The following is a 54,306-nucleotide window of genomic DNA, read 5'->3' as shown; positions in this document are numbered from 1 at the left end:
TTCAGCGAGGAGAAACCTGACGGCCTGGTCTTCGTGGGTGAGCAGGGGGCCCAGCTTCGCCGCAGCAACTTCTCCAAGATCTGGGCCAAGGCGATCAAGCAGGCCGGTCTTCCGGCAATTCACATTCATGATCTCTGTCACACCGGCAACACCCGGGCCGCCATGACGGGAGCGTCCCTCAAGGAGTTGATGACGTGCATGGGACACAGCAGTACCAAGGCAGCGGTGATCTATCTACACGCGGCCAAGGATCGGGACCAGGTGATCGCCGACGCCCTTGGAGAGATCTTCAAGGAAGGCCTCAAGCCGAAGGGCGAAGCAGTCGGGGGCGACGCTTCAACGCTCACGCCGGTCGACTGAAACAGCAAGATCAATCGTTCTGGCACGCCGACAACAAAAAAGATCAAGGGGTCCGGGCTCGGATTCCTGTCCTGACCTGGGGTATGTGGAGCGGGTGACGGGAATCGAACCCGCGCTGTCAGCTTGGGAAGCTGATGTTCTGCCATTGAACTACACCCGCACGAACCGAAGTGCGCGTCCCCCACTGTAGCGGAAACTTGCCCCCCAACAGCAAACCCAACGCCCCACCTTTTCCGGCCGGGACGGTAAGTTGGCTCACCGTGTTGCTATCTGACCGTGACATCCTTGCTGAGATCGACTCCGGCCGGCTCGCCCTGGACCCCTTCCAGCAGGACATGATCCAGCCGTCCAGCATCGACGTACGGCTCGACCGCTACTTCCGTGTCTTCGAAAACCACAAGTACCCTCATATCGACCCCTCCATCGAGCAGCCGGATCTCACGCGGATGGTCGAGCCGTCCGGTGACGAGCCGTTCATTCTGCATCCGGGGGAGTTCGTCCTGGCCTCCACCTACGAAGTGATCTCGCTTCCCGACGATCTGGCCTCGCGGCTGGAGGGGAAGAGTTCGCTCGGACGGCTCGGCCTGCTGACGCACTCGACCGCCGGCTTCATCGATCCGGGGTTCAGCGGGCACGTCACCCTGGAGCTGTCCAACGTGGCGACGTTGCCCATCAAGCTGTGGCCCGGGATGAAGATCGGGCAGTTGTGCGTGTTCCGGCTCAGCTCGCCCGCCGAGCACCCGTACGGGTCGGCCAAGTACGAGTCCCGCTATCAGGGTCAGCGGGGCCCCACGCCGTCCCGGTCGTTCCGGAACTTCCACCGGACGAAGATTTGAGTGAACAACAGGTGAACATTTAGGAAACGCCGTGGCGGGATCAGCCCTTCGTGCACCCGCCAACAGGCCATGTCAGCGGCCAGATTTCCCTGCAAAAAGCGGCCAAACTACTCCGGACCCCGGTGTCGCACAACATACGCAGGGTAGCCAGAAGGCGAAGAGAACATGAAGTTCGCATTTCGCCTGGTAACCCGTACCCTCTTCCACGGACCATCCCCGCACATCTGGAGAACGACGTGCGCCTGCGTCTCACGCCACGTGAGGACAGCTACTACGACCTGTTCGCCGACTCGGCGAACAACCTGGTCACGGCATCCCGTCTGCTGGTCGAGATCATCAGTGACGGATCGGACAGGGAAGCCCTGGCCGAGAAGATGCGCGCCTGCGAGCACGCCGGTGACGAACGCACCCATGCGATCATGAACCGGCTCAACGAGAGCTTCATCACTCCGTTCGACCGCGAGGACATCTACCGCCTCGCCTCCAACCTCGACGACGTGATGGACGCCATGGAGGCCGCCTCCGACCTCATCGTCCTCTACCAGATCGACCACCTCCCCAAAGACGTGGTCCGGCAGGTCGAGGTCCTGGAACGTGCCGCCGAGCTGACCGCCGAGGCGATGCCCCGGCTGCGTTCCATGAAGAACCTCAACGAGTACTGGATCGAGGTCAACCGCCTGGAGAACCAGGGTGACCAGGTCTACCGCAGGCTGCTGGCCAAGCTGTTCAGCGGCGAGTACGACGCCCTCACCGTCATGAAGATGAAGGAGGTCGTCGACGCCCTGGAGGAGGCCGCCGACGCCTTCGAGCACGTGGCCAACACCGTCGAGTCGATCGCGGTCAAGGAAAGCTAGGCCCAGTGGACCTCACGCTCGCCCTCGTCATCGGCGTGGTCGTCATCTCCCTGGCCTTCGACTACACCAACGGGTTCCACGACGCGGCGAACGCCATCGCGACCTCCGTCTCGACCCGGGCGCTCACTCCCAGGGCCGCACTGTTCATGGCCGCGGCGATGAACTTCATCGGCGCGCACCTGGGCACTCAGGTCGCCCAGACAGTCGGAAAAGGGATCATCGACGCTCCCAACGGTCCGCACGGCCTGGTCGTCGTGGCCGCGGCGCTCATCGGCGCGATCGCCTGGAACCTGATCACCTGGTACTTCGGGCTGCCCTCCTCCTCCAGCCACGCGCTGATCGGCGGTCTGGTGGGCTCCGCACTGGCCTCGGCCAGCGTGGTGCACTGGGACGGCGTCGTCGAGAAGGTCGTCATCCCGATGATCCTGTCGCCGCTGATCGGGTTCAGCCTCGCCGCGTTGATCATGATCGCAATTTATTGGATCTTCCGCAACAGCCAGCCGGGCAGGACCAACCGCGGCTTCCGCTACGCGCAGACCGTCTCGGCCGCCGCCATGGCGCTCGGGCACGGCCTGCAGGACGCGCAGAAGACGATGGGCGTCATCTTCCTCGCGCTGACGGTCGGCGGGTACGCCAGCCCCGGCGAGGGGATCCCGCAGTGGGTCATCCTGAGCGCCGCCGGTGCGATCTCGCTCGGCACGTACGCCGGTGGCTGGCGCATCATGCGCACGCTCGGCCGGCGGATCATCGCGCTCGACCCGCCCCAGGGGTTCGCCGCCGAGTCGGCCGCGGCCACCGTCCTGTACGGTGCCGCGATCGGGTTCGGCGCGCCGATCTCCACCACCCACACCATCACCACGGCGATCATGGGCGTCGGCGCGACCAAGCGGCTGAGCGCCGTGCGGTGGGGCGTGGCCGGCAACATCGTGACCGCCTGGGTGCTCACCATCCCGGCGGCGGCCCTCGTGGCGTCGCTGGCCTACGCGGTGCTCCACCTGATGGTGGAGTAGGGGCGGCCCGCCCGGCGCGGGCGGGGCTATCCGCCCGCGTACATCACGTCCACGTCCCAGCGGGCGAAGCCCAGGGACTCGTACAGCCTGATCGCCGCCGTGTTGGCCTCGTCCACGTAGAGCATCGCCTGGGCGAGGCCGCGCGAGCGCAGGTGGGTGAGGCCGGCCAGGGTGAGTGCCCGGCCCAGGCCGGTGCCCTGCTGGGAGGGGTCGACGCCCACGACGTAGACCTCTCCGAGCGGCTCGTGCCCGTGCTCGGACGAGCCGTGGATCTTGGTCCAGTGGAAGCCGGCGAGCCGGTCGCCGCGCATGGCCAGGAAGAAGCCCTCGGGGTCGAACCAGGGCTCGTGCTCGCGCCGGAGCAGGTCGTCGAGCGTCCAGGCGCCCTGCTCGGGGTGGTGGGCGAAGGCGGCGGCGTTCACCGTGAGCCACGCCTGCTCGTCCTGTCCAGGGACGAACGTGCGCAGTTCCACGCCTTCAGGAAGCGTGTAGGGCGACAGCGGGGCGAACAGCGAGCGGCGCATCTGCCACAGCGAGCGCACGCGCTCGAAGCCGAACGACGCGGCCAGCGCCCCGGCGCCCGCGTGGTCGCCGTGCGCCCACAGCCGCACCGTGCCGCCGGCCAGCTCCAGTACGGCCCGCAGCAGCCGCGTGCCGTGTCCCTGACGCCGGTGGGCGGGATGGACGACCAGTTCCGCGCTCGGTCCCTCGACCTCGTCGGTCAGGTCGACGTGCGCGTAGGCCACGGGCGTGCCGTCGCCGCTGTGCAGCAGCAGCGAGCGGGCACGGGGGTCGCCGCCGTAGCGGAGATGGAGCATCACGTGCTCGTTGAGCGGACGGACACCGTCCGCCTCGGTCGCCGCCTCGACGATGCCGAGAACCTGGGAGACCTCTTCGTCGTCGAGTCGTTCACAGATCTTCACGTCCGCACCCACACAAGGAACTCTAGGCGTACCAATGGCGAACAATGCCATTGGCTGTCCCGGTCAATCGTTACCTTTGCGACATTCGTTGCATAGGGAGACGTCGTAACGTCCCTGTCATGACGTCACGCACCCTCCTCCGGCTGTGCACGGCCGGTGTCGCGACCGCGGCCGGGATCGCCCTGGCCATGGCGCCCGCGGTCGCCGCGACCAGCGGCTCGGCCGGAAACGGCCACGGCGGGCCGACCGTCCCGGTCCGCCTGCTGAGCATCAACGACCTGCACGGCAACCTGGAACCCCCGTCCGGCTCCTCCAGCCGCGTCCTCGACCCGGACGGGCCGCTGGTCGACGCCGACGGCTCGCTGACCGGGCTCGCGGGCGGCAAGTACTCGATCGCCGGCGGCGCGTCGTACCTGGCGACGTACGTCAAGCAGGCGCGCACCGAGAACACGCTGGTCGTGGCGGCGGGCGACCTGATCGGCGCGTCCCCGCTGATCTCGGCCGCCTACCACGACGAGCCCACCCTGGAGGTGCTCGGCTCGCTCGGCCTCAGCGCGACCGCGGCCGGCAACCACGAGTTCGACGAGGGGTACGCCGAGCTGCAGCGTCTCATGAACGGCGGCTGCCACCCGGTGGACGGCTGCTCGCCCGCCGGCCAGTGGAAGGGCACGGACTTCGACTTCCTCGCCGCCAACGTCCTCAAGGAGGGCAGCGACCGGTACGCCCTGCCGCCGTTCTACGTCAAGAAGATCAACGGCGTGCAGGTGGGCTTCATCGGCCTGGTGACGGCGACCACGCCGACCATCGTCACCGCCGAGGGCATCAAGGGCCTGCGGTTCACCGAGGAGGTCGCCGCGGCGAACCGGGCCTCGGCCTACCTGGCGAGCAGGGGCGTCAAGGCGCAGGTCGTCCTCATGCACGAGGGTGACTCGATCACCCCGAACCAGAGCCCGGACGCCTGCTCGGTGAACACCGCCAACGCCGGCTCGCGCATCGCCCGGGAGCTGAACCCGCAGATCGACCTGGTCATCAGCGGCCACTCCCACCAGGCGTACGTCTGCAAGACCAAGGACCCGGCCGGCCAGGACCGCTTCTACACGCAGGGCTCGTCGTTCGGCCGCGTGCTGACCCAGATCGACCTGCGGGTCGACAAGCGCACCAAGGACGTGATCCGCTCCTCGGTCACCGCGGACAACAAGGTCGTCGCCCGTACGGTCACGCCGGACCCGCAGGTCGAGGCGCAGGTCCAGGCATGGCGGACGCGCAGCGCCGAGGTGGCCAACCGCAAGATCGGCACGATCACCGGTGACGTCACCAACGTCGTCAACAACACCTCGGCCGCGACCACCCGGCCGGAGACGCCTCTCGGCGACCTCATCGCCGACTCCCAGCTGGAGGCGGCCAAGGCGGGCGGCGCCGAGATCGCGCTGATGAATCCGGGCGGCATCCGCACCTCGCTGACGTACGCGCAGTCGGGGTCGGAGGGCGACGGCGTCGTCACCTACGGGGAGGCGTTCGCCGTCCAGCCGTTCAGCAACCTCGTGCAGGTGCGGACGTACACCGGCGCGCAGCTCAAGGCCCTGCTGGAGCAGCAGGTCTGGACGCCCAACCCGACGACGGGCGCGATCAACCACCGGATGTTGCAGGTGTCGTCGTCGCTGACCTACACCTTCGACACCACCAAGCCGGTGGGCTCGCGCGTGTCGGACGTCAAGCTCAACGGCACGCCCGTCACCGACACCCAGTCGATCAAGATCGCCGCGAACAACTTCCTGATGGGCGGCGGCGACGGCTTCTCGGTGTTCACGCAGAGCACGGACACCTGGAGCGGGCCGATCGACCTGGACGCGTTCACGGCGTACCTGACCGCGCACTCGCCGATCACCCCGTCGGCGGCCGACCGCATCACGCTCGTCAAGTGATCCCCGGGCCGGGGGTCCCGCCGCGCGGGGCCTCCGGCTCCTCCCGCAACCGCACCAGCCACTTGCGCTCGACCTCCGCCGCCAGGTCCACGCCGTGGTGGCGGGCCATGAGCAGCACGTGACACAGCACGTCGGCCAGCTCCGCGCGGAAGCCGGCGTCGATCTCCTCCGGGTCATCCCCCTGGTGCGCGCCTGACCGGCGCGCATGAGGTACGCCTGGGTCAGCTCGCCGACCTCCTCCTGGAGCTTGAGCAGGTACCAGGCGTCGTCGCGGACGATCCCGAGCAGCGCGGCGTAGCGGTCGGAGACGCGTTCGACGTCACGGCCCAGCCGCCGCAGATCCATCCGCCGAGTCTAGGCGGACGCCTCCGCCGAGGGGTGGTCTCAGCCGCGGTACAGCGGCAGGCAGGCGATGAGACGGGCGCCCGGCCCGTGGTCGGCGACCTTGAGGGTGCCGCCGTGCGAGGCGCAGATCTCGCGCGACAGCGGCAGGCCCAGCCCGCTGCCGCCCTTCTCCTTCCGGCGGGCGGCCTCAAGCCGGGTGAACCGTTCGAAGACGCGCTCGCGGTCGGCCGGCGGGATGCCGTCGCCGTCGTCGGTGACCGAGATGCAGACGTCGTCCCCCTCCACCCAGACCTTGAGGTCGATCCGGGAGGCCGCGTGCCGGGTGGCGTTGTCCAGCAGGTTGGTCAGCAGCCGGTCGAGCTGGACGGGGGAGCCGAGCACGGGGGCCTGGGCGCACATGTCCACGACGATGGGGATCGGGCCGCCCTCGCGGCGGCGTACCTGCTCCTCGGCCAGGCGGCACACGTCGACGACGCGGCGGTCGGGGATGGCGCCGGCGTCCAGGCGGGCCAGCAGGAGCAGCTCGTCGATGATCCCGGTGAGGCGTTCGGCGGCGGCCAGGGCGCGGGCGCCGGTGGCGGGCCAGTCGGTCTCGTCGGGGTAGGAGTTGGCGACCTCCAGCTGGGTGCGCAGGGCGGAGATGGGGCTGCGCAGCTCGTGGGAGGCGTCGGCGACGAAGCGGCGCTGGGTCTCGGCGGAGCGTTCGAGGCGGTCGAGGGTGTGGTTGGTGGTGGCGGCCAGGTCGGTGATCTCGTCGCCGGTGTCGGGGACGGGGACGCGCCTGCTGAGGTCGCGGCCGGTGATCTCGGCGAGCTCGGCGCGGATGCGTTCCACCGGGCGCAGCGCGGAGGCGACCACGACCCAGGTGATGCCGGCGACGATCACCAGGGTCAGGGGCGTGCCGAGGAACACCATGGCGTTCAGCCAGGACAGCGCCCGGTTGACGTCGCTGAGCGAGGAGGCGCCGTACACGGTGACCGGCGCGCCTTCGGGGGTGCGCACCTGGAGCGCCATGATCAGGTATTGGGCCTCCTTCTCGTCCCTGAGGCCGGTGAGCGTGCTCTCGGCGCTGTAGAGGGTCTCCGGCTTCTCCACCCGCATGCCCGACAGCCGCTGGCCGTGGTGCAGCCCGGGGCTGGTGGCGAGGACGTGTCCGTTGGCGTCGATCACTTGCAGGAGCTGCACGCGGGCCGGGGCCTCCAGTGTCGGGGGGAGTTGCCCGGCGCGCGCCTCGCTGGCGACCCTGCGGACGGCCAGCTCCACCCGGGTCTCCACGAGCCCGTGCAGGTTGTCCGGCCCGAGGGTGAGGGCGAGCGTGCCCATGACGGCCAGGACCACCGCCGCCACCAATGTCGCGAGTGTGGTCAGGCGTCCCCGGATCGAGCGGGGAAAGAGCCTTGTCGCCATCCCCTTAGACCTACCCATAGGGACCCGGACGGGGAAAACGGCGGATCGAGATTCGGTAAGCGGCCCGCAAAGAGGGGTGTCCCGCCGGGCCGGCCCGGCGTCCCGCTCGAATAGTGGCTCACGTGGGAGGCGCCGGAGCGCGACAGCGGATCGCCCCGCCGGGGGCGCTCCAGGCCATCCACCACGTCCGCGCCGGAGCCGGTCAGGGCTGGTGGGACGCGGGCTCCTCATCCTGGGCACGCCGCCGGTCCTCGGCGGGCGGCCGCCGCGACGCATGGGCAAGGTGATCGATCTGTGCCGCACCACCACCATCTGAGCGCGGCCTGGGCCGCTCCGGCGCTTGTCGTGCTGGTCACGTACGTGGTGCTGGCCGGGCGGACGACGTGGAGCCGCCGGCGTACCGCGAGCTTCGTCACCGGCTGCGCGCTGGTGACCGTGGCGCTCACCGATCCCGTGGCCTCGCTGGCCGCGGCCGACTTCCGCGGCCGCGTGCTGCAACACGTGCTGATCGGCCTGCTCGCGCCCCCGGTCCTGGTCATGGGGGCGCCGGTGACGCTGCTGCTGCGTTCGCTGACGGCCGCGCGAGCCCGCCGGGTGACCTGGGCGCTGCGCGGGCCCGCCGCGCACCTGCTGGCCAACCCGGGGACGGCGCTGGCCCTGAGCGCCGGCGGCATGGCGGCCCTGTACTGCACGCCCCTGTACGGGCTCGTCCCCGCCCCGCTGGCGCACGCGTACTTCCTGCCGGCCGGTTGCCTGTTCGCCTGGGTCGTCGCCGGGCCGGACCCCGCGCCGCGCCGCCCGCCGATGCCCGTACGGCTGGCCGCGCTCGCGATGTCGATCGCCGTGCCCGTGGCCCTGTCCCGGATCATGGACGCCGGCCGGCTGAATCTGCCGGTGCCGTCCGACCAGCTCAGGGGCGCGGCGGAGATCCTCCACCACGGCGGCGACGCGGCGGGCCTGCTGCTCGCCCTGGCCCTGGCGGCGTCCTGGCTGCGACGGCGCGCTCCCGAGAACGTCGAGGTCGAGTCGCCGGCCGCCGGGCTCACCGTCCGGGTGCCGGGGACGCCCGAGCCCGTCCGGCGGGCCGTCCCCGACCGCGAGCCCGCGAGGGCACGCGGCCCGCTCACCCCCTCCGAGTACGGCGACGACCTGGACGAACCCGACCCCGCCGACCTGTAGCCGTCCGGTCAGCGAGCGGCGCGGGAACGGAGGAGGTCGTAGAGCGCGGCGGCCAGGGCCATGAGCACGAACCCCAGCACCACCAGCAGGCCGTGCCGGAAGGCCGTCGGCCAGCCCTGCGGCAGCGAGCCGAAGAACGCCGAGCCCGCCGCCGCGATGCCGATCGCCGAGCCGAGCCGCTGGCCGGTCTGCAGCACCCCGGCGGCGCTGCCGCCGCCCTCGGGCGGCACCTCCGACAGCGTGATCGCCTGGTTGGGCGAGATCACCAGGCCGCTGCCGATGCCCGCGACCAGCAGCGGCAGCGCGGTCGCCGCCCCCACGCCGGTCCCCGGCACCAGCAGGGTGGCCACCATGGTCCCCAGCAGGCCCGCGATCACCGTCCCGAGCCCCACCGCGACCAGCTTCCTGCCCGCCCGCCCGACGAGCCTGCCGCCGACCACCGACGACCCGGCGGACCCGAGCGCGAAGGGCGTGATCGACAGGCCGGCCAGCAGCGCGCTGTAGCCCTCGCCGCTCTGCAGGTACAGGGTGAAGGCGAAGAAGATCCCGGTGAACCCGGCGAAGTAGAACAGGGCGATGGCCGACCCGAGACTGTAGGAGCGCCGGGAGAACAGCGCCAGGTTCACCAGCGGCTCTCTGGGATACAGCCGTTCCCAGAGCACGAACCCGGCCAGCACCAGCAGCGCGGCCGGCACGAGCAGCCACTTGGCCTCGCCCTTCCACTGGTGCTGCTGGATGAACGGCAGCAGCAGGGTCGCCACGCCCACGCCGAGCAGCAGCACGCCGACCGGGTCCATGCTCTCCCGCCGCCCGGTCCGCACCGGCCCGGGTGCGGGCGCGGGCAGCCACTTCCAGGCCAGCGGCAGCAGCGCGATTCCGATGGGCAGGTTGACCAGGAACACCCACCGCCAGCCCTGCTCGGCCCCGAACCCGGTGACCAGCGCGCCGCCGATCAGCGGCCCGGCGGCGGTGGACACGCCGATGGTCGCGCCGAGCGCGCCGAAGGCCCGTCCGCGTTCGTGGCCCAGGAACATCTGCTGGATCAGCCCGGACACCTGCGGGTTCAGCGTCCCGGCGGCCATGCCCTGCACGAGCCTGGCCGCGATCAGCACCGGCATGCTCCAGGCGAACCCGCAGGCCGCGCTGGCCGCCGTGAACAGCACCACACCCCACATGAAGAGCGCCCTGCGGCTTCTGGCGTCGCCCATCCGCCCGGCCGGGACCAGCAGCAGGCCGAACGTGAGCGCGTAGCCCGACAGCGTCCACTGCAGCCCGTCGTCGGAGGCGTGCAGGCCCGAGCGGATCGAGGGCAGGGCCACGTTGACGATGCTCACGTCCAGGCCCGACATGAACGCCGCCACCAGGCACACGCCCAGCGCCCGCCGGCGCGTGTCGGAACCGGATGCCTGCATCGCGACCTCTCTGCGGGAAAGCGGCCGCGATCAGGATTCCCCCCAGGGTGGGAAATATCGTCCATGGCGGACAATGATTTCTTTGCCGGGTCCACGTGAAGGAGCAAGTGATCATGGACACGATGGCCGTGGAGCGGAACGGCATCAACGCCGTCCCCGACGGTGAGCGGCACGGTAAGCCGTCCGATCTCTTCTGGCCCTGGGCGGGGGCGAACCTGTCCCTGTTCGGGGTGGCGTTCGGGGTGTACGTGGTCGGGCTGGGCCTCGGCGTCATCCCCGCCGTCGTGACCGGTGCCATCGGGTACGCCTTATCGTTCCTGCTGGTCGGCCTGGTCGCCGTCGCGGGCAGCCGGTCCGGCGTGCCGACGATGACGCTGGGCCGGGCGCCCTTCGGGTACCAGGGCAACAAGCTGCCCGCGCTGCTGTCGTACGTCTCGAACGTGGGCTGGGAGATCGTGCTCGTCACGCTCTCGGCGCAGAGCGGCGCGGCCATCCTGCGGCGCGTGGCGCCCGGCATCCCCGAGACGACCGCCACCGCCGGCTGCTTCGCCGTCTCCGCGCTGGTCGTGATCGCCGTCGGCGTGTACGGCCACGCCATGATCATGGTCGTCCAGCGTTACCTGACGTACGCGTTCGTCGTGCTGACCGTCGTCTACATGATCCTCATGGCCCCCAAGCTGGGCGCCTCGCTGGAGACGACGGCGGGACCCGGCGGCTGGCTGGGCGGCGTCATCCTGGCCATGACGCTGCTCGGCCTGGGCTGGGTCAACTGCGGCGCCGACTACTCCCGCTACCTGCCCGCCGGTTCCCGGCCCAGGTCCGTGGCCCTGTGGACGACGCTCGGCGGCGCGCTGCCGCCGATGGTGCTGCTGGTGTTCGGCGTGCTGCTGGCCGGCGGCGACCCGAAGCTGGCCGAGGCGGCGGGCGGCGACCCGGTGGGCGCGCTGGCCGCGGCGCTGCCGACCTGGTTCCTGCTGCCGTACCTGCTGACCGCGATCGGCGGCTTCCTGGCCGGGGCGATCATGGACATCTACTCGTCCGGGCTGTCGATGCTGGCGCTCGGCGTGCCGGTCAGGCGGCATCTGGCGGTGCTGATCGACGGCGCCCTCATGGTGCTCGGCGGCTACTACCTGCTGTTCGTCTCGGACAACTTCTTCGGCACCTTCCAGGCGTTCCTGGCGATCATCGGCGTCGTGATGGCCGCCTGGGTGGCGATCTTCCTGGTGGACATGTGGCGGCTGCGGGACGGCGGCCGGGCCTACGACGAACGGCTGCTGCGTCCGGGCGCGCCCGCGCTCAACCCGGCCGGGCTGGTCTCCCTGGTGGTGGCCTCGGTCGTGGGCGTCGGCCTGATCACGTCCGCGGACGAGCACATCGCGGCGGTCGTCGGGTTCCTGATGAGCGACGAGCTGAGGAGCAGCACGTTCGGGGCGGCCAACATCGGCGTGGTGATCGCGCTGGTCGTGGCGGGGGCGCTCTACTTCGTCCTCACCCTGCGCCGCCGCTGACCTTCTCAGGACAGGGAAGCCTCCATTACTGTTGGTGAGCAGTTATGGACTTTCCGTGGTTGTCTTCCGTATTGCGGTTGCTCAGATGGTCCGTCCACGGCACCTTCTGGGCGCTGCTGGCGACCGCCCTGACGGACGTGCTGGGCGAGGGGCGGTCGGCCGAGGCCGCCGGCGGCGTGCTGCTCGGCGTGCTCTACGGCGTCGGCCAGCTGCTCGAAGGCGCCCCGCCGCACTTCGCCGGCGCGGCGCGGCCGGTGCTCGGGCGGGTGTGGCTGGGGCTGGTGACCGCGTGCTGGGCCGTCCTGGCGGTGGCGGCGGTGCCGTTCGTGTGGACGGCGTTCCCGCTGGTGTTCGCCTACCTGCGGCTGCTGCCGCTGTGGGCGGGCACGTTCGGCGTCACGGTGCTGACGTCGGCGGCGATCATGGCGGCGGAATGGCACGCGGCCGAGCTGTCGGCGGCGCTCGTCGTGGGGCCCGCCGCGGGCACGGCGATGGTCACGCTGCTGGCCCTGGCCTACCAGGCGCTGTGCGCCGAGAGCATCCGGTCGCCGGCCGGATGAGGCCGGTGCGAGGTCAGTTCGGGTCGGGCCGGCGCCAGGTCTCGAACGGCGCGGGGGAGTTCATGCGGTCCTTGAACTCCCGGGCCCTGGTCAGGCAGTCGGGGCAGACGGGCTCGGGCACCGACCGGGCCAGCGCCTCCGGCGTCGGCTCGCGCCGGGTGCCCAGCACCGTCCGGTCCGGAGGCAGGCCGGTCTCAGGGTCGATGGTCATCATGGTGACGTTCGCCGCGGTGTAGGGGAACGTGCGCTTGCATGCGAAGCAGGTGCCGATCGTGGTGATGTGGTCGTCTTCCATGAATCCGCCCTCCTTTCACCGCACCGTACCTCGCGGTCAGGGATTGCGGCGCAACGCCCACTCGACCGCGGGGCAGCGGTCCATCACGACGTCGAGCCCGGCGTCGAGGGCACGCTGCGCGGCCGCCTCGTCGATCACGCCGAGGGGCAGCCAGACGGCGCCCGCGCCGGCCGCGATGGCCTCGTCCACGACCTGGCCGGCGAACTCCGAACGCCGGTAGATCGCCACCACGTCGGGCTTGACCGGCACCTCGGCCAGCGACGTGTAGCCCGGCTCGCCCAGGACCGGCCTGCCCCCGGGGTGCACCGGGATGATCTTCTTGCCGCGCGCCTGGATGCGCTGGGCCTGGTCGTAGGCCGTGCGCCCCGGGGCGTCGCTCAGCCCCACGAACACCCACGTCCCCGCATCGTGCAGCAGGTGCCTGATCACGCGCTGATCCGCGAAACGATCGTCCATGCCGGTGTCAACACGCCGGGCGCGTGCGGGCTTCCCGGTTATGCCTGGGCGGTCGGCAGCACGACCATCTGGCGCAGGTTGACGTGCCGGGCCCGGCTGACCGTGTAGCCGATCAGGTCGGCGATCTCCTCGGCGGTCAGCGGGGTGAACGCCTCGAACATCCCGGCCAGCTGCGCGCCCAGCTCGGCGTTGTCGATGTGGTCGCCGAGCTCGGTCGCGGTCAGGCCGGGTTCGAGGTTGGTCACGCGTACGCCCCTCGGCCCGAACTCCGGGCGCAGCGAGGCCGACAGGTGGGTCAGCGCGGCCTTGGTCGCGCCGTAGACGGCGTAGTTCGGGAACGTGACGTGCGCGCCGATCGAGGAGATGTTCACCAGGTCGGCCGTACGGCCCGCGTCGGCGGCGGCCAGCAGGTCGGCCGTGAACGCGCCGGTGACGCGGAGCACGCCGGTGACATTGGTCTCCAGCATGCGCGTCCACTCGTCGAGGCGGCCGTCCTCGACGGGGTTCGGCAGCATCACGCCGGCGGCGTTGACGACCAGGTCGGGACGGCCCAGCCCGGTGTGGACGGCCTCCACGGCGGCGGCCACGCTCACATCGTCGGTGACGTCCACGGTGACGGGCAGCGCGGTGCCGCCGTCAGCGTCGATCTTGGCCGCCAGCTCGGCCAGCCGGTCGGCGCGGCGGGCGAGCAGGGCCACCTTGACGCCGTTGGCGGCCAGGAGGCGGGCCGTGGCCTCGCCCATGCCGCTGGCGGCCCCGGTCACGACGGCGATGCGGCCCGAGAGGTTCTCGTAGTTCGTCATGGCTCTCACCCTGGCCGAGCCGGACGGACTTACCCAGCGCACGGCTTTTCCTGGTAAAGCCAGTACTACCCTGAAGCGGTGGAAGGTGATTTGGGGCAGTTTCTCCGTTCTCGTCGGGCCCGGATCCAGCCGGAGGACGCCGGGCTGCCCGCGTCGGGTCGGCGGCGGGTCAGCGGCCTGCGGCGCGAGGAGGTCGCGCTGCTCGCGGGCGTGAGCGTCGACTACTACATCCGCCTGGAGCAGGAACGGGTCCAGAACGTCTCCGACTCCGTGCTCGACGCCGTCGCCCGCGTCCTGCGCATGGACGACACCGAACGCGCCCACCTGCGCGACCTGCTCCGCCCCGCCAGGCACGTCAGCCGGCCGGTCCTGCGGCCCGGACTGAACAGGCTGCTGGACCTGGCCGACGGCATGCCCGCCTTCGTCCTCGGGCCCCGGATGGACGTGCTGGCCTGGAACGCGCTGGCCGACCGCGTCAGCGGCTTCGCCGGCGTCCCGGACGGCCGGCGCAACCAGCTCCTCCAGGTGTTCCTGGCGCCGCACACGCGCACCCTCTACCGCGACTGGCCCGAGGTGGCCGCCGAGACGGTCGCCTACCTGCGGCTGTACGCCGGCCGTCACCCCGAGGACCCGCTGCTGGCCGGGCTGGTCGCGGAGCTGTCGGCCGCCCCCGACTTCGTCCGCCTGTGGGCCGCGCACGGGGTCGCCGAGAAGACGTACGGGACCAAACGCCTGCGCCACCCCGAGCTGGGCGAGCTGGACTTCGAGTACGAGACCCTGGCCGTGCCCGGCCAGCCCGACCTGGTGATCGTCATGTACACCGCCGACCCGGAGTCGGAGACCGGCCGCACGGTCGCCCGACTGCGCAAGGAGATCGGCTCCTCACGGGAACTCGCCCGGTCCGGCCGTGGTTGACCCGGGCGCGGGCCAGTGGGCATCGTGGGGCGGGTGACCGCCGATGACGTCGCTCTGACCAACCTCGACCAGCCGCTGTTCGACGGGTCGGGCGCCACCAAGCGCGACCTGGTCGACTACCTCGACGCGGTCGCCGGCCGCATCGTCCCCGCGCTGCGCGGGCGGGCGTTGTCGGTGCTGCGGGTGCGGCCCGGCCAGGAACCGTTCATGCAGAAGAACCTGCCCAAATACGCCCCTTCCTGGATCAGGACGGTCACCGTCTGGGCCGAGGCGTCCCGCAGGCAGATCTCCTACGCGCTCTGCGACGACCGGCGCACCCTGCTCTGGTTCGCCAACCAGCGAGCCGTCGAGTACCACCCGGCGCTGTTCCTGGACGGCCGTCCCACCCACATGATCCTCGACCTCGACCCGCCCGAGGGCAGCGACTCCTTCCCGCTCGCCGTACGGGCCGCCCACCTGGTCCGCCAGGCGCTCGACGACGCCGGGCTGGCGGGCGCGGTCAAGACCAGCGGGGCCAAGGGGGTGCACGTGTTCGTCCCCGTCCCGCCGGGCACGGCCGTGGACGACCTGGCCGCCGCCACCCGGGCCCTGGCCGCCCGCGCCGAGCGGCTCGACCCGGCGCTGGCCACGACGGCGTTCATCAGGGAGGACCGCGCGGGCAAGGTGTTCGTCGACTCCACCAGGGCCGGTGGCGCGACGGTCGTGTCGGCCTACAGCCCGCGGGTGCGGCCGGGCGTGCCGGTGTCGTTCCCGGTCGCGTGGGACGAGCTCGACCGGGTTGCGCCCGCCGACTTCACCATCCACAACGCGGCCGGGCTGCTCGGCGACCGCGATCCGTGGGCCGAGCTCATGCCGGAGCCGCGTGAGCTGCCCGCCGACCTGGTCGCGGAGGGGCACACGATCCCGGTGGCCCGCGTCCAGGCGATGCACGAGGGCAAGCGTCGCGCCCGCGCCCGGCGAGCAGAGTCACCGTAGTGTCCGGATATTGACGCATTGGCGTAGGCCGATAGACCTTCTCAGGGGTGCGTCGGCGGGTTACTTTCCGAATCATTGCGGCTCGGGGGATTTCTCCGCATCTCACTCCTAGGGGAGCCTGCATGCGCAGAATCATCATCGCGTTGGTCACCGCTCTCGCCTTACCCGTCGCCATGGCGGTACCGGCGAGCGCGGGCCCGCTCGACGACGTCTTCGCCAAACTGCTGGTGAAGCAGGTCAAGGGCGAGAACGTGCGGAAACACCTGGAAGCGCTCCAATCCATCGCCAACGCCAACGGCGGCACCCGCGCCGCCGGCACGCCCGGCTACACCGCCTCCCGCGACTACGTGGCGGGCAAGCTGCGCAAGGCCGGTTACAAGGTCACGCTCCAGCCGATCAACTTCGTCCAGAGCTGGACCGAGAACAGCCCGCCCACGCTGAACCGGACCGCGCCGGACGCCAAGTCGTACGCGCCCAACGAGGACTTCTACTCCTTCCAGCCCTCACCCGCCGGTGACGTGACCGCACAGGTCCAGGGCGTGGACCTGATCCTGCCCCCGACCCCGACGCCCACCTCGACCAGCGGCTGCGAGGAGTCGGACTTCGCCGGGTTCGTCGCCGGGCGCATCGCGCTCATCCAGCGCGGCACCTGCGCGTTCGCCCAGAAGATCCGTAACGCGGGACGGGCCGGCGCGTCCGGGATCATCGTGTTCAACGAGGGCCAGCCGGGCCGGACCGACGCCTTCCCGCTGGACATCGGCGAGTGGCGGGCGAACGTGCCCATGGTCTTCGCCGACTTCGCCGTCGGCAACGAGCTGGCCACCGGCACGCCGACCGTACGGCTCAAGGTCGACGCCAACCTCGTCCTGGGCACCAACGACAACGTGATCGCCGAGTCCCGGTTCGGCGACCCGCGCAACGTCGTCATGATCGGCGGGCACCTCGACAGCGTGACCGCCGGGCCGGGCATCAACGACAACGGCTCGGGCAGCGCGACCATCCTTGAGGTGGCCGAGGAGATGGCGCTGTTCCCGGTCAAGAACAAGGTGCGCTTCGCGTTCTGGGCGGCAGAGGAGATCGGCCTGCTCGGCTCCGACCAGTACGTCGAGTCGCTGTCCCAGGCCCAGCGCGACAAGATCCGGGTCTACCTGAACTTCGACATGGTCGCCTCGCCCAACTACGCGTACAAGCTGTACGACGGCGACGACTCCGACGGCCAGGGCTCGCCGGCCGGCCCGCCCGGATCGGCGCAGATCGAGCGGCAGCTCGCCGACTTCTACACCTCCCGCCACCTGCCCACCGTGGGCACCGACTTCGACGGACGCTCCGACTACGGGCCGTTCATCGCGGTCGGCATCCCCGCGGGCGGGATCTTCACCGGCGCCGAGGGCATCAAGACGGCGGAGGAGGCCGCGCTGTTCGGCGGCGTCGCCGGACAGCCCTACGACGCCTGCTACCACCAGGCGTGCGACACGCTCACCAACATCAACACGACCGCGCTCGACGTGGACGCCGACGCGGTGGCCGACTCCACGGCCAGGTTCGCCTTCAACCTGAGCGGCATCCCGCCGCGGACCGCCGCCGCGAAGAGCAAGGCCGCTGTCACCTCACAGTCGGCAAGCTGATCCGGTGATCCCGGGCGGGCCCGTCCGTCCGGGATCGCTCACGTGGCGGAGTGCGTGGGGGAGCGCAGGGCGGCCAGCAGGGCGGCGGGGTCGTCGGCGAAGAAGCGGATCGAAGTGACCTCGGCCCGCTTTCCGAGCGGCCGCACCGCGACGACCGGCTCGCTCAGCTCCACCGTCACGTTCGTCCTGGACGCGACCGCGACGCCCAGCCGCCCGCCGTCCACGCTGATCAAGCCGGTCTCGTTGTAGCTCTGCGCGGTCCGGACGGAGGCGATGAGGTCGCGGGGCACGCGGAGATCGAAGTAGGCGGCGTACCGGACGCGCAGCTCGTCCTCGGTGACCACGTGGGGCCTGGTGACGGAGGCGGCGGCCATGAAGACGACGAACAGCAGGCTGTACAGGTCGCCGACCAGCACCGGCACGCGGATCGCCGCCGGTACGTCGTTCACCACCAGCAGCAGGTCCACGACCGCCGTCTCGACGACCATCGCGAACATGAACAGGCCCAGGGTGAACGCCTGCTCCTTGGCGTACGACACGGTGGTCGCCCCCGCCGGGACGCCATGCCGCCGCCTGGCCAGCCACAGGGCCACGCTGGTCAGCCCCACCAGCTCGAACCTGAGGACCGCGCGCACCACGCCCATCATCCCGCCCCCTCCTTGGACCCGATCTCCGTCAGTTCGGTGAACAGCAGCCGGAGCACCTCCGCCTGAGCGGGCGACAGCTCCTCGGTCATCGCCTCCATCCAGGACAGGTCGGCCCCGGGCCCGGACGGCACCATCGCGGCCAGCTCGTCGGGGATGTGGGCGGCCATGTCCTCGGCGAGCGGCCCGACCCGCTCGTCCCCGGCCTCCGCGTCGGCCAGCTCGTCGAGCCGCCGGTACAGCTCGCGCCCGGCGGCGAGCGCGCCCGGCTCGGTCATCGGGCGCATCAGCTCGGCCAGCCCTGTCTGGCCCTGCTCGTCGGACAACATGGTGGCCAGGGTCAGCAGCTCGTGGTCGAACGTCCCGAAGGCCGACCCGTCGCCGCCCAGGTCACGCAGCACGGCCGCCGCGTCGGGGGACATCATCGACTCCGGGCTCAGGTCGGGCTGGGCCAGCAGTGCCGCCAGCCGGGCCCGCCGCGCCGCGATGGCCTCCTGCTGCCTGGCCAGGTCGGCGTCCAGCTCCTGCAACGCCTCCCGGAAGTCCACGCCCCGCTCGTCGGCCAGCGCGTCCCGCAACTCCTCCAGCGACAGCCCGAGCCCGGCCAGATGCCGCACCCGCGCCAGCCGTACGGCGTCGCGCAGCCGGTACTCGCGATAGCCGTTGGGAAGCCGTTCAGGCTCGGGCAGGATTCCCAGGTGGTGGTAGTAGCGCACGGTACGGGTCGAAACCCCGACCAGCGCGGCCAATTCGCCGATCCGCATGCCCTCATTGAACAGTTTGACGTCGCGTCAAGGTCAAGCCGGTGGGGTTCCGGATCGCGAGGCTGAACGGTCCGAGGAACGTCTGGTTCGGGCCGTTCGTCGTCATTGCGTGCCCCTCTCCCCGGAACTCGACGAACGGCTGCGCGAGGCGTCCGCCAGGATGCACCGCGCCGAACACGTCCGGCGCCTGCGCAGGAACGTCGCGCAGCAGATCGCGGACGTCCGCGGCACCCTGAAGGGCCTGGAGTCCGAGCTGGCCGACGAGGAGCGCGACGTCGCCCGGCTGGAGGGCGGGCTGTCCGCCGTCCTGTCCCGCATGCTGGGCAACCGGGAGGAGCGGCTGGCGCGCGAGCGCGCCGAGGTGGTGGTGGCCAGGGAACGCGTGGACGGGCACCGCGCCCGGCTCGCGCAGCTCGAAGCCGACGTCGCCGCGGCCGACGCCGAGCTGGCCGTGCTCGACCCCGCCTCCCGCGAGTACGCGCGGCTGCTGGTCGAGAAGGAGCAGCAGCTCATCCGGAGCGGCGATCCGCGGGCGCGGGAGCTGGCCGACCTCGCCGCCGCGCTCGACCGGCTGAGCGCCGAGGTGCGGGAGTGCGACGAGGCCCACCAGGCGGGGCAGGGCGCGCACGAGGCGCTCGCCGTCGTGCTGCGCCTGCTCGACTCCGCCAGGACGGCCTCCACCTTCGACGTGTTCGGCGGCGGCCTGATCGCCGACGCCTTCGAGCACGACAGGCTGACCAGCGCCGACAAGGCCGCCTGGCACGCCCAGAGGGCTCTGGACGTCTTCTCCCGTGAGCTGGCCGACACCGGGATCGCGGCCCGGCCGGTGATGCCCAAGGTGGACACGCGGTGGTTCGTGGACGCCTTCTTCGACAACGTCATCAGCGACGTGCTCAAGCATCAGCGCATCGAGAAGACCAGGGCCGAGGTGCGGAAGCTGGCGCAGTGGGTGCGCCAGACCAGGGCGCATCTGAGGGGGCGGCGGGCCCAGTTGCTGGACGAGCAGTCGCGGCTGCTGACCAGGCGCGGGGAACTGCTGCGTCCCGAGTAGCCGCTCGCCGAGCAGCACCGACCTCTGTCGTCACCGATAGTAGTTGAACGACTGCAAAGCGTGAAAGATGAGTGAGGACGCCGGCGCCACGGCGCCGTACCTCAAGGGACAGGAACGCGCTCATGCTCCGTACCACGACCAGCCTGACCGGCCTCGCCACCGCCGCCGCACTCGTCCTGAGCCTGGCGACCCCCGCCTCGGCCGCGACCGGCACCCTCTACATCAACCGGGCGCAGTACGACGACCCCAGCGGCTGCTACACCTCCGACAGCGCGAACCCCTTCGTCTACAACCGGACCGACGGCGTGGCCATCGCGTTCCTCGGGCCGAACTGCCGGGGGCCGGTGACCGGCACGGTGCCGCCGAACGAGGGCCAGGAGATCGTCGGCACCAGCGTGTTCATCCAGTAGGGGAAATCGTTCGGCCACGGCCCCACGGTGTTGGGTGGGGTCGTGGCCGTAGTCGTTCCAGGGAGGGGTGCGTCTCACATCGAGGCGGCGCCGGAGGCGAGGGCGACGATGCCGACGACGGTCATCAGGAGCGTCGTGCCGGGGTGCATCGTGATCGAGATGCGGATGTCCTGCTTCTTCCAGGCGAGCCAGACGCCCGGGTAGAGGAAGACGAGCTTCGACAGGACGGTCCAGGGGGCCCAGAAGTGGTACACGGAGAAGAGGAGGGTGTTGAAGATCGGGGCCCACTTGCCGAGCTGCGGCAGGCGGGGCAGCAGGAAGCCGCGGAAGTAGTACTCCTCGATCAGCGGCAGGGTGAAGCCGGTGAACGGCCCGCAGACGAGCAGCGTGGTGAGCACGACCGCCTGCGGGTAACCCTGGAGGTAGGTGGTGCCGCCGGGGCCGGCGCCCTGGTAGTCCACCCAGGTGAAGAACCAGTCGTAGACGAGGTTGTCCAGCGGGGTCAGCGAGAGCGAGACGACGGTCATCCACACGAGGCACGCGCCCCCGAGCCACATGACCTTGCCGCGCGAGAGCGGCTTGTCGCGGTAGCGGACGACGCCCTTCATCGTGAAGCGGCCGGTCTGCTTCTTGCCCAGCCACAGCAGGAACAGCTGGATCGGGAAGAGCACGATCGCGAGGGCCATGGCCCAGGCCGCGAAGATCGGCGCCCCCATCGCCCGCACCAGCGGGGCGGCGACGAACGCGTACACGGCGACGATGGCCGCGCCGGGCACCAGGTGCAGTGCGATGGAGAGCGGGACGGAGTGACGGTCCGCGAGGAGCTTCGCGACGAAGCCTGTCGGGTGTGCGCCGGCCGGGGGCCGCGTTGCTGTGTCCATGCCGGCAATCGTGGCCGGGCGGCCCGACACGGCACTGACATCGTTCTGACACGGCTTCGGGCGCCGTGAAAGGCACAGGTCACAAGGGGGTGGCGGAGGAGGCGCTCACGGTTCGAGCCGCCACAGTGCGGGTCTGATGTCCTCGTCCCATGGCCCGGAGCCGATGCCGCCGAGCGCGTAGAGGGCGCCGCCCGGTGAGCCGGCCAGATCCCTGATCACCGGCACCCCCTTGTCGACGGGCGCCCGCTCGCGGATCCAGCGTCCGTCCGACAGGTGCCACAACATGCCGAGCCCGGTGGCCGCCCACAGCCCGCCGCGGCCGTCGGCCACCGCGTCCACGAACGGGTCCGGCTGGTCGCCCACCGGCCCCCACCAGCAGCTCCACCGGCCGGCGACGTTGCGCATCAGCACGCTCCTGGAGATCGTGACGTCCTCCTGGTCCACGGGTTCGTGCTCGCCCCAGCTGTACGTGCCCACGATCCAGAACTCCTCCGGCCCGGTCCGCGCCACACCCGCGATCCGCGTGGAGGGTTTGTCGGGGTGGATGGCCTCGGTGCCCGGAGGCAGGGTCATCCCGTCAGGAAAGGGGACGGCCTGCCAGCCCTGGTCCGTCCATCTCGACAGCTGGATCTTCACCTCCTCGTCCGGGTCGGGGGAGGCGATCACCCATGGATCCTCGGTGCTGCCCGACAGTTTGTCACTGTAGGAGTGCAGGGGCGCGGTCTGCCAGGCCGTGCCGCTCCAGCGCATCGCGCGGTCGCCGAGCAGCACCCAGGCTCCCTGCGCCGCCAGCTCCTCGCCGCTGACGGGCGGCACGCCCAGGTCCACCGGCCGGCTTTGCCACGCCCGGCCGTCCCAGGTGGACACGACGTAGTTCGCCGGCGAGTCGTCGGGGGACCCGCTCTGGACGATCACCCAGGCCAGGTCGGCCGCCGCGGCCCCCAGCCTGACCAGGGGATCCTTTCCGGCCGGGAACGCGGGGAGGTCCTGCCAGGACGAGCCGGTCCACCGCACCGGCCTCTGGGTGGGGCCTCTCCCCCGGAGGGCCCAGAGCGTGCCGTCCGGGGTGACCGTCGCCTGGTCGAGTTCGCCCTCTTCCGTTCCCGCCGAGGCCAGTCGCCAGGTCGAGCGGGGCAGGGTGGCGGGGTTCAGCTGGTCGACCGTTCTTCCGGGGGACGGGCAGGTGCCTGTGAGGCTGGTCATCGGCGGTCCCAGCCGGTCGGTCAGCACGTCCGGCTTGGGGGACGCGGACGGGGACGGGGTGGCCGTGGACGCCGGTGGCACGGGCCTGACCGTCGCGCAGGCCGCGAGCAAGAGGACGCCGGACAATGGGGCCAACCGCCGCACCATGGTCCGGGTTCGTAACCGCTTCTCCATACGTTGTGGGAGTCGTCGGGGTCGAAGATGGTTCAGGCGGGCAGGCTCGCGGGCCAGCGGCCGGTGGTCTTGGCGGCCTCGATCGCGGCGTGGCCGGCCGGGCGCATGCGCCCGGCGGCCGTGAGCGCCTCGGCCCTGGCGACGTTGATGCGGGACCAGGGGCTGCGGCGGGTGCGGGGCGAGTAGCGCTGCAGGTAGTAGTCGCCGTCGAACGCCCTGCGGTGGCTGTCGATCCAGCCGTGGCACAGCGCCTCGTCGAGGGCCTCGTCGAGGGTGACGCTGGTGGCGTCGCTGTTCTTCTTGGCGATCAGCAGCCAGACGTCGGGGGCCGTCCCGTGATGCTCGGCGAGCCAGGACTTCCAGGCGGTGGCGTCGTCCAGGAGCAGGGCGTCGTCGGTCATCGTGGTCAGCCCTTCCGGCCCGCGAGGACGTCCATGTAGTGGTGGTTGATCATGATGCCGAGGATGTTGCCGAACGGGTCGCGCACCGAGGCGGTGACGAACCCGGGGCCGCGCTCGGTCGGCTTGTCGAACGGGGTGGCGCCCATCTCCAGCAGCCGCTCCCAGGTCGCCTCAAGGTCGTCGACGGCCCAGTAGACGATCGCGCCGCCGTCCTCGGCGCTCCAGCCCTCCGGAGCGAACCGGGCGTCGATGATGCCGAGCTCGTGCTGGTAGTCGCCGACGCGGAACTCCACGTAGACCGGGTCGCCCTGCTCGGGACGCTGGAAGTAGGCCCGCATGCCGAGGAGGTCGGCGTACCAGTCGCGGGCGGCGGCGACGTTCTGGGCGTAGAAGCTGATGGTGGTGAGTCCGCGGAGCATGTTCTCTGCGCCTTCCGGTCGGTGGCTTGTGAGAACCATGCTGCCAGCCAAAGTGCTCATCGAATGAGCACTTTTTCTGACATCGTGGGAAACATGAGAGCGGATCGACTGGTGGCCGTCCTGCTGCTGATGCAGGCGCGCGGGCGGGTGACGGCGGCGGACATCGCCGCCGAGATGGAGGTCTCGGTCGCGACGGCCCGCCGTGACCTGGAGGCCCTGTCGGCCGCGGGCATCCCCGTCTACCCGCAGGCCGGGCGGGGCGGCGGCTGGGCCCTGCTCGGCGGCGCCCGTACCGACCTGTCCGGGCTCAAGGCCTCCGAGGCCAGGGCGCTGTTCCTGCTGCTCGGCCCGGCCGCCGCGATCGCGCCGGAGGCCAAGGCAGCGCTGCGCAAGCTTGTGCGCGCGCTGCCGTCGACGTTCCGGCAGGAGGCCGAGGCGGCGGCGGACGCGGTCGTGGTCGATCCGGCCCGCTGGGGCGAGCATCGCCGCACGCGTCCCGCGCTCGTCAATCTGCTGGAGGACGCGGTGGTCCGGCGCCGGGCGGTCCGGCTCACCTACTCGGGACGGGAGCGTGTCGTCGCCCCGTACGGCCTCGTCGACAAGGACGACACCTGGTACCTGATCGCCGGAACCCCCGACGGGCAGCGGACCTTCCGCGTCGACCGGGTCACCGACGCCGAGGTCACGGAGGAACCGGCCGACCGTCCGGCGAACTTCGACCTCGCGGCGGCCTGGGACGACGTCGTCACCGCGATGGAGGCGCGGCGCGCGACGACCACCGCCACCGCCACCATCGAGGCCCGCTACCTGCGCGTTCTGCGCGACCGCTTCGGCCGCCACTGCGAGGTGCTCCCCACCGGGGGCCAGGGCGAGCGGGTCCGGGTCGCGCTCACGGCGCCGACCGCGCTGGACATCGCCCGCCAGCTCGCGGGCTGGGGCGACCTCGTCGTCGTGGAGGGCCCGCAGACCGTCCAGGACGAGCTGGCGAAGCTCGCCGCCCAGCTCACCACGTTGTACGCCCGCCAGGCCCGGTGACGCGGCCGGTTCAGGAGACGTACAGCATCCAGTAGGGGGGCCTGGCGTAGATGCTGCTCGGACGGCAGGAAGCGGTCTTCCCGGCGGCGGTGTACGGGGCGGCCGCACGCGCGCACGCGTCCGACGTCGGGTAGACGCCGACCATGACCGGGGTGGTGGCGGCCTGCGCCGTGGCGGCCTGGGCGGCGGCCTGGGTGGCGGCGGGGAAGGCGAGGGCGGTGAGGACGAGACCGAGGCCGGCGGCCGTGCGGCGGAACGAGTTCGTGTTGATAACCATGGACAGAACGGTAGAAGTCATCCCGTTTCTGGTCGTCAAAGCGACCTTTGACGCGGTGTCCCCCTCTGGGGTGATTTTCCGCGATCGGGACATCCGCCTCCTGGGAGACGGCTCCCTCGGCTGACGGCCGTCAGCGGCTGCGGACGAGGGCGAGCATCTCGTCCACCGACCCGGCCGGATCGCTGATCGGGAACTGCACCGCCCGGATGACCGCGTCGGGATCGACCAGCAGGGTGAGGCGCTTGAAGCGGTCGACGCCGGCCGTGCGGAAGGTGGGCAGCAGCAGCCCGGCGGCGAGCCTGTCGTCCTGGTCGGACAGGAGGGGATAGGGCAACCGGGCATGCGTGACGAAGGCCGCCAACTGGTCGGGGCGCTGGGTGCTCACGCCCCGGATCGCGGCGCCCGCCGCCTCGAAGTCGGCGAACCGTGACGCGTAGGTGAGGGCTTCCAGGGTGCAGCCCTTCGTGCCCGGGATGTCGGCCCAGCCGGGCGGGTAGTCGTGGGCGTCGGGGGCGAAGGCGCCGGGGAAGAAGTAGAGCACGGTCCAGACGCCGCCCGGCGCGTTGGGCGCGACCGGCTCGCCGTCGTGGCGTTCCAGCACGACGTCCGGCAGCCTCCGGTCGACCAGGTCGTGCACGCGGCGGCTCTCGGCGGAGCCGTCCTCGCTGGTCGCGGTGAGGGCGCCGTCGCCCATCACGTGCCGGGTGCCCCAATCCTGCAGGGCGATCAGCGTGGGCAGCAGACCCTCGCCCTTCGCCGTCAGGACGTAGTCGTGGCGCGGCGGGCGGGTGGAGTAGGGCCGCCGTTCGAGCACGCCGTGTTCGACGAGCTTGGCCAGGCGTTCGGCCAGGGCCCGGCGGCTGACGCCGAGCTCGCGCTGCAGGCCGTCGAAGCGGGTGGTGCCGCCGGCGATGTCACGGACGACCAGGAAAGTCCACCAGTCGCCGATGACGCCGAGGGCCTGCGCGATGCCGCAGTCGGAGTCGTGGAGATCGGCGCGCTTCACAGGCTCCAGTATAGTGCGTTCCAGTTTGGAACTTACACGGTGAGGAGCGCCAGGATGGGGATCGACAGCGGAGGTGGCGCGGCCGTCTTCTGGCGGTGGTGGACGGCCGGCACGACCAGCGCGGTCGGCTCGGCGGTCAGCGCGGTGGCGCTGCCGCTGACGGCCCTGACGGTGCTCGACGCCTCCGCGTTCGAGATGGGCCTGATCGCCGCCGCCGGGTACGTCGCCTGGATCGTGATCGGCCTGCCCGCCGGGGTGCTGGTGCAGCGGCTCCCCATGCGAACGGTGCAGGTCGCCGCCGACCTGGCCCGCGCGGCGGCGGTCGCCTCCGTCCCGCTGGCCTGGTGGCTGGACCGGCTGACGGTCGCCCAGCTCGTGATCGTGGCGCTGGTGACCAGCTTCGCGAACGTGCTCTTCGACGTCGCCAACTCGACCTTCCTGCCGTCGATCGTGAGCAAGGAGCAACTGCAGTCGCGCAACAGCCTGACGTCCGGCACGCACGCCACCACGCAGCTCGGCGGGCCGTCGGTCGGGGGTCTCGTCGTCCAGGTGCTCGGTGCGGTGCCCACCCTCCTGGTGGACGCGGCCAGCTACCTCGTCTCGGCCCTGCTGCTGCGGACCCTGCCCGAACGCCGCCCCGAGACCGCCGACCGCCGGCCGCCGATGCGCGAGATGATCCGCGAAGGTTGGCGGTTCGTCGTCCGCCACCCGGTCATGGGCCCGTGCATGTGGGCCGCCACCGCGGTGAACACGGTCTGCGGGGCGCAGCACGCGCTCTACGCGCTCTACCTGGTACGCGAGCTGCACGCCGAGCCCGGCCTCGTCGGCCTGCTGCTGGCGGTGGAGGGCGTCGGCACGCTGATCGGCGCGGCGTTGACGAGCCGGTTCACGTCCAGGTTCGGGACCGCCCGCACGCTGGTCGCCGCGGGCTTCGTGTCGGTGGCCGGGGCGCTCGTCATCCCTCTCGGCAGCGGCTGGCAGGGCTTCGCCGCGTTCGCCGTCGGCAACGTGGTGTTCGCGGCGGGGGTCGTGGTGCTCAGCGTGGTGACCCGGACGTACCGGCAGCTCGCCAGCCCGCCCGAGCTGCTGGCCCGGGTGATGGCCACGGTCCGCTTCGTCTCCTGGGGCGCGATCCCGGTCGGCGGGCTGGTCGCCGGAGTGGTCGCCGGGTTGCTCGGCGCCCGGACCACCCTGTTGATCTTCGTCGTCGCGGCCGTCTGCGTGCCGCTGGTCCTGCTGGCGTCGCCGGTCCGGCGCCTGCGCGACCTCACCGACTTCGAGTGGAGCGAGGAGGCCGTCGGCTCGCGTGGTGTGCCGATCACATGATGATTCGCGGAAGTGGCGGTGACGTCATGGCGATCTTGCGGCGACAGGATCACACCATGAAGCGCATCCCCCTCTTTCTGTCCACCGTCGCGCTGTTGACGCTGGTCGCCACGCCGGCCCAGGCCGCCGCGCTCCGCCCGATCGTCGTGCAGCCCTACGCCGACCTCACCGAGGGCGTCACCGTCGCGCCGGACGGCACGATCTACGTCGGGCTGCTGACCAAGGGCGAGATCAGGAAGGTCGACAGCACGGGCACCGACAGCCTGCTGGCCGCCCTGCCCATCGGCGAAGGCAAGCTGAACGGCCTGGCCACCGACCGGCGCGGCAACGTCTACGCCGCGCTCAACTCCGGCCAGGCCGCCACCAACGGCATCTGGCGGATCACCTCGTACGGCGAGGCCGAGCTCTACGCCGCGCTGCCGATCGGCTTCGCCAACGGCCTCGCCTTCGGCCCGGACGACGCGCTCTACGTCACCGACACCTCGAACAGCGTGGTCTACCGCGTGGCCGACGGCAAGGCCGCGGTCTGGGCGAAGTCGTCCCTGCTCGTCGGCTCGGACGGCACCGGGGCGAACGGCATCGCCTGGCGTTCGGGCGCGTTCTACGTGGCCGTGTCCGACGAGGCGCAGATCGTCCGCATCCCGTACGGCAAGGGCGGCAAGGCCGGCGTGCCGACCGTGTACGCCAAGGACGCCAAGCTGGCCGGCGCCGACGGCCTGGCCTTCGACGTGCGCGGGCAGCTCTACGTGCCGAGCTACACGGGCAACACCCTCAGCATCGTCCGCACGGGCGGCGGCGTGGAGGTCCTGGCCGACAAGCTGGACAGCCCGGCCAGCCTGGCCTTCGACGGCAAGGCGCTCTACTTCGTCAACATCGGCGGCAACGGCGCGCCCAGCCTGATGAAGACCAAGGTCAAGCTTCCCGGCCAGCCGCTGCTGCGCGGCTGACCCCGTTCTCGCCGTCGCCGGCCGGCGGGCCGATCAGGTCGAGGAAGGCCGTGGCCGCCGCGGACGGGTGGGCGCCCCAGATCAGGTGCTCCACCCGGGCCGGGGCGTCGCCGAGCCGGACGAGGCCGAGGTTCGGGAAGCGGGGGGCGTAGGCGGCCGGGAGCAGGCCGACACCGAGGCCGTGCCGGACGAGGTCGACCATGAAGTCGCCGGAGGTGACCTCGAAGGCGACCTCGCGGTGGACGCCGGCCGCCGCGAACGCCACGTCCGACTGGATGCGCCCGGCGTGACCGGCGCGGAAGTCGATGAACGGCTCGTCGGCCAGGCCGCGCAGGTCCGTCCGGCGACCGGCCAGCGGGTGGTCCGGCGCGACGATCGCGACCAGCTCGCCCCTGGCCAGCGGGCGGCTCTGGACGGCCTTCGGCTCCGCGCGGGGCGGCAGGCCCAGGAAGGCGACGTCCGTCTCGCCGCGCCGGACACGTTCGATCAGGTCCTCGCTGCCGGCGGAGATGAGCGTGATGCGCACCCGCGGGTGCAGGCGGCGGAACTCCTTCAGCACGACCGGCAGGTCCACGGCGGTGACCGTGGGGATCGCGCCGACGGCGAGCCGGCCGCGGATCTCCCCGCTGGCCGCGGCCACCTCCGTCCGCGCCCGCTCGGCGGCCTCCAGGCAGGCGCGGGCCGCGGGCAGGAACGCCTCTCCGGCCGTCGTCAGCCGTACGCGGCGGCTGGTGCGCTCGAACAGCCGGGCGCCCAGCTCCCGTTCCAGGGCGGCGATCTGGTGGCTGAGCGCCGACTGCACGACCCGGCAACGCTCGGCGGCCCGGGTGAAGTTGCTGGTCTCCGCGACGGCGAGGACGTACCTCAGCTGTTGAAGCTCCATCCATCAATCGTGCCACGCGATAGATCCCGATCAAAACTATGTGTTGGACTCATCGATCGGTTGTCGGCAGGCTTGGCGCCATGACGCAAACTCTTACGACGCAGGCGACCCGCCCGGCCTTAAGGGCATGGGCGGGGGTCGCCGCGATCACAGCCAGCCTTTTCGTCTTTCTCACGACCGAGTTGATGCCGGTGGGCCTGCTGACCCCGCTCAGTGAGGATCTGGGCATCTCCGTGGGCGTCGCCGGGTTGATGGTGACGTTGCAGGGCGTGTCGGCCGGGCTGGGCGTGCCGTTCATCGTGGCCTGGTCGAGGCGGGTCAACCGGCGGGTGCTGCTGTCCGTCCTGCTGGTGGTGCTGGCCCTGGGGAACCTGGTGACGGGCATCGCGCCGAACTACACGGTGATCCTGACGGCACGGCTCCTGCTGGGCTTCGCCAGCGGCGTGTTCTGGGCCATCGGCGTGAGCATGGCGATGCGGCTCGTCCCGGAACGGCAGGCCAACCGGGCCGCCGCGGTCGTGATGTCGGGCATCTCGATCGCCACCGTGGTCGGCATCCCGCTCGGCACCTTCCTGGAGAGCCTCACCGACTGGCGCACCACGTTCCTCATCTGGAGCGGGCTGAGCGCGCTGGTGTTCCTGACGGTCGCCGTCCTGATCCCGTCGCTGCCGTCGGCGAACGCGGTCTCCGTCCGCGAGGTGTTCGGGCTCCCGCTGCGGAACGTGCCGCTGCGCACGGTGCTGTTCACGGTGGTGCTGTTCGTGCTCGGCCACTTCGGGGCCTACACCTTCGTCCGGCCCTTCCTGGAGGCCGGCACGGGCGCGTCCCCGCTGCTCGTCATGGGGGTGCTGATGGTGTTCGGCGTCGCCGGCGCGATCGGCAACTTCATCGCCGGGCACACCGTGACCCGCAGCCTGCGGGGCAGCTTCGTCACCGGCGCCGCGGGGCTCGTGGTGGCCATGCTGCTGCTGCTCGCCTTCGGCGACGGCGCCACCGGGGCGATCGTGGCGCTGGTCGTCTGGGGGCTGTCGTTCGGGGTCGTGCAGCTCGCCCAGGTCAACATGACGCTCGCCGCCGCGCCGGAGACCTTCGAGGCCGCCATGTCGCTCAACACGATGGCCTACAACACCTCCATCGCGCTCGGCGCGCTCTTCGGCGGGCTGTTCGCCGACCACCTCGGGGTCACCAGCGTCGTCTGGTTCGGCGTGGCGCTGACGGCGGCGTCGCTGCTGCTCAACCTGGCCACCGGCCGGCGGACCTCGCGGTCCGCCCAGCCGGTCGCGTGAAGGACGGGGACGCCTGCCTCACGGCAGTCGCCGCGCGGCGGTCGCCTCCCACGTCCGCAGGTACGATTCCGCGCCGCTCGCCAGGTCACGGACGATGTCCTGACCGGCGAGCAGACGCATGTCCTCGATCCAGTCGGGGACCAGGCCGTAGTTGGCCACGCCGTCCACGTTGACGTCCCAGACCCGTTGCCCGGTGCGCAGCCGGTCGAGCCGCACGCTCCCGTCGTAGGACGCGAACGGGTAGGTCACCGGGTTCGCGGCGTTGCCCGCGCGCGGGGCGGGCAGCCGGCCCATGCCGTTGACGTCCAGGCCGTAGCCGTAGCCGGGCACGTTGTACTGCTGCCGCAGCGGCGCCGTACGCCGCCACTCCGCGACGAAGTCCTGGGAGTTGTGGCCGTACTGGGTGATCATGCCGCCGAGTGCGTAGATGCGGGCGAAGAAGTTCGGGTCGGCCCAGCTGTGCGAGGAGATCACGCCCGGGTAGCGGGCCGCCTCCAGCAGGCCGAGCGTCTGGGCCGCGGCCTTGACGCTCATGTGGTCGATCTCCACCAGCATGCCGCGCCGGATCAGCCCCTGCACCATGTACGTCCCGAGCGAGGTCAGCCCCCGGGTGTTGCAGTGCGGCGCCGGCGGATACAGCGGCAGCGAGACGCCCGGCGGCAGCAGCCGCGCGATCTGGTCGGGCAGCACGCCGGCCGGGTCGATGGTGTTGTCGTGCTCGGGCCCCGTGCAGGTGCGGGCCTGCCAGAACGAGCCGGTGGCCAGCAGGTTGCCGACGTTGACGATCGCGCCCTGGGTGCCGGAGTCGAAGCGCACGCCGCACAGCGCGTTGTCGTACTTGTGGCAGACGAACATGCTGCGCACGCCGAGCGCGTACATCTCGTCCAGACCCCGGTCGATCTGGGCCTTCGTGCACTGGGGGATGCCGAAGATCTGCCGGCAGCCGAACGGCTCCGACGTCTCGATCCCGAGGACGACGGCCAGCTTGCCGGCCGCGGCCACGGTCCTGGCCTCGGCGGGGTCGTTCACGATGCGGAACCAGCCCCGTCCGGGGCCGCCCGACTCGGCGTCGATGTGGTCCTGCAGCTCGCGGGCCCGCTGGGCCTGGAGGCGGATGGAGGACATCTCGTCGCAGGAGTACTTCTTCAGCGGGTAGATCGCGCACAGCTGCCGGTTGGCCACCAGGTCGTTGACCAGCACCCGGAGCCCTCCCCGCCAGGCGCGCTCGACCCAGGTGTAGTACGCCTGCTGGTGGGTCAGCGAGTCGTTGGCCGGCCAGTCGCGGAAGGTGGGATAGCCCACCGGGTCGTGGGTGCCGGTGGGCTTGCCGGTCCTGGTGAAGTTCTCGTACCAGGCCAGCTCGCCGTTCGGGTAGTGGTCGGAGCAGTCGGTCAGCGCCTGCTCGATGCCGTCGGGGTCGAACGGCTCGCCGCACATGAGCTTGCCGCCGAACGCCTCGTACGAGAACAGGTGGCTGTGGCCGTCCACGAAGCCGCTTACAGCGGCGGCGGCGTGCGCGGCGGCGGTGGGGACGGACGGCGCGACCAGCGCGCCGGTCAGGAGAAGGACGGCTGCGGCCGCCCGGCGGGTGAGACGGTGGAACACGGGACCACCTCCCAGGCTGCGGTACCGGGGTCGCCGCAAGCATCCACCGCCGGAGGGGCCTCGGCAAGACCGAACATGAGCTGATCTCATCTAAATTCGCGACCGAAATGCCAGGCGGCCAGGTGGCGGAGGCGGGTGGTGATCCGCGGCGCGGCCCGGCGGCGGTCGTCGTCCCATGAGTTTTCCGCATGGGAGCCGTTGAACCCTGTCCGCGGGGACCGGCGTACACCCTGACGACGAGAACCGAGCCAGAGGACGGCGATGGACAGTCAGGGATGGGGTGGCGGGCTGGCCCTCCGGCCGCGCGACTACCTGGGGATGGGTGAGCCGCTGGCCGACGTGGTCGCGGCGGCGGGGCCGTACGAGGGCGAGGAGCTGCACCGGCTCGCCCTCGGCACGGCCGCGACCATGGCCAGGCTGCATCTGACCGGGATCGCGGGGCTGCGGCTCGGGCCGCACAACGTGCTGGTCGGACGGCTCGGCGAGGCGTCGTTCGCGCCCGGCCCGAGGAGCAGCGAGCTGCCGCCGGCCGACGTGCGCGAGTGGGCCGACGTGATCGTCTTCGCCGCCGCCGGGCACATGGAGGGCGGAACCGGCCTCGACCGGTTGCCGCCCGTGTTGCGCGCTCTGGTCGACCAGTGCCGCGACCCGGACCCCGCCGCCCGGCCGGCGGCGATGGAGCTGGTGCGCGTGCTGCTCGGGCATTCGGCCTCCGCCCGGCACGCCTCGGTGCGCGAGCTGCTGCGCGAGGCCGAGGCGTGGGCCGGTCCGTACGAGCCGGCGCGTCCGGAGGGCCGGCCGCGAGCGGCGGGCCGGCACGGCCGCGTGTCATCAGCCGAATGATCATCTTTTACTGCCGAATCGGCAAACCTGGTGATTTATGCAAATCCCGTATCTTGTTCCTCGCCCGTGACTAGGGCAATAATTCAATATCAGTAGTTGTCTGGGCGACATTTCATGATGTACGCAGCGCGAGGAGTCGCCGCGTGAATCATCGTGTGACCGACGAAGCCATGGTCCGGGCCCTGTACCGCGAATACGGGTCCCCATTGATGGCCTTCGCCGTCCGGCTGACGGGCGGCGACCGGCGCTGGGCGGAGGACGTCGTCCAGGAGACGCTGGTGCGCGCCTGGCGCAACCTCGGGGACCTGCGGACCGACAACGGCTCGTTGATGCCCTGGCTGGCCACCGTGGCCCGCCGGGTCGTGATCGACGACCGGCGCCGGGCCGGCACGCGTCCCCTCGACACCGTGGAGGAGGTCCCCGAACGCGCGAACGCCGTGGCCGCTGAGGACGACCGCCTGCTGCGCGAGATCGTGGTGACCGACGCCATGCTCTCGCTCTCGCCGGCGCACCGCCAGGTGCTCACGGAGACCTTCCTGCGTGATCGCACGTTGCAGGAGGCCGCGGAGACGATCGGCGTGCCCGTGGGCACGGTGAAGTCCCGCGTGTACTACGCGATGCGGGCGTTACGCATCGCATTGGAGGAAAGGGGCGTGGGGCTCCCATGAACGAGGTGCACCACGAGGACGTCGCGGCGTACGCGCTGGGCCTCCTGGACGACGACGAGCGCAACGCCTTCGAGCGCCACCTGCACGGCTGCCCGAGCTGCGCCGGCGAGGTCGGCGCGTTCGCGGCCATGGGGGAGCTGATGCGCGGCGTCGACCCCGACGACCTGCGCGCCGAGCCGGACGAGTCCCCGGTCGAGTCGCTGATCGTCCGCCGGGCCGCCGTGGAACGCCGCCGCCGGACCCTCCACCGGGGGATCATGTCGGCCGCCGCGTGCTTCCTCGTCGCGACCGGCGTCTTCCTGGCCGTCAACGCGGCGGCCTCGGGCCCCGACCCCGACAGCGTGCACAGCCCCGCCCGCGCGCTGCTCATGACCGGCCGCACCTACCCGGTCAGCGACCCCGCGACCGGCGTGTCCGGCGTCGTCGGCGTCGAGGACAAGGGCTGGGGCACCCACGTGGCGCTGGAGCTCAAGGGCGTCAAGGGGCCGCTGAAGTGCCGCCTGGTGGCCTTCGGCGACGACGGCCGCTCGGAGACCGTGGCGAGCTGGGGCGTGCCCGACAAGGGGTACGGCGTCGCCGGCGCCCCCGACGCCCTGCTGCTGCACGGCGGCACCAGCCTGACCCAGGACGACCTGAACCACTTCACCATCGAGACCCTGGACGGCCGGATCCTCGCGACCGTCCAGGTGTGACCGCCTACCATCGAGCGATGCGCATCGACCTGCACAGCCACAGCACCGCCTCCGACGGCACGCAGCCGCCGGCCGACGTGGTGCGCCGCGCCCGCGAGCGCGGCCTCGACGTGCTCGCGCTGACCGACCACGACACCGTCGCCGGGCACCGCGCGGCCGTCGAGGCACTGCCCGAGGGCCTGACGCTGGTGCCGGGCATGGAGCTGTCGTGCCGGCGGGCCGGGCAGAGCATCCACCTGCTCGCCTACCTCTTCGACCCCGCCGACCCCGAGCTGCTGGCCGAGTGCGAGCTCATCCGGCAGGCCCGCGAGGAACGCGGCAGGCTGACCGTCGAGCGCCTGGTCGAGCTGGGCGTGCCGATCACCTGGGAGCAGGTGTCCACGCTGGCCGGCGGCAGCCCGGTCGGACGGCCGCACATCGCCCGCGCCATGGTCGCCGCCGGGGCCGTGGCCGCGCCCGAGGAGGCGTTCACGGCCGAGTGGATCGGCACGGGCGGCCGCGCGCACGTCACCCGCTACGCCCTCGACCCGGTACGCGCGGTCCGCCTGGTGCGCGCCGCCGGCGGGGTGCCCGTGCTGGCCCACCCGAAGGCGGTCAGGCGCGGCGAGGCCGTGCCCGACGAGTGGATCGCCGAGCTGGCCGCGGCCGGGCTCTTCGGCGTGGAGGCCGACCACCTCGACCACGACGACGAGGCCCGCGCCCACCTGCGCCGCCTCGCCGCCGGGCTCGGGCTGGAGGTCACCGGGTCGAGCGACGACCACGGCGAGCTGACCGGCCACCGGCTGGGCTGCGAGACGACCGCCCCGGAGGTCTACGAACGCCTGGTCGGCCAGGCGAAGGGCGCCGTGCCCGTCACGGCGCCGTGAAGTAGGTGGTGAACCAGTCGCGGGCGTGCTCGGCGACGCTCTCCAGCGCGCCGGGCTCCTCGAACAGGTGGGTCGCGCCGGGCACGACCGTCAGGCGGGTGTCGGCGCGCAGGTGCCGCTGAGCCTCCTCGTTCAGGTCCACCACGATCGGGTCCCGGCCGCCGACGATGAGCAGCGTGGGGGCGCGTACCGCGGCCAGCCGCCCGCCGGCCAGGTCGGGCCGTCCGCCGCGCGAGACGATCGCCGCGATCGCGTTGTCCGGCTCGGCCGCCGCCCACAGCGCCGCCGCCGCGCCCGTGCTCGCGCCGAAATAGCCGATCGGCAGCCCCGCCGCCTCCTCCTGCCCGCGCAGCTCCTCGGTACGCCGCAGCAGCCGCCCGGCCAGCAGCGCGATGTCGAACACGTTCGCCCGGTCGGCCTCCTCCTCCGGCGTGAGCAGGTCGAACAGCAACGTTCCGAGGCCGGCTCTGTTCAGCACCTCGGCCACGTACCGGTTGCGCGGGCTGAGCCGGCTGCTGCCGCTGCCGTGCGCGAACACCACCACCCCCCGGGCGGCGTCAGGGACGACCAGGTCGCCGGTCATGCTTCACCTCCGACGGCGCGCTGCCCCGCTGCGCCACAACCTTGCCGCTACCCAGGCACGGCGACCTCTATCCACCGCCGGAATGGGCATTGACCTGGGAGTATGAGCAAAGAGCCGGGGCGCGAGCAGCAGAGCGCCGGCGCGCCGCTCGGGCGGATCGTCTCGGGCGCGGCGGCCGGGCTGGCACGTCTGCGCGCCCAGGGGTTCCGCGAGTGGCTGGTGGCCGAGCGGGAGGCGTTCGCCCAGACGGTCAAGGTGACGCTGGCCTGCGTGTTCGGGTGGTGGCTCGCCACGTTCGCGCTGAAGGTGCCGCTGCCCGTGCTGGTGCCGATCGGGGTGCTGCTCACGGTCTCGGCGACCGCCTACAGCACGGTCGTACGCGGGCTCCAGCAGGTCGGGGCGGTCGTGGTCGGGGTGGCGGCGGCGACGGGGCTGATCTGGCTGATGGGCGTCAACGCGCTGACGCTGGGCGTGCTGGTCGCGGCCGGGCTCGTGCTGACCCGCCTGCTCAACCTGCCGACCCAGAACGTCCAGATTCCGATCACCGCCCTGCTGGTGCTCTCCCTCGGCCGCCTGTACGGCTTCGCGCGCCTGGCCGACGTCCTGCTCGGCGCGGCCATCGGCATCGCGGCGAACCTGCTCATCCTGCCGCCGCGCTTCGTCGAGCACGCGGCCAGGGAGTTGTGCGACATGTCGGCCGAGCTGGCCGACCTGACCCAGGACATGGCCGACGGGCTGAGCGGTCACTGGACCGAGGACATGGCCCGCGACTGGCTGGACCGCTCTCGCGAGCTGTCCCAGCGCCTGGAGAACACCAAGGACACCGCCGACCAGGCGGCCGAGTCCCTGCGCCTGACCTTCCGCCGCAGGCGCCGCTACGACCGCCGCCTGCGCCAGTCGGCCGAGGCGGCGACCTGCCTCGACCACGCCGGGCACCAGCTCAGGAGCATCGCCCGCGGGCTGGTGGACCTGATCGCCGGCGCCCGCGGCCTGCCCGGTGAGAAGGCCGCCGACCTGCCCGAACCTCTGGCCGACGAGCTGCGCGCGCTGTCGCGCATCTTCCGGAACTTCGGGCTGATCCAGGTGGGCAAGGCCGCGTCCAGGGACATGGCGGACCTGTGCGCGGCCCTGCGCGAGGGCGAGCACCAGCAGCGCCACCTGACCGCCGAGCTGGCCGACTCCCGCCCCAAGGGCCCCCTCTGGCCCCTGTACGGCGCCCTGCTCGACGACTGCGCCAGAATCCGCCACGAGTTCGACCCCGACACCGGCCCCCACCGATCCGCCTTCCCCTGACCCCCGCGCAAGGGTCCGTGAACCGTGTCATGATCCCCTGGTGATCGACGCGGAGACCGGCTGGTACTTCATGCACGCCTCGATCAAGGGCGTGGTCCTGACCGACGAAGGCGTCCTGCTCTGCAGGAACCCCAGGAACGCCTGGGAGCTCCCCGGCGGCTGGCCCGACCGGGCCGACGACACCCTCGCGGAGGTCGTCCGCCGCGAGGTCCTGGAGGAGAGCGGCCTCGACGTCGAGGTCGGTGGGGTCGTCGGCGCGGAGATCTTCCACATCGCCGGCGGCAAGGTCCTGGTCGTCGCCCTGCTCGCCACCCCCGCCGGGCCGGTCGAGCCGCGTGTCAGCGAGGAGCACAGCGACCTGCGCTTCTTCCCCGTGGACCGGCTGCCCGGCGACCTCGAAGCCGGTTACGCGCCGCTGATCCGGGCGGCCGTCAGGGCGTGGCGCGAAGACGGCGGGACGCCACCGCGCAGGTGACGGCCCGCCGCGCCCCCGCTCAGGCCAGGAGCAGCGCGGTGACGAACTGGAGCAGGTGCCAGGCCACGTACGCGGCCAGCGAGCAGAACGCCCACTCCTTGCTCCTGCCCACCCGAGCCACCCAGACCAGCACCTCCACCGGTTCGGACCGCGGCTTGACCGCCCGCACCGCGAAGTACGCCGCCATCAGCCAGGCCGCCCCCGACGCGGTGATCAGCCCGACCGAGAGGGCGAGCAGCACCCCCGGCCCCGGCGGCGGGTCACCGGGGGAGAGCTGGCGGGTCCAGGCGGCCAGCATCCCGGCCAGCAGGCCGAGCGTCACCCGCCGGTCCCTGCGCGCCTGTCGCTTGAGTGACTGCAGGTCTCGACGCACATGGTTCTTGAGCATCCGGATCACCTCCGTGTCGTCGCTGGTGGCACCAGCTAACGAGAAGGTCCGGAGCAGATCTGCGACCTCACTTCCGAGATTTCCCGACTTTTAGCGGTGTTTCAGGAGAGCTCCCGCAGCTCCAGCGCCGCCCGCCGGCTCTCGAAGACGTCCCCCACCTCCTCCAGCGTGCGCACCGCCTCGGCCAGGTGGGCCACCGCCGCCGCGCGGTCCCCGAGCCTGGCGGTGATCAGGCCGAGCGCCCGCAGCGCGCAGCCCAGGTCGCGCCGCGTCCCGCACTCCAGGTGCACGTCCCTGGCCTGCTCGGCGTGGGCCAGCGCCTCCTCGGCCCGGTCCAGGTCGAGCAGCACCATGGCCAGCGTCGTCAGCGCCGACGCCCACCGGTCCCTGGTGCCCCTCTCCTTCTGCAGCTCGACGGTCTCCCTAGCGTACTTCAGGGCCGCCGCGGGCTCGCCACCCGTGTGCAGCGCCTGCGCGATCGACAGCAGCGCGCTGGCCCTGTCGTCGCCCGTCTCCTCCCGGAGCGCCAGCGAGGCCCGTGCCGCCCACAGCGCCTGCTCGTGCCACCCCAGCGACAGGTACGTGTACGCCAGCGTCTCCTGGACGTCCGCCTCCGCCCGCCGGTTGCCCAGCCCCTGCACCAGGTCCAGCGCCTCCAGCGCGTACACGAAGGCCACCTGGGGGAGGCCCTGGCGGCGTCGTACCCGGGCCAGCCGGTTGAGCATGCGGGCCTCGACGGGCTCGTCGCGGATCACCCGGCTGATGCCGAGCGCCTGGTTCAGGTAGTCGTCGGCGCGCAGGTAGTCCGACAGCCGCCAGTGCACCAGCCCGATGTCGCCCAGCGTCTCGGCCTTGCCCTGCTCGTGGTGGAGCTCGACCTGCACCGCGAGCGCCTGCTCGTAGCAGGCCAGCGCCTCGTCGTAGCGCGAGCCGTTGCGCGCGATCCGGCCCAGGGCGCCCAGGGCGCGCCCGCACCCGTGCTGGTCGCCGGTGGCCGTGTACCCGGCCAGGGCGCGTTCGGCGTCGCGCCGGGCGTCCTGCTGCAATCGGAGCCGGTCGTAGATCTCGGCCAGGCAGAGCAGCGTCTCGGACTCGGCGTGCTCGTCGCCCAGCTCGTGGCAGATCGACAGCGCCTCCAGGCCCTCCGACAGCGCCGCGTCCGGCTCGCCCAGGCTCTGCCGCACCCGGGCCGAGACGATCAGGCTCTGCGCGGTGCCCCTGCGGTCGCCCAGCTCCACCCGTACGCGCAGCGCCTGGCCGGCGTACCGGAGGGCCAGGTCGTGCCGTTCCTGCGACAGGTGCAGCAGGGCGAGCGTGTGCAGGCACTCGGCCACGCCGGCCAGGTCGCCGATCTCCCGGTACGCCTCCAGCGCCTCGCCCGCGCGGCGCAGGGCCTCGTCCCTGTTGCCCGCGATGCCGTGCACCTCGGCCAGGTCGTTGAGCGCGCGGGCCAGCCCCTCGCGGTCGCCGAGCGAGGTGAAGTCGGCCAGTGCCTCGCCGATGAACCTGGCCGCCAGCGTGGAGGGCCCGATGTCGCGGTGGATCGAGCCGAGGTGGCTGCGCATGAGCGCGACGGCCCGCCGGTTGCCCACCTGGATGGCCGAGGTCAGCCCGGCCTGCTGGACCTCCAGGTTGTTCTCGTAGTACCGCAGCCTCCTGAACGGCTCGAACACCGCCTCAGCCAGTTGCCAGGCCATCCCGTACGCGCCGCTCTCCTCGGCCAGCCGCACCGCCGAGACCAGCGAACGCCGTTCGGCCTCGAACCACTCGCGCGGCGTTTCCGGATCGGTCGCGACCGCCAGGTAGTGGTCGAGCAGCCGCACCCTGGCCTCGCGCACCCCGGCCTCGGCGTGCCGGCCCAGCTCCCTGGCCTGCCACTTGACCAGGTCGTGCACCCGGTACCGCGACCCGGGCAGCGGCTCGACCAGGTACGCCCGGTGCAGCCCCTCCACCGCCGCCACCGCCTCGCCCACCGGCACGCCCAGCGCCGCCGCCAGCACCTCCGGCGCGAAGTCCCGCCCGGGAAGCAGCCCGACGTGCCGGAAGGCCCGCCGCTGCGCGTGGCTCAGCGACTCGTACGCCAGGTCCAGGGCCGACCTGAACGCCTCCTCCGGGTCCCCGGCCAGCGGCCGGTCCGGCGTACGCAGCTCCGCCGCCCGCGACCGCACGCTCAGCCCCGGATCCTCGGCCAGCTTGGCCGCCGAGATCCGCAATGCGTACGGATGGTACGAGCACACCCGGGCCAGCTCGGCCAGCGCGTCCCGGTCGGCGGCCCGCGGCGAGCCCGCGCCGAGCACCGACACCAGCAGCGCCACCGCGTTGCCCGGGTCGAGCACCGACAGGTCCATGAGGTCGGCGTGCCCGGTGGCCCGCAGCGGCGCCATCCGCGTCCGGCTGGTCACCAGCACCACGCAGTCCTTGCCGCCCGGCAGCAGCGCCCGCACCTGGGCCGGGTCGGCCGCGTTGTCCAGGATGAGCAGCAGCCTGCGCCCGGCGATCCTGCTGCGGTACAGCAGCATCAGCTCGGCCTCGTCGGCGGCCGGCATGTGCTCGCCCACGCCCAGCGAGCGCAGGATCTGCCCGAGCGCCTCGGCCGAGCTCATCGGCGGCTGGGTCGGCGACTGGCCGCGCAGGTCGATCATGATCTGCCCGTCGGGGAACCGGTCGGCGTGCAGGTGGCCCCAGTGCGTCACCAGCGCGGTCTTGCCCACGCCGGTCAGGCCCTGCACGACCATGGTGTTCGTCCGGCGTGGCCGGTCCAGCCAGGCGGTGAGCAGGTCGAGGCTCTGCTGCCGTCCGGTGAAGTCGGACACGTCGGAGGGAAGCTGGCGCGGCTTGGGCAGCTCGCCGACCGGCAGCGGCCCGGCCTGCGCGCCCGGCCGCGTGAGGAACGGCGTCACCCGGCCGCGCCACGGCTCCGCCAGGTGCTCCCAGGCCCCCGCAGCCTCGCGCAGCGCCACCGGGTCGGCGATCCGCAGCCTCCGGTACGCCGGCCGCACCAGCCAGCCGCGCCTGACCCATTGCGCGAGCTGCCGCTGCACGACGTCCGGCGCGCTGCCCACGAGGTCGGCCAGCGTCTCCATGGACAGCGGCGGTGCCGCGGCGGAGGCCAGCCCGTACCGCTCCTCCAGGTGCAGCAGCCACACCGCCAGCCGGGCCGCGACCGGCGCGCGGGCCAGCGCCTCGTGCCTGCGGGCCGCCAGGTTCCTGGCGAACAGCTCCTGGACGAGCGCCGTCGCCACGGCCGGGCCCGCCGAGGCGTGCTCCCGTAACCGCCGCAGGTCGATCGGCCAGGCCCGGACCTCGGTCAGGGCGTCCACCTTGACGCGTTCCCCAGGGCTCCAGAAGGCCAGCTCGCCCACGAGGTCGCCGGGGCCGCGCAGGTCGTGCACGACCTCCCGGTCACCGCCGGGGACGTGCTCGCGGGCATACCCGTGGTCGATCAGGTGGACGCGGCTGACCGGCCGGACCGGCGAGCAGATCAGCTCGCCGCGGCGGAAGAGGCGGGGGCTCGCGCCCTCGTCCACGAGTGACCTGAACAGACCCACGCCGCCACCACCAATCTGGGGACGGCGGTGTCCTCGACCTGACAGGTTGGAAACAGTCCCAACGACAAAGTGTCACATCGGGCGAACACGGGTCAACGGATCACACGTGCGCGGAATCGCTCCGGTCGGGCACGAACCGGTAGCCGACATTGCGCACGGTCCCGATCAGCGACTCGTTCTCGGTGCCGAGCTTGGCGCGCAGCCGCCGGACGTGCACGTCGACCGTCCTGGTGCCGCCGAAGTAGTCGTAGCCCCAGACCTCCTGCAGCAGCTGGGCGCGGGTGAAGACCCGGCCGGGATGCTGGGCGAGGTACTTCAGCAGCTCGAACTCCTTGAACGTCAGGTCGAGCACGTTCCCGCGCAGCCGCGCGGTGTAGGTGGCCTCGTCGATCGACAGGTCGCCGCTGCGGATCTCGTCGGGGACGTCCTCGGCGGCCACCTGCGACCTGCGCCCGGTCGCCATCCGCAGCCGCGCCTCCACCTCGGCGGGGCCCGCCGATTCGAGCAGCACGTCGTCGACCCCCCACTCGGCGGTCATGGCGGCCAGACCCCCCTCGGTCACCACCACCAGCAGCGGGCAGTCGATGCCCGTGGTGCGGATCAACCGGCACAGACTCTTCGCCTGGACGAGCTCCTTGCGCGCGTCGACGACGACGGCGTCGGCGGGCGGCGTGTCGATGAGCGCCGACACCTCGGCCGGCGAGACCCGGACGGAGTGGAGCAGCAACCCGAGCGCCGGCAGCACCTCGGAGGACGGCTCGAGGGCGTTGGTCAGCATCAGCAGGTTGCTCATTACAGCCTCCTCAAACACGCAAGGACCCGGGGGCGACGTCGCCCAGGTCCTGTACGCGAGGATATCCCACGGCCTGGTCGCGTCCATTGCGCGTCCACCAGGTGAACAGCGGATCCTTTGAAACACGCGTGTTAAGAACGGCGCACAATAGAGCCGAGTCGATTGTGAGGCAGCGCATGGCCACTGGAAAAGTACGTTATTGGGCGGCGGCCAAGGAGGCCGCCGGAGTCGCGGAAGAGTCGTTCGACGCGACAACTCTTGAAGAACTGATGACGAAAATCACAGAAAACCGGGCCGAGCTCGCCCGGGTGGTCGGCCGCTCGTCCTTCCTCGTCGACGGCGCTCCCGTGGGCAGGCGCGCCCACGACACGGTCGTGCTCGGCGAGGGCGTCACAGTCGAGGTGCTGCCGCCCTTCGCCGGCGGGTGATCCGCGGCTCCGGCGGGGAAGGAGAACCGCCGGGTCGATAGGCTCGAACCCCCGCCGACGACAGGGAGCCCCATGCGCAAGCTGATCATGTTTCTGCTCGTGCTGGCCGTCCTCCTCGTCGTCGTCGACCGCGTCGCCGTGGCCGGTGTGGAGCGCGACCTCGCCAACCGCATCGCCGCCGCCTCCGACCTCGGTGACACCCCGAAGGTGAGCATCGAGGGCATCCCGTTTCTCACTCAGGCCGTCTCGGGGCACTATCCCGAGGTACGGTTCGATCTCGGCACCCTCACCTACGGAGGCGTGCCGGTGCAGAACCTGCGCGGCGCCGCCTACGACGTGACCGCCCCCCTGTCCGACGTGCTGCAGAACCGAGCCGACGTCCGGGCCGGGCGCGTCACCGTGAGCGGCACGCTCACCCGGGCCACGATCGACAAGTACGCGCCCCGGGGCATCAAGATCAGCGGCAACGGGAGGCGGCTCGTGGCGTCGGGAGAGGTGACGGTGGGGGCGCAGAAGATGCGGTTCAACGCGGAGATGCGGGTCGACGTGGCCGACGGCGGCATCCGGCTCCAGGCGGAGAAGATCCAGGGCCTGCCCGACCAGCTCGCCCACTTCGTGACCTACACGATCCCGTTCAAGGGCGGGCTGCCCTTCGACGTGAAGGTCACAGGGGTCAAGAGCGTGGCCGACGGATTGGAGTTCTCGGCCGAAGCGTCTGACGTGCCCATCCGTGGATGAGCCTGAACCGCTGCGGCCCCCCGTACGTGATGAGGGCGTGAGCGCAGCAGGCACCGCGGACGAGGAGCTCGTACGCACCCTCTTCGACGAGCACGCCGGGCCACTCTACGGGTACGTGCTGCGACTCACGGGTGATTCCGGACGTGCGGAGGACGTGGTGCAGGAGACGCTGCTGCGGGCCTGGCGGCACCCCGACGCCCTCTCCGGCCGTCCCATCCGGGCGTGGTTGTTCACGGTGGCGCGTAACCTCGTGGTCGACCAGCACCGCGCCAAGAAGGCCAGGCCGCAGGAGACCGGCGACGAGGCGCTCGCGGTCCTGCCGGCCGACGACGAGCTGGAACGGGCGGTCGAGTCGTGGGCCGTGGCCGAGGCGCTGGCCGCGCTGCGGCCCGAGCACCGCGAGGTGCTGCTGGAGGTCTACTACCGGGGGCGATCGGTGAAGGAGGCGTCGGCGACGCTGGGCATTCCGCCGGGCACGGTCAAGTCGCGCACCTACTACGCGCTGCGCGCGCTCAAGCTGGCACTTGAGGAGCGGGGGCTGGCGCCGTGATGACCTGTGAAGAAGTGCGCATCGCGATGGGCGCGCACGCCTTGGGCGCGCTAGAACCCGACGAGGCGCTGGAGATCGACAACCACCTGGCCACCTGCGAGACCTGCGGCGCCGAGCTGCTCGAACTCGAAGGCGTCGCCGCCTTCCTCGGCAAGGTGTCCGAGCGCGACGTCGAGCTGGTGGCCAGCCCGCCGCGCCAGGTGCTCGACCGGCTGCTCAACGCCCGCGCCCGGCGGTACCGGCGCGGCCGGCTCGTGCTGGCCGTGGCCGCCTCCGTCGCGGTGATCGCCGTCGGCGGCACGGTCTGGACCGTCACCCGCCAGGACACCGCGCAGCAGTCGGTCGCCGCGCCCGCGGCCGCCCCCGGATCCTCGGCGGCCGACGACTCGCTGAAGAGCGAGTCCTACGTCGCCAGTGACGCCGCCCCCGACACCCGGCTCAAGAAGGCCGTCCCGTCACCGAGCACGATGCCCACGAAAACGGGGAGAACCGCCGACGGCCGGGCGTTCAAGGGCGAGAACCCGGCCAAGGACTCCTACGCCACGGTCTACGCCCTGCCCGGCGGCGGGACCACCGAGCTGCTGGTGACCGTGCGGAACGTGCCGGTCGGCACCGAGTGCAGCCTGGCCGTCTACGACGACGGAGGGCGGCGCGAGATCGCCGGGAGCTGGACCGTCAGCCGCGAGAGCTATCGCAAGGAGACCGTCTTCCAGATGGAGACGCCGGTCCTCATGCGGAACATCACCCGCTTCGAGGTCGTCGACCAGGCAGGACGCGTCCTGGTCGAGGTCGCCGGCCCGGCGCGGAAGTAATCGCGGGCCGTCATGGTTGCAGCCTGAGGTGACGGGCCTGTGGATCGCGCTGGCGACGCTGGCGCTCGGTACGGTGATCGGGGTGGTACGTCTGCGCCGCGACGGACGGGTGCGCGCGGCGGCCGGAGAACGGCTGACCGCGGACATGCTGGGCGCCGCCATGGGCGAGCGGGCCACGCTGGTGCAGTTCTCGACCGCGTTCTGCCAGCCCTGCCGGGCGACCAGGCGGGTGCTGGCCGACGTGAGCGCGCTCGTGCCCGGGGTGGCGCACGTCGAGATCGACGCCGAGTCCCGGCTCGACCTGGTGCGCCGGCTCGACATCATGCGCACGCCCACAGTGCTTGTGCTGGATCCGTCAGGGAACGTCGTCAAGAAGGCGTCTGGCCTGCCGCGGAAGGCCGACGTGCTGGCCGCGCTGGGGGCCGCGATCCCCTCCGGGGAGTCATCGCCGTCTCACGAACTGTCTCAGAACTCGGACGAGATGTGACAGATGGCGAGACGACGAGTAGTGTCGACGCCATGAACCCGTCGACAGAGCTGCTCACGAAGCGGCGCGCAGTTGATTTCTGCCGCGTCGCCACCGCGCTCTGTCGCGCTGCCTGAGGACGGTCACCGCGGACATCTGGTCCGCCCCATCGCCCCCTTCAGGAGCATCCTGTGATGCGTGCTGATCCCAGAGCCCTGCGCTTCGCCGCGGCCATCACCACCCTGGTCCTCGCTCTCGTCCTCGTGACGGGCAGCGCGTGGCTGCTTGCCGCCCAGGCGGTGGTCTTCGCACTCGGAGTCGCGCGGCTCTCGCCGTACACGATGCTCTTCAAGGCGCTCGTCAAAAGCGCCCCGAAGGAGACGGAGGACGCTCGCCCGCCGCGGTTCGCGCAGGGGGTCGGGCTGCTCTTCGCGGTCGTGGGGCTGGCCGGGTTCGCCGCCGGGATCACATCGCTGGCCCTCGGGGCCACGGCCGCGGCTCTCCTCGCCGCCTTCCTCAACGCAGCCTTCGGATTCTGCCTCGGCTGCGAAACGTACCTGCTCACCCGCCGTCTACTGCCCGCCGCCAACATGGAGGTTTCCGAATGAGCCGCTCCGCCGCCCTGGTGGACGCCGACTGGGTCGAGGCCAACCTCGACACCCCTGGCGTCGTACTCGTCGAGGTCGACGAAGACGTCAGCGCCTATGACAAGGGCCACATCCGTGGCGCCGTGAAGGTCGACTGGCGGCAGGACCTGCAGGACCCGGTCCGCCGCGACTTCGTGGACAAGACCGGTTTCGAGGCCCTGCTGTCGGACCGCGGCATTTCCAACGATGACACCGTCGTGCTCTACGGCGGCAACAACAACTGGTTCGCGTCCTACGCCTACTGGTACTTCAAGCTCTACGGCCACCAGGACGTCAAGCTGCTCGACGGCGGGCGCAAGAAGTGGGAGCTCGACTCCCGCGAGCTGGTCCGCGACGTGCCCGAGCGCGCCAAGACCCAGTACGTCGCCCAGGAGCAGGACTCCGCGATCCGCGCCTTCCGCGACGACGTGGTCTCCGCGATCGGCAAGCTCAACCTGGTCGACGTGCGCTCGCCCGACGAGTTCACCGGCAAGCTGCTCGCCCCGGCCCACCTCCCGCAGGAGCAGGCCCAGCGCGGCGGCCACGTGCCCACGGCCCGCAACATCCCGTGGTCCAAGGCCGCCAACGACGACGGCACCTTCAAGTCCGACGACGCGCTGCGCGCCCTCTACGGCGAGGCCGGCGTCGACTTCGGCAAGGACACCATCGCCTACTGCCGCATCGGCGAGCGTTCGGCGCACACCTGGTTCGTGCTGCACGAGCTCCTCGACCAGGCCAACGTGAAGAACTACGACGGTTCGTGGACCGAGTACGGCTCGCTCGTGGGCGTGCCGATCGAGCTGGGAGAGGCCCGCTGATGACCACTGCACAGGGTTGCGGAGCGCCGGAGCAGACCATCGCGCTGCCGGCCGGGATCGATCTGTCCAACCAGGCCGTCATCCAGGGCGTGGTGACGGGCGCCACCACCGCCTACGCGCGGCTGCTCGACCACTCCGGCGAGTTCACCGGTGAGGTCGTCGTCTCCGACGACGGCGTCTTCCGCTTCTTCGCCGCTCCCGGCGACTGGACCGTCCGCATCATCGCGGGCGGCGGCGTCACCCGGGACGTTCAGGTGGAGGCCAGGCTGGGTGAGGTCTCCCAGCTCGCGGTCGCCGTCTGAGCCCGACAGCGTCAAGGCGGGGCCCGTGTCCACATCGGACACGGGCCCCGTCCCCGTTCCGGGCGGACGCAACCGAAACCGGCGCGGCGGTGTTGGAGAGATTGTGAGTGGAACCGACTGCCTCGACCCGGTGCGCAAGGCGCTCCTCGACGACCTCGACGAGGGCTTCGCCGAGCTGTACGCCGCCCACCGCGGCCTGGTCTTCTCGACCGCGCTGCGGCTGAGCGGGCGCTGGGCCGACGCCGAGGATCTCACCGCCGAGGCGTTCCTGCGGGCGTACCGGGCGCTGGCGGGTTACGGGCCCGACCGCGTGGCCGCGTTGCAGCCGCGGGCCTGGCTGATGACGATCCTCATGAACATCTGGCGCAACTGCGCCAGGGCCAAATCCCGCAAACCGCCGCCCGACCTGCGTGACGAACCCGTGGACGAGCCCGACCCCGCCCAGAACGTCGAGGACGCGGCGGTCCGCAAGGAGACCGGCGACGAGCTGTCGGAGCTGCTCGGCCTGCTGCCCGACGAGCAGCGGGCCGCGGTGGTGCTCCGGCACGTCGTCGACCTGCCGGTCAGCGAGATCGCCACCGTGCTCAGGATTCCGCAGGGCACGGTCAAGTCACACGTGTCGCGAGGGCTGCGGCGGCTCCGTGAACTGGGAGGTGCCCGATGAACAACGATTCGCTACTGGCCGGGCTGGCCGGGCTGGCCACCGACGCGCCCGACGGGCTGCTCGACCGGATCGCCGCCCGCTGGGTGAGCGTGCCCGCGCCGATCGGCGAGCTGCGCGTGGCCTTCACCGACCAGGGCGTGGCGTACGTGCACGCCGGCGACGACTTCGCCGCCTCCTTCAGGAAACGCTTCGGCCGGCCGCTGCTGGCCGCCGAACGGCCGCCCGCCGGGCTGCTGCCCGCGCTGCGCACCGGCCGCCTGGGCAAGCTGCCGCTGGACCTGCGCGGCGTCAGCGGCTTCCAGCGCGACGTGCTCGACGCGGTCAGGACGATCCCGAGGGGCGAGGTCAGGCCGTACGCGTGGGTGGCCGCGCAGATCGGGCGGCCGCGGGCCGTACGGGCGGTGGGGACGGCGCTCGGCGCCAACCCGGTGCCGCTGCTCGTGCCCTGCCACCGGGTCGTCAGGTCCGACGGCGTGACCGGCGACTACGTGTTCGGCCCGGCGGCCAAGGAACGGCTGCTGCTGGCCGAGGGCGTCGATCTCGACCGGGTGCGCTCGCTGGCCGGGGAGCGGGTGTTCTACCTGGCCAGCGACACCACCGGCGTGGTGTGCTTCCCGACCTGCCACAACGCCCGCCGGATCACCCCCGCCCACCGCCACGGCTTCCGCAGCCTGGCCCAGGCCAGGGCGGCCGGCTACCGGCCGTGCCGCACCTGCCGGCCCGCTCAGGTGGAAGGCTTGGCCGGGTAACGCATCAGAAGGGTCGCGCGCACGACGTCGGGGCCGTGCGCGCGGTAGCCGTGGGGGACGTCGGCCAGCCAGGAGATGTGGTCGCCGGGCCCGGCCGTGAGCGGTTCGTGGATCGGGCCGGCGCTGAGCGTGCCGCTGAAGACCGTGACGTGCTCGCTGACGCCCTTGTGGTGGGCGGGGGAGGTCTGGGTGATGCCCGGCGGCACGCGGACGCGGTAGAGCTCGTAGGTGACGCTGTCGTCCTCGAAGACCTCCAGCAGGTCGGCCTCGATGGCGGCGCCGCGCATGGTCCGCGGTTCGGGCGGGGAGTCGAGTATCGCTCCGATGGGCACGCCGAGCTGCGCGGTGATCGCCCAGAGCGTCTCCAGCGTGGGGTTGCGGGTGCCGGTCTCGACGCCGGACAGCGTGGCCTTGCCGATGCCCGCCCGTTTGGCGAGCTCGGACAGCGAGACTCCGCGCGCCTGTCGCAGCCGTCGCAGCCGATCACCGACGACGGCGGGGTCCTGGTCGAACGCGGGCAGCGGGTCCATGACGCCATCGTGCCGCACGGTTCGTCCGATGTGGACCGCCGATCCTTCGGCTCCCGGATTTGTCACTGCACGGATGGTCCGCGAACACGCTGGTCACCGGGTGTCCGCGAGTTGCGGCTGCGGCGTAAGGGACAGACCGCTACGATTCAGCAGATGTCCGGATCGACAGGTGTGATGGCGCCGCCCCGACCTGGGTCTGCGCCGGCTCAGCGGATGCCGTCGCCGTACTCGCTGCCCCTGCACGCGCTGCGCCTCGCGGGGAGATGCGCGCTGCCGCTGATCCTCTGGTACGCGGCGGGCCAGGTCGTGCGCTTCGCCTTGCTGTACGCCGCCACCGAGCTCGCCTACGGCGACTTCCGGCAGGTCCGGCTGGTGGGCACGGTCACGTTCCTGACCATGATCGTCCTCGCGGTGATGACGGTCACCACGGGCATGCTCTACACCCTGCGCGGCGCGCTGTGGGAGATGCGTGCCCGGAGGAGCGAGGGCGTCGAGGACGAGCGCTTCTTCAGGGTGCTCGACCGGGTGGCCCCCGCCTTCGCGGTGCTCTACCTCTCATGGGGCTGGCACGTGGAGGACGCGCGCGCCCTCCAGCGCATGGACCTGAACCACCACTTCTACGACATGACGTCGGCGGCCTGGTTCGGTGAGAAGACCCAGGTCGGCAAGGGGCTGACCGACCTCGACTGGCGGGTGTCGCTGGGCGCGATGGTCGTGCTGTTCGGCCTGAAGTGGCTGTTCGCCAAGTTCGTGGAGCAGGGCAAGGGCAAACTGTTCGGCTTCGGCGCCGCCTTCTCCGAGTTCGCCTTCGTCTTCTACGGCCTGAACGCCACCGTCGCCATCGCCGGGCTGCGCTCCGACTGGGTGGAGCACCGCAGCGTGGTCGCCGGCACCGAGGACCTGGTGGAGCAGGCGGAGAAGAGCGTGCCGCTGTGGAAGACGGTCACGGACGCGGTGGGCGACTTCTGGCCGTACTTCATCGACGGCGTCGCCGTCCCGCTGGCCTGGCTGACCATCGCGATGCTCGTGTTCGGCGCCTACTCCGACGAGACCCGCAGCCTGTTCAAGGGCACCCGGCTCGAACGGGGCGTGGACCGGCTGGAGGGCAGCCACGACCTCACCAAGAGGTCGTTCGACCAGCTCACCGGCGGCTTCCGGGACCGCTGGCTGCCGCTGGCCAACTCCCTGCGGATGATCATCAAGGGTGGCGCGCCGCTGTTCGGCATGATGTGCCTGTGCTACGTCGTCCTCACCGTGGGCGCCGAGTACGCCGAGCGCGCCGTGGTGACGCTCGTCGGCTCGCAGGCCGAGTGGGCCTGGACGTACAAGCAGGGGCCGGTGACGTTCGTGCGCGAGATGGTCGTCACCGTGCTCACCATGGCGCTGCTGGCGGCCACGTACGACCTGGCCGCCACGCGGGCCAGGCTCAAGGGCGAGCCGCTCACCGACGTCTGAACCGCAGCACGTCCGCTTCCGGTTTGCCCGCCTTCTCGCGCTTGAAGAAGTCCGCCGTGGGGGTGTCGGAGCGGTAGTCGCTGGGCGTGAAGGAGAGCTCGACCTCGTTCGCGACCGGCGTCGGGACGATGGCCATGCCTTCGATCTTGTACTCCTTGCCCAGCTCCAGCCGGTCCGTCGGGCGATCGCCCGGCTCGAACTCCACCGTCCAGCTCCGGCCGGCGCGGTCCTCCAGCTTGACCTTGCCCGGCGCGGCGGTCATGGTCGCGCTGCCCTCGTCGAGCAGCTTCTGGGTGATGTCCACCTTCAGCCAGGTGACCTCGGGGCCGTGCTTGCTGCCCTGAGGGGCCGGGACGGTGCTCAGCGCGGCCTTCCACTCGATGTCGTGGAGCTTGCCCGACTGGCCGGGGGCGACGGAGATCTCCCTGACCGTGATGCCGTCGGTGATGGTCGTGTCGTAGAAGACGTAACCGTCGTACGTGGTGAGGCCCATGGCGACGACGGACGCCACGACGGCGCCCACGGCGACCAGGACCAGCCGGCCGCGGCTGGGCTGCGGGGGCTCCTGCGGCGCCGGCGGCTGCTCCGGCGGCACGGAGCCCGCGCCGGGAGCCGCGCCGGGGGCCGTGCCGGGGGCCCGCTGCGGGGACGGCATGGTCATGCCGGGGCGAATGGCGGGCAACGGCTGCGTGCTGCGGCCTCCGGAGGACTCCCGGGGGGCGGGCGGCCAGACCTGCTGGTCGGGGTGCACGTACCGGCCGCGTTCCGGCCCCTGCTGCCCGAACCCGTGCCCGGCGGCCGGCTGCCCCCCGAACCCGGCCCCTGACGCCCCTTGCCCGAACCCGGCACCCGCCGCGGGCGCGCCCTGCCCGAAAGGCCCCTGTGCGGGGTTCTGCGGTGCTTCGGGCATCCGGGGGCCACCGGGCGCTCCCGCGCCGGGCATGCCGTACCCGGGGGGCGGCGTGGGGTGGTTCGGGGACGGCGAGGCCGTACGGCGGCGGCGGGGCCTGGGCGGCCTGGCCGGCAGGGGCGCCTGCGGCTCCGGCGCGGACGCCTGCCCGGGCGCGGGGAACGCCGGGGACGCCGGAGCCGCAGGCGGTCCCGGAGGCGTCGCCGGGCCCGGTGGCGGCGGGGGAGGCGGGAAGGCCGAAGGGGAAGGGTCCTCGGCCTGCTGGTCGTTCCTGGGGGCGAACCAGTCGCGCTCGTTCGTGCTCACAGTGCGATCACTTCTTGACGGTGGAGTAGACGGCCTGCGGCGAGGCCGCGAGCTTGCGCGCGGCCTCCTCGTCGAGCCCGAGGTCGACCTCGACCTCCGGCTGGAACGGCTCCACCACCACCTCGGCCGGCAGCCCGAAGACCACCCGCGCCCCCGGCAACGCCGATGGAGGAACCTCGAAGAAGAACCGCCCGCTGACCCAGATGTCGGGCTGCACCCACGTGTTGGCCAGCGTCAGAGGGCTCGCCACGCGGTCGGTGGCGTCGAACTTCTTGCCGTCCGTGGTCAGCAGCTCCGGCTGCCCCAGGTGGTACGGCTTGAGGCTCGACTTGGCCGAGGCGGTGACCACCAGGAACAGGTTGTCCGTCGCGATGGTCTGGTCGCTGTTCTGGATCGTCTTGGCGGCCACGAACGAGTCGAGCCGTACGGTGAACCGCCGGGCGTCCACGCTCTCGCCCTTGACGCCCTTGTACGTCACCTTGGCGCTCGCCTCGTTGGCGGACAGGTGGAACGTCTGGAGCCCGACGGCGGCGGCCGCCAGCAGCAGCCCGGCGCACGCGTTGAGCAGCGTCGAGCCCCGCTTGCGCCCGTGTCCGGCGTGGCGGTCGGGACGGCCGGGGCGGTCCGGGACGGCGGAGGAACGCGGCTGGGTGGCGGTCATGCCCCCTCACCCGCCTTGACCGGCATCGTCACGCGGGCCTTCACCTCGGGGAAGAACTTGTCGTCCTTCTCCTCGGCGATCATCTGCCAGCGCAGCCGCTGGTCCTCGAAGCCGGGGACGTACTCGAAGGTGGCCACGTCGACGGTGACCTTGTCCGGTGGCCGTTCGGTCGCACCGAGCCGGTAGCGGACGAGGACCTGGCTGGTCACGCCCGGATGGAGCTGCCGGGTCTCGTCGCCCTTGTTCACGGCGTAGACGAAGGGCCCCGACTCCTTGGGGAACTTGGGGCTGATGGCCACGAGCGAGTCGGCGAAGGACTCGCCGAGCCACGCCTGTTCCGGCTTGGCGGGGTCGGGAGGCAGGCCGACGCTGGACGTCTCGTCCCCCTTGTTGGTGACCTCGAAGACCAGCTCCACGAACCGCTTGTCCTCGTCGAACTGGGTCTCGGCCTTCTCCACCTTGACCCGCGACTCGACGAAGCGCGTGGAGTAACGGCCCTGGTCCAGGGTCGCGCCCTGGGCGAGCAGGTCCGGGCCCTTGTCGGGGGCCTCGTTCAGCCCGCCCAGCAAGGCGGTGATGCCGACGGCCGTGACCGCCACGAGAGCCACGATGGGCACCGCCACCGGGCGTCTGGGCCTCGTGTCGCCGGAGGGTTCCGTCATGGGTATGGATGGTAATAGGTCACGCTTGCCCCATCTGCCGCAATGCTCCCTTCTGGTGGGTGGAATTGCCGCGAACCCTGCCGCTACGGGGGTGGAAGCTCATACGCTGTCACGGAGCGGAAAAGGGCTGGCCCCTGCAACTAACGACATATCGCGGCCGGAGGGTCACGTGGCGGACGTGCATCCCGAGCATGCCCAGCTCCAGGCGGACCGCATCTACCTGGGGTGGCAGTACATGCTGCTGCATCCCGACCCCGGACCGCCGCCCAAACGGCCCTCGCCGGTCCAGGAGCCCGCGCCGGCCGCGGAGTCGTCCGAGCGCGCGGCGGCCGAGGCGCTGCGCCGCGAGCGGCTCCAGGAGGACATGCTCAATCGGCCCGTACGCGTCATCCGGGCCATCAGCCTGACCGTGTCCGTGCTGATCCTCGTGGCCGCGTTCAGCGGCTACCTGGGGTGGTCGTTCGCGATCCTCGGGCTGGTCGCGGCCGGAGGGGTGGCGGGCATCTGCACCTACGCCCTGCTCCAGGGTGACCGGGCGGTGCGCTTCAGGGTGCTCGAACAGCAGGCCAGGGACGACCGGCAACGTCAGGAACGTGACAAAGAACTGTTCCGTGCCCAGGAGGAGCACGCCCGGCGCTACCGCGAGTGGCAGGAGTCCAAGGAGCGCCACGAACGCCAGCTCACCTGGTACGCCGTCGCCGTCCCCGACGAGATCGACCGCATCGACGTGGCCGGCGGCACGCTGCCGGGCTGGTCCGCGCTGATCACGCTGCTCGGCGCCACCCGGCTCTACAGCGGCGGCCACCTCACCGTGCTCGACCTGTCGGAGGGCGCGATCGCCAAGGACCTGATCGAGCTGGCCCGCAAGGGCGGCGACGACCCGCTGGTCTGGGTGCTGCCGGTCGACCTGCCCAAGCTCGACCTCGGGGCCACGCTGAAGCCGGAGGCGTTCGCCGACGTGCTGGCCCACGTGGTCAGCGTGAGCGAGGAGCAGCGCACCACGCGTGACCTCAGCTTCGACAACGCCATCCTGGAGCGGGTGCTCGAAGTGCTCGGCGAGAACGCCACCATCAGCCAGGTCACCGCCGCCCTGCGCGCCCTGGCGCAGGTCGGCGACCCGCGGGACGACCTGCGCTTCGGCCTGATCACCGCGCCCCAGCTCGAACGCATCGGCACGCTGTTCGGCCGCGGCGTGAGCGACCGGGTGGTGATCGAGCGCGCCTGGGCCCTGGAGTCGCAGCTGCGCAAGCTGGAGACGCTCGGCACCCAGGCCGTGCGCCTGCCGCCCGCCCGGCTGCGGGTGGTGAGCATGGACCGGCAGGCCGGCGTGTTCGGCAACCGCGTGCTCGGCACGTACGTGGCCACCGCGCTCACCCACATCCTGCGCCAGTCGCCCGCCTCCGACCGGCCCTGGTACCACACGATCATCGTGGCGGGCGCCGACAAGCTCCGCGGCGACGTGCTCGACCGGCTCATGGACGCGTGCGAGACCTCCCGTACGGGGCTGGTGCTGACGTACCGGAGCCTGACCCCCACCGTGAAGGAGCGCCTGGGGCGCGGCCACGCGGCGGTGGCGTTCATGCGCCTCGGCAACGCCGAGGACGCCCGGGTCGCCAGCGAGCACGTCGGCACCGAGCACCGGCTGGAGCTGGCCCAGCTCACCGAGACGATCAGCGACGCCCTGCCGGGCCTCGACGGCGGCTACACCTCCACCATCTCCCAGGTCGACGACGACCGGCACGACCGCGGCGACGGCCACGCCGACCTGGTCGAGGACATCACC

Annotated in this window: 60 protein-coding genes and 1 tRNA gene (2 of these 61 running past the window's edge); 35 read left to right on the top strand and 26 right to left on the bottom strand. The window is 71.7% G+C overall.

Annotated features, from left to right (window positions below):
- On the top strand, positions 1-360 hold the 3' portion of the coding sequence (locus AB0J97_RS33630) for a site-specific integrase (protein ID WP_364096191.1). 252 nt of this gene lie to the left of the window's left edge; the window shows 360 of its 612 coding nt (coding positions 253-612); the start codon falls outside the window, past its left edge; it ends in the stop codon at positions 358-360.
- Positions 361-446: 86 nt separating this feature from the next.
- Here the strand turns inward: AB0J97_RS33630 and AB0J97_RS33625 are convergent.
- A tRNA-Gly gene (locus AB0J97_RS33625) sits at positions 447-520 on the bottom strand.
- Between the two features lie 100 nt (positions 521-620).
- On the opposite strand from AB0J97_RS33625, the gene dcd reads away from it, so the two are divergent.
- The 3 genes from dcd (at position 621) to AB0J97_RS33610 (ending at position 3,060) form a co-directional block, all read left to right on the top strand.
- On the top strand, positions 621-1,196 hold the full coding sequence (dcd, locus tag AB0J97_RS33620) for a dCTP deaminase (protein WP_357706156.1): 576 nt from the start codon (positions 621-623) through the stop codon (positions 1,194-1,196).
- A gap of 236 nt (positions 1,197-1,432) precedes the next feature.
- Positions 1,433-2,050, top strand: coding sequence for a DUF47 family protein (locus AB0J97_RS33615; RefSeq protein WP_106243913.1), 618 nt, complete (start codon positions 1,433-1,435; stop codon positions 2,048-2,050).
- A gap of 5 nt (positions 2,051-2,055) precedes the next feature.
- Positions 2,056-3,060, top strand: a complete 1,005-nt coding sequence (locus AB0J97_RS33610) for an inorganic phosphate transporter (protein ID WP_357706157.1) — start codon at positions 2,056-2,058, stop codon at positions 3,058-3,060.
- Between the two features lie 26 nt (positions 3,061-3,086).
- On the opposite strand, the gene mshD is transcribed toward AB0J97_RS33610, so the two are convergent.
- The gene (mshD, locus tag AB0J97_RS33605; RefSeq protein WP_364096187.1) at positions 3,087-3,995 is read right to left on the bottom strand and encodes a mycothiol synthase; all 909 of its coding nucleotides are present in this window, start codon (positions 3,993-3,995) and stop codon (positions 3,087-3,089) included.
- A gap of 107 nt (positions 3,996-4,102) precedes the next feature.
- Between mshD and AB0J97_RS33600 the strand changes: the two genes are divergently transcribed.
- Positions 4,103-5,905, top strand: coding sequence for a bifunctional metallophosphatase/5'-nucleotidase (locus AB0J97_RS33600; protein ID WP_364096184.1), 1,803 nt, complete (start codon positions 4,103-4,105; stop codon positions 5,903-5,905).
- Here AB0J97_RS33600 and AB0J97_RS33595 read toward each other — a convergent pair.
- Both AB0J97_RS33595 and AB0J97_RS33590 read right to left on the bottom strand, forming a co-directional pair.
- Complete coding sequence (locus tag AB0J97_RS33595) at positions 5,898-6,035, bottom strand: hypothetical protein (RefSeq protein WP_364096181.1); 138 nt, start codon at positions 6,033-6,035, stop codon at positions 5,898-5,900. The two genes, AB0J97_RS33600 and AB0J97_RS33595, sit on opposite strands and share 8 nt — an antisense overlap.
- Positions 6,036-6,289: 254 nt before the next feature.
- On the bottom strand, positions 6,290-7,657 hold the full coding sequence (locus tag AB0J97_RS33590; RefSeq protein WP_364096178.1) for an ATP-binding protein: 1,368 nt from the start codon (positions 7,655-7,657) through the stop codon (positions 6,290-6,292).
- Positions 7,658-7,951: 294 nt separating this feature from the next.
- On the opposite strand from AB0J97_RS33590, the gene AB0J97_RS33585 reads away from it, so the two are divergent.
- Positions 7,952-8,836: a cytochrome c oxidase assembly protein gene (locus AB0J97_RS33585; protein WP_364096175.1), complete on the top strand. Its 885-nt coding sequence runs from the start codon at positions 7,952-7,954 to the stop codon at positions 8,834-8,836.
- Between the two features lie 8 nt (positions 8,837-8,844).
- Here the strand turns inward: AB0J97_RS33585 and AB0J97_RS33580 are convergent, their stop codons facing one another.
- Positions 8,845-10,248: an MFS transporter gene (locus AB0J97_RS33580; RefSeq protein ID WP_357706163.1), complete on the bottom strand. Its 1,404-nt coding sequence runs from the start codon at positions 10,246-10,248 to the stop codon at positions 8,845-8,847.
- A gap of 113 nt (positions 10,249-10,361) precedes the next feature.
- Here AB0J97_RS33580 and AB0J97_RS33575 point away from each other — a divergent pair, with 113 nt between their 5' ends.
- Together AB0J97_RS33575 and AB0J97_RS33570 are read left to right on the top strand one after the other, a co-directional pair.
- Complete coding sequence (locus AB0J97_RS33575; RefSeq protein WP_357706164.1) at positions 10,362-11,756, top strand: cytosine permease; 1,395 nt, start codon at positions 10,362-10,364, stop codon at positions 11,754-11,756.
- A gap of 77 nt (positions 11,757-11,833) precedes the next feature.
- Positions 11,834-12,316 (top strand): hypothetical protein, encoded by a 483-nt coding sequence (locus AB0J97_RS33570; RefSeq protein WP_364096171.1) that lies wholly within the window; start codon positions 11,834-11,836, stop codon positions 12,314-12,316.
- A gap of 13 nt (positions 12,317-12,329) precedes the next feature.
- On the opposite strand, the gene AB0J97_RS33565 is transcribed toward AB0J97_RS33570, so the two are convergent.
- The 3 genes from AB0J97_RS33565 to AB0J97_RS33555 are packed head-to-tail and all read right to left on the bottom strand — an operon-like array spanning position 12,330 to position 13,870.
- Positions 12,330-12,611: a hypothetical protein gene (locus AB0J97_RS33565; RefSeq protein WP_357706166.1), complete on the bottom strand. Its 282-nt coding sequence runs from the start codon at positions 12,609-12,611 to the stop codon at positions 12,330-12,332.
- 36 nt (positions 12,612-12,647) lie between these two features.
- Positions 12,648-13,067 (bottom strand): CoA-binding protein, encoded by a 420-nt coding sequence (locus tag AB0J97_RS33560; protein WP_357706167.1) that lies wholly within the window; start codon positions 13,065-13,067, stop codon positions 12,648-12,650.
- Between the two features lie 38 nt (positions 13,068-13,105).
- Complete coding sequence (locus tag AB0J97_RS33555) at positions 13,106-13,870, bottom strand: SDR family oxidoreductase (protein WP_364096168.1); 765 nt, start codon at positions 13,868-13,870, stop codon at positions 13,106-13,108.
- Positions 13,871-13,948: 78 nt separating this feature from the next.
- Here AB0J97_RS33555 and AB0J97_RS33550 point away from each other — a divergent pair, with 78 nt between their 5' ends.
- The 3 genes from AB0J97_RS33550 (at position 13,949) to AB0J97_RS33540 (ending at position 17,385) form a co-directional block, all read left to right on the top strand.
- On the top strand, positions 13,949-14,785 hold the full coding sequence (locus AB0J97_RS33550; protein ID WP_364096165.1) for a helix-turn-helix transcriptional regulator: 837 nt from the start codon (positions 13,949-13,951) through the stop codon (positions 14,783-14,785).
- 33 nt (positions 14,786-14,818) lie between these two features.
- Positions 14,819-15,760, top strand: coding sequence for an ATP-dependent DNA ligase (locus AB0J97_RS33545; RefSeq protein ID WP_357706170.1), 942 nt, complete (start codon positions 14,819-14,821; stop codon positions 15,758-15,760).
- 122 nt (positions 15,761-15,882) lie between these two features.
- A complete protein-coding gene (locus AB0J97_RS33540; RefSeq protein WP_364096162.1) occupies positions 15,883-17,385 on the top strand; it encodes a M28 family metallopeptidase in 1,503 nt (500 codons plus the stop codon).
- A gap of 38 nt (positions 17,386-17,423) precedes the next feature.
- Here AB0J97_RS33540 and AB0J97_RS33535 read toward each other — a convergent pair whose 3' ends face one another.
- On the bottom strand, positions 17,424-18,032 hold the full coding sequence (locus tag AB0J97_RS33535; RefSeq protein ID WP_364096159.1) for a hypothetical protein: 609 nt from the start codon (positions 18,030-18,032) through the stop codon (positions 17,424-17,426).
- Positions 18,029-18,793: a MerR family transcriptional regulator gene (locus tag AB0J97_RS33530; RefSeq protein WP_364096156.1), complete on the bottom strand. Its 765-nt coding sequence runs from the start codon at positions 18,791-18,793 to the stop codon at positions 18,029-18,031. The genes AB0J97_RS33535 and AB0J97_RS33530 overlap by 4 nt, the downstream gene beginning before the upstream one ends.
- Before the next feature lie 109 nt (positions 18,794-18,902).
- Here AB0J97_RS33530 and AB0J97_RS33525 point away from each other — a divergent pair, with 109 nt between their 5' ends.
- A complete protein-coding gene (locus tag AB0J97_RS33525; RefSeq protein ID WP_364096153.1) occupies positions 18,903-19,844 on the top strand; it encodes a hypothetical protein in 942 nt (313 codons plus the stop codon).
- Between the two features lie 122 nt (positions 19,845-19,966).
- Positions 19,967-20,254 (top strand): hypothetical protein, encoded by a 288-nt coding sequence (locus AB0J97_RS33520; protein WP_364096150.1) that lies wholly within the window; start codon positions 19,967-19,969, stop codon positions 20,252-20,254.
- A gap of 74 nt (positions 20,255-20,328) precedes the next feature.
- On the opposite strand, the gene AB0J97_RS33515 is transcribed toward AB0J97_RS33520, so the two are convergent.
- From AB0J97_RS33515 to AB0J97_RS33500, 4 genes are all read right to left on the bottom strand, one after another.
- Complete coding sequence (locus AB0J97_RS33515) at positions 20,329-21,135, bottom strand: CPBP family intramembrane glutamic endopeptidase (RefSeq protein WP_364096147.1); 807 nt, start codon at positions 21,133-21,135, stop codon at positions 20,329-20,331.
- A 105-nt stretch (positions 21,136-21,240) separates the two neighbouring features.
- Positions 21,241-22,419 (bottom strand): hypothetical protein, encoded by a 1,179-nt coding sequence (locus AB0J97_RS33510; RefSeq protein WP_364096144.1) that lies wholly within the window; start codon positions 22,417-22,419, stop codon positions 21,241-21,243.
- A gap of 125 nt (positions 22,420-22,544) precedes the next feature.
- A complete protein-coding gene (locus tag AB0J97_RS33505) occupies positions 22,545-22,913 on the bottom strand; it encodes a hypothetical protein (RefSeq protein WP_364096141.1) in 369 nt (122 codons plus the stop codon).
- A 5-nt stretch (positions 22,914-22,918) separates the two neighbouring features.
- Positions 22,919-23,332: a VOC family protein gene (locus tag AB0J97_RS33500; protein ID WP_364096138.1), complete on the bottom strand. Its 414-nt coding sequence runs from the start codon at positions 23,330-23,332 to the stop codon at positions 22,919-22,921.
- Positions 23,333-23,425: 93 nt separating this feature from the next.
- Between AB0J97_RS33500 and AB0J97_RS33495 the strand changes: the two genes are divergently transcribed.
- Positions 23,426-24,367 carry a WYL domain-containing protein gene (locus AB0J97_RS33495; RefSeq protein WP_364096135.1) on the top strand — a complete coding sequence of 314 codons (942 nt, stop codon included), beginning with the start codon at positions 23,426-23,428 and terminating at the stop codon, positions 24,365-24,367.
- 10 nt (positions 24,368-24,377) lie between these two features.
- On the opposite strand, the gene AB0J97_RS33490 is transcribed toward AB0J97_RS33495, so the two are convergent.
- Positions 24,378-24,644: a hypothetical protein gene (locus tag AB0J97_RS33490; protein WP_364096132.1), complete on the bottom strand. Its 267-nt coding sequence runs from the start codon at positions 24,642-24,644 to the stop codon at positions 24,378-24,380.
- 130 nt (positions 24,645-24,774) lie between these two features.
- On the bottom strand, positions 24,775-25,650 hold the full coding sequence (locus tag AB0J97_RS33485; RefSeq protein ID WP_364096129.1) for a winged helix-turn-helix transcriptional regulator: 876 nt from the start codon (positions 25,648-25,650) through the stop codon (positions 24,775-24,777).
- A gap of 54 nt (positions 25,651-25,704) precedes the next feature.
- On the opposite strand from AB0J97_RS33485, the gene AB0J97_RS33480 reads away from it, so the two are divergent.
- Together AB0J97_RS33480 and AB0J97_RS33475 are read left to right on the top strand one after the other, a co-directional pair.
- Entirely contained in the window at positions 25,705-26,976 is a 1,272-nt protein-coding gene (locus AB0J97_RS33480) for an MFS transporter (RefSeq protein ID WP_364096126.1), read from the top strand.
- Positions 26,977-27,032: 56 nt separating this feature from the next.
- Complete coding sequence (locus AB0J97_RS33475; RefSeq protein WP_364096123.1) at positions 27,033-27,923, top strand: hypothetical protein; 891 nt, start codon at positions 27,033-27,035, stop codon at positions 27,921-27,923.
- Here the strand turns inward: AB0J97_RS33475 and AB0J97_RS33470 are convergent.
- Positions 27,889-28,806: a LysR family transcriptional regulator gene (locus AB0J97_RS33470; RefSeq protein WP_364096120.1), complete on the bottom strand. Its 918-nt coding sequence runs from the start codon at positions 28,804-28,806 to the stop codon at positions 27,889-27,891. The genes AB0J97_RS33475 and AB0J97_RS33470 overlap by 35 nt on opposite strands.
- A gap of 38 nt (positions 28,807-28,844) precedes the next feature.
- Between AB0J97_RS33470 and AB0J97_RS33465 the strand changes: the two genes are divergently transcribed.
- Positions 28,845-30,092 carry an MFS transporter gene (locus AB0J97_RS33465; RefSeq protein WP_364096118.1) on the top strand — a complete coding sequence of 416 codons (1,248 nt, stop codon included), beginning with the start codon at positions 28,845-28,847 and terminating at the stop codon, positions 30,090-30,092.
- Positions 30,093-30,110: 18 nt separating this feature from the next.
- On the opposite strand, the gene AB0J97_RS33460 is transcribed toward AB0J97_RS33465, so the two are convergent.
- Positions 30,111-31,697: a Coagulation factor 5/8 type domain-containing protein gene (locus AB0J97_RS33460; protein ID WP_364096115.1), complete on the bottom strand. Its 1,587-nt coding sequence runs from the start codon at positions 31,695-31,697 to the stop codon at positions 30,111-30,113.
- Positions 31,698-31,958: 261 nt separating this feature from the next.
- Between AB0J97_RS33460 and AB0J97_RS33455 the strand changes: the two genes are divergently transcribed.
- The 4 genes from AB0J97_RS33455 (at position 31,959) to AB0J97_RS33440 (ending at position 34,766) form a co-directional block, all read left to right on the top strand.
- Positions 31,959-32,540, top strand: coding sequence for a hypothetical protein (locus AB0J97_RS33455; protein WP_364096112.1), 582 nt, complete (start codon positions 31,959-31,961; stop codon positions 32,538-32,540).
- 143 nt (positions 32,541-32,683) lie between these two features.
- Positions 32,684-33,208, top strand: a complete 525-nt coding sequence (locus AB0J97_RS33450; RefSeq protein WP_357706187.1) for a sigma-70 family RNA polymerase sigma factor — start codon at positions 32,684-32,686, stop codon at positions 33,206-33,208.
- Positions 33,205-33,900 carry a zf-HC2 domain-containing protein gene (locus AB0J97_RS33445; protein WP_357706188.1) on the top strand — a complete coding sequence of 232 codons (696 nt, stop codon included), beginning with the start codon at positions 33,205-33,207 and terminating at the stop codon, positions 33,898-33,900. Before AB0J97_RS33450 ends, AB0J97_RS33445 begins: the two co-directional genes overlap by 4 nt.
- Before the next feature lie 17 nt (positions 33,901-33,917).
- Positions 33,918-34,766 carry a PHP domain-containing protein gene (locus AB0J97_RS33440; RefSeq protein ID WP_364096109.1) on the top strand — a complete coding sequence of 283 codons (849 nt, stop codon included), beginning with the start codon at positions 33,918-33,920 and terminating at the stop codon, positions 34,764-34,766.
- Here AB0J97_RS33440 and AB0J97_RS33435 read toward each other — a convergent pair.
- Complete coding sequence (locus AB0J97_RS33435; RefSeq protein ID WP_357706190.1) at positions 34,753-35,349, bottom strand: dienelactone hydrolase family protein; 597 nt, start codon at positions 35,347-35,349, stop codon at positions 34,753-34,755. The genes AB0J97_RS33440 and AB0J97_RS33435 overlap by 14 nt on opposite strands.
- A gap of 102 nt (positions 35,350-35,451) precedes the next feature.
- Between AB0J97_RS33435 and AB0J97_RS33430 the strand changes: the two genes are divergently transcribed.
- A complete protein-coding gene (locus AB0J97_RS33430; RefSeq protein ID WP_364096106.1) occupies positions 35,452-36,642 on the top strand; it encodes an aromatic acid exporter family protein in 1,191 nt (396 codons plus the stop codon).
- Positions 36,643-36,682: 40 nt separating this feature from the next.
- Entirely contained in the window at positions 36,683-37,117 is a 435-nt protein-coding gene (locus AB0J97_RS33425) for an NUDIX hydrolase (protein ID WP_364096103.1), read from the top strand.
- A 19-nt stretch (positions 37,118-37,136) separates the two neighbouring features.
- Here AB0J97_RS33425 and AB0J97_RS33420 read toward each other — a convergent pair whose 3' ends face one another.
- From AB0J97_RS33420 to AB0J97_RS33410, 3 genes are all read right to left on the bottom strand, one after another.
- Positions 37,137-37,505 carry a hypothetical protein gene (locus AB0J97_RS33420; protein ID WP_357706193.1) on the bottom strand — a complete coding sequence of 123 codons (369 nt, stop codon included), beginning with the start codon at positions 37,503-37,505 and terminating at the stop codon, positions 37,137-37,139.
- 101 nt (positions 37,506-37,606) lie between these two features.
- Positions 37,607-41,053 carry a tetratricopeptide repeat protein gene (locus tag AB0J97_RS33415; protein WP_364096099.1) on the bottom strand — a complete coding sequence of 1,149 codons (3,447 nt, stop codon included), beginning with the start codon at positions 41,051-41,053 and terminating at the stop codon, positions 37,607-37,609.
- A gap of 100 nt (positions 41,054-41,153) precedes the next feature.
- The gene (locus tag AB0J97_RS33410) at positions 41,154-41,846 is read right to left on the bottom strand and encodes a response regulator transcription factor (protein WP_364096096.1); all 693 of its coding nucleotides are present in this window, start codon (positions 41,844-41,846) and stop codon (positions 41,154-41,156) included.
- Between the two features lie 176 nt (positions 41,847-42,022).
- On the opposite strand from AB0J97_RS33410, the gene AB0J97_RS33405 reads away from it, so the two are divergent.
- The 10 genes from AB0J97_RS33405 (at position 42,023) to AB0J97_RS33360 (ending at position 47,999) form a co-directional block, all read left to right on the top strand.
- Positions 42,023-42,274 carry a MoaD/ThiS family protein gene (locus tag AB0J97_RS33405; RefSeq protein ID WP_357706196.1) on the top strand — a complete coding sequence of 84 codons (252 nt, stop codon included), beginning with the start codon at positions 42,023-42,025 and terminating at the stop codon, positions 42,272-42,274.
- A gap of 72 nt (positions 42,275-42,346) precedes the next feature.
- Positions 42,347-43,012: a DUF2993 domain-containing protein gene (locus AB0J97_RS33400; protein ID WP_357706197.1), complete on the top strand. Its 666-nt coding sequence runs from the start codon at positions 42,347-42,349 to the stop codon at positions 43,010-43,012.
- Positions 43,013-43,049: 37 nt separating this feature from the next.
- Positions 43,050-43,562, top strand: coding sequence for a sigma-70 family RNA polymerase sigma factor (locus AB0J97_RS33395; protein WP_125643242.1), 513 nt, complete (start codon positions 43,050-43,052; stop codon positions 43,560-43,562).
- Positions 43,562-44,374 (top strand): zf-HC2 domain-containing protein, encoded by an 813-nt coding sequence (locus AB0J97_RS33390; RefSeq protein WP_364096091.1) that lies wholly within the window; start codon positions 43,562-43,564, stop codon positions 44,372-44,374. The genes AB0J97_RS33395 and AB0J97_RS33390 overlap by 1 nt, the downstream gene beginning before the upstream one ends.
- Positions 44,375-44,402: 28 nt before the next feature.
- Positions 44,403-44,861: a thioredoxin family protein gene (locus AB0J97_RS33385; RefSeq protein WP_357706200.1), complete on the top strand. Its 459-nt coding sequence runs from the start codon at positions 44,403-44,405 to the stop codon at positions 44,859-44,861.
- A gap of 173 nt (positions 44,862-45,034) precedes the next feature.
- On the top strand, positions 45,035-45,448 hold the full coding sequence (locus AB0J97_RS33380) for a DUF4395 domain-containing protein (RefSeq protein ID WP_357706201.1): 414 nt from the start codon (positions 45,035-45,037) through the stop codon (positions 45,446-45,448).
- Positions 45,445-46,284: a sulfurtransferase gene (locus AB0J97_RS33375; RefSeq protein ID WP_357706202.1), complete on the top strand. Its 840-nt coding sequence runs from the start codon at positions 45,445-45,447 to the stop codon at positions 46,282-46,284. Before AB0J97_RS33380 ends, AB0J97_RS33375 begins: the two co-directional genes overlap by 4 nt.
- Positions 46,284-46,586 carry a DUF1416 domain-containing protein gene (locus AB0J97_RS33370; RefSeq protein WP_357706203.1) on the top strand — a complete coding sequence of 101 codons (303 nt, stop codon included), beginning with the start codon at positions 46,284-46,286 and terminating at the stop codon, positions 46,584-46,586. The genes AB0J97_RS33375 and AB0J97_RS33370 overlap by 1 nt, the downstream gene beginning before the upstream one ends.
- 103 nt (positions 46,587-46,689) lie before the next feature.
- On the top strand, positions 46,690-47,250 hold the full coding sequence (locus tag AB0J97_RS33365) for a sigma-70 family RNA polymerase sigma factor (protein WP_364096086.1): 561 nt from the start codon (positions 46,690-46,692) through the stop codon (positions 47,248-47,250).
- Positions 47,247-47,999, top strand: a complete 753-nt coding sequence (locus AB0J97_RS33360) for a methylated-DNA--[protein]-cysteine S-methyltransferase (RefSeq protein WP_357706205.1) — start codon at positions 47,247-47,249, stop codon at positions 47,997-47,999. Before AB0J97_RS33365 ends, AB0J97_RS33360 begins: the two co-directional genes overlap by 4 nt.
- Here the strand turns inward: AB0J97_RS33360 and AB0J97_RS33355 are convergent.
- Positions 47,975-48,529 carry an XRE family transcriptional regulator gene (locus AB0J97_RS33355; RefSeq protein ID WP_357706206.1) on the bottom strand — a complete coding sequence of 185 codons (555 nt, stop codon included), beginning with the start codon at positions 48,527-48,529 and terminating at the stop codon, positions 47,975-47,977. The genes AB0J97_RS33360 and AB0J97_RS33355 overlap by 25 nt on opposite strands.
- 213 nt (positions 48,530-48,742) lie before the next feature.
- Between AB0J97_RS33355 and AB0J97_RS33350 the strand changes: the two genes are divergently transcribed.
- Positions 48,743-49,984, top strand: coding sequence for a hypothetical protein (locus AB0J97_RS33350; RefSeq protein WP_357706207.1), 1,242 nt, complete (start codon positions 48,743-48,745; stop codon positions 49,982-49,984).
- Here the strand turns inward: AB0J97_RS33350 and AB0J97_RS33345 are convergent.
- From AB0J97_RS33345 to AB0J97_RS33335, 3 genes are read right to left on the bottom strand one after another with little or no spacing between them, the layout of a single operon-like run.
- The gene (locus tag AB0J97_RS33345) at positions 49,971-51,200 is read right to left on the bottom strand and encodes a hypothetical protein (protein WP_364096081.1); all 1,230 of its coding nucleotides are present in this window, start codon (positions 51,198-51,200) and stop codon (positions 49,971-49,973) included. The two genes, AB0J97_RS33350 and AB0J97_RS33345, sit on opposite strands and share 14 nt — an antisense overlap.
- Before the next feature lie 7 nt (positions 51,201-51,207).
- Positions 51,208-51,861 (bottom strand): hypothetical protein, encoded by a 654-nt coding sequence (locus tag AB0J97_RS33340; RefSeq protein WP_364096078.1) that lies wholly within the window; start codon positions 51,859-51,861, stop codon positions 51,208-51,210.
- Entirely contained in the window at positions 51,858-52,523 is a 666-nt protein-coding gene (locus AB0J97_RS33335; RefSeq protein WP_364096075.1) for a hypothetical protein, read from the bottom strand. Before AB0J97_RS33335 ends, AB0J97_RS33340 begins: the two co-directional genes overlap by 4 nt.
- A gap of 169 nt (positions 52,524-52,692) precedes the next feature.
- Between AB0J97_RS33335 and AB0J97_RS33330 the strand changes: the two genes are divergently transcribed.
- Positions 52,693-54,306: the 5' portion of a hypothetical protein gene (locus AB0J97_RS33330; protein WP_364096072.1), read on the top strand. The gene runs 336 nt beyond the window's last position; the window shows 1,614 of its 1,950 coding nt (coding positions 1-1,614); its start codon is at positions 52,693-52,695; its stop codon lies off the right edge, out of view.

Origin of the sequence: Nonomuraea sp. NPDC049607, from assembly GCF_040675375.1 — a bacterium.
Lineage (GTDB): Bacteria > Actinomycetota > Actinomycetes > Streptosporangiales > Streptosporangiaceae > Nonomuraea.
Note: the sequence above shows the minus strand (reverse complement) of the source record. Positions and strands in the feature narration are given on the sequence as shown.

Bases quoted from the DNA above. Each gene is read 5' to 3' on its own strand.
- AB0J97_RS33500 (WP_364096138.1), bottom strand. From the start codon at position 23,332: ATGCTCCGCGGACTCACCACCATCAGCTTCTACGCCCAGAACGTCGCC.
- AB0J97_RS33420 (WP_357706193.1), bottom strand. From the start codon at position 37,505: ATGCTCAAGAACCATGTGCGTCGAGACCTGCAGTCACTCAAGCGACAG.
- AB0J97_RS33355 (WP_357706206.1), bottom strand. From the start codon at position 48,529: ATGGACCCGCTGCCCGCGTTCGACCAGGACCCCGCCGTCGTCGGTGAT.
- AB0J97_RS33560 (WP_357706167.1), bottom strand. From the start codon at position 13,067: ATGGACGATCGTTTCGCGGATCAGCGCGTGATCAGGCACCTGCTGCAC.
- AB0J97_RS33490 (WP_364096132.1), bottom strand. From the start codon at position 24,644: ATGGTTATCAACACGAACTCGTTCCGCCGCACGGCCGCCGGCCTCGGT.
- AB0J97_RS33430 (WP_364096106.1), top strand. From the start codon at position 35,452: ATGAGCAAAGAGCCGGGGCGCGAGCAGCAGAGCGCCGGCGCGCCGCTC.
- AB0J97_RS33480 (WP_364096126.1), top strand. From the start codon at position 25,705: ATGGGGATCGACAGCGGAGGTGGCGCGGCCGTCTTCTGGCGGTGGTGG.
- AB0J97_RS33350 (WP_357706207.1), top strand. From the start codon at position 48,743: ATGCCGTCGCCGTACTCGCTGCCCCTGCACGCGCTGCGCCTCGCGGGG.
- AB0J97_RS33495 (WP_364096135.1), top strand. From the start codon at position 23,426: ATGAGAGCGGATCGACTGGTGGCCGTCCTGCTGCTGATGCAGGCGCGC.
- AB0J97_RS33400 (WP_357706197.1), top strand. From the start codon at position 42,347: ATGCGCAAGCTGATCATGTTTCTGCTCGTGCTGGCCGTCCTCCTCGTC.
- AB0J97_RS33370 (WP_357706203.1), top strand. From the start codon at position 46,284: ATGACCACTGCACAGGGTTGCGGAGCGCCGGAGCAGACCATCGCGCTG.
- AB0J97_RS33340 (WP_364096078.1), bottom strand. From the start codon at position 51,861: ATGACCGCCACCCAGCCGCGTTCCTCCGCCGTCCCGGACCGCCCCGGC.
- AB0J97_RS33360 (WP_357706205.1), top strand. From the start codon at position 47,247: ATGAACAACGATTCGCTACTGGCCGGGCTGGCCGGGCTGGCCACCGAC.
- AB0J97_RS33580 (WP_357706163.1), bottom strand. From the start codon at position 10,248: ATGCAGGCATCCGGTTCCGACACGCGCCGGCGGGCGCTGGGCGTGTGC.
- AB0J97_RS33520 (WP_364096150.1), top strand. From the start codon at position 19,967: ATGCTCCGTACCACGACCAGCCTGACCGGCCTCGCCACCGCCGCCGCA.
- AB0J97_RS33590 (WP_364096178.1), bottom strand. From the start codon at position 7,657: ATGGCGACAAGGCTCTTTCCCCGCTCGATCCGGGGACGCCTGACCACA.
- AB0J97_RS33540 (WP_364096162.1), top strand. From the start codon at position 15,883: ATGCGCAGAATCATCATCGCGTTGGTCACCGCTCTCGCCTTACCCGTC.
- AB0J97_RS33445 (WP_357706188.1), top strand. From the start codon at position 33,205: ATGAACGAGGTGCACCACGAGGACGTCGCGGCGTACGCGCTGGGCCTC.
- AB0J97_RS33535 (WP_364096159.1), bottom strand. From the start codon at position 18,032: ATGATGGGCGTGGTGCGCGCGGTCCTCAGGTTCGAGCTGGTGGGGCTG.
- AB0J97_RS33455 (WP_364096112.1), top strand. From the start codon at position 31,959: ATGGACAGTCAGGGATGGGGTGGCGGGCTGGCCCTCCGGCCGCGCGAC.
- AB0J97_RS33390 (WP_364096091.1), top strand. From the start codon at position 43,562: ATGACCTGTGAAGAAGTGCGCATCGCGATGGGCGCGCACGCCTTGGGC.
- AB0J97_RS33600 (WP_364096184.1), top strand. From the start codon at position 4,103: ATGACGTCACGCACCCTCCTCCGGCTGTGCACGGCCGGTGTCGCGACC.
- AB0J97_RS33470 (WP_364096120.1), bottom strand. From the start codon at position 28,806: ATGGAGCTTCAACAGCTGAGGTACGTCCTCGCCGTCGCGGAGACCAGC.
- AB0J97_RS33555 (WP_364096168.1), bottom strand. From the start codon at position 13,870: ATGACGAACTACGAGAACCTCTCGGGCCGCATCGCCGTCGTGACCGGG.
- AB0J97_RS33475 (WP_364096123.1), top strand. From the start codon at position 27,033: ATGAAGCGCATCCCCCTCTTTCTGTCCACCGTCGCGCTGTTGACGCTG.
- AB0J97_RS33335 (WP_364096075.1), bottom strand. From the start codon at position 52,523: ATGACGGAACCCTCCGGCGACACGAGGCCCAGACGCCCGGTGGCGGTG.
- AB0J97_RS33505 (WP_364096141.1), bottom strand. From the start codon at position 22,913: ATGACCGACGACGCCCTGCTCCTGGACGACGCCACCGCCTGGAAGTCC.
- AB0J97_RS33405 (WP_357706196.1), top strand. From the start codon at position 42,023: ATGGCCACTGGAAAAGTACGTTATTGGGCGGCGGCCAAGGAGGCCGCC.
- AB0J97_RS33530 (WP_364096156.1), bottom strand. From the start codon at position 18,793: ATGCGGATCGGCGAATTGGCCGCGCTGGTCGGGGTTTCGACCCGTACC.
- AB0J97_RS33380 (WP_357706201.1), top strand. From the start codon at position 45,035: ATGCGTGCTGATCCCAGAGCCCTGCGCTTCGCCGCGGCCATCACCACC.
- AB0J97_RS33375 (WP_357706202.1), top strand. From the start codon at position 45,445: ATGAGCCGCTCCGCCGCCCTGGTGGACGCCGACTGGGTCGAGGCCAAC.
- AB0J97_RS33575 (WP_357706164.1), top strand. From the start codon at position 10,362: ATGGACACGATGGCCGTGGAGCGGAACGGCATCAACGCCGTCCCCGAC.
- AB0J97_RS33410 (WP_364096096.1), bottom strand. From the start codon at position 41,846: ATGAGCAACCTGCTGATGCTGACCAACGCCCTCGAGCCGTCCTCCGAG.
- AB0J97_RS33515 (WP_364096147.1), bottom strand. From the start codon at position 21,135: ATGGACACAGCAACGCGGCCCCCGGCCGGCGCACACCCGACAGGCTTC.
- AB0J97_RS33565 (WP_357706166.1), bottom strand. From the start codon at position 12,611: ATGGAAGACGACCACATCACCACGATCGGCACCTGCTTCGCATGCAAG.
- AB0J97_RS33465 (WP_364096118.1), top strand. From the start codon at position 28,845: ATGTGTTGGACTCATCGATCGGTTGTCGGCAGGCTTGGCGCCATGACG.
- AB0J97_RS33435 (WP_357706190.1), bottom strand. From the start codon at position 35,349: ATGACCGGCGACCTGGTCGTCCCTGACGCCGCCCGGGGGGTGGTGGTG.
- AB0J97_RS33440 (WP_364096109.1), top strand. From the start codon at position 33,918: ATGCGCATCGACCTGCACAGCCACAGCACCGCCTCCGACGGCACGCAG.